The sequence below is a fragment of the Pseudarthrobacter sp. NPDC080039 genome (assembly GCF_040702335.1).
Classification (GTDB): Bacteria; Actinomycetota; Actinomycetes; order Actinomycetales; family Micrococcaceae; genus Arthrobacter; species Arthrobacter enclensis_A.
Genome location: NZ_JBFBKY010000008.1, coordinates 111398 through 167565, shown reverse-complemented (window position 1 = coordinate 167565; position 56168 = coordinate 111398). Strand labels below are relative to the sequence as shown.

General features: G+C 66.8%; 54 protein-coding genes (2 of these 54 running past the window's edge). 13 read left to right on the top strand and 41 right to left on the bottom strand.

What is annotated here, in order from left to right:
- The 7 genes in view from AB0313_RS11855 to argC are tightly spaced (at most 46 nt apart) and all read right to left on the bottom strand, a layout consistent with a single transcriptional unit that may run on beyond the window.
- Nucleotides 1–1061 carry the 5' portion of an argininosuccinate synthase gene (locus AB0313_RS11855; RefSeq protein ID WP_018763590.1) on the bottom strand. 145 nt of this gene lie to the left of the window's left edge, so only the first 1061 of its 1206 coding nucleotides appear in the window; the start codon lies at nt 1059–1061; the stop codon falls past the left edge of the window.
- Nucleotides 1062–1107: 46 nt separating this feature from the next.
- Nucleotides 1108–1638 (bottom strand): arginine repressor, encoded by a 531-nt coding sequence (locus tag AB0313_RS11850; protein ID WP_141940818.1) that lies wholly within the window; start codon nt 1636–1638, stop codon nt 1108–1110.
- Nucleotides 1638–2639 carry an ornithine carbamoyltransferase gene (gene argF, locus AB0313_RS11845; protein ID WP_307303678.1) on the bottom strand — a complete coding sequence of 334 codons (1002 nt, stop codon included), beginning with the start codon at nt 2637–2639 and terminating at the stop codon, nt 1638–1640. The genes AB0313_RS11850 and argF overlap by 1 nt, the downstream gene beginning before the upstream one ends.
- Entirely contained in the window at nt 2636–3907 is a 1272-nt protein-coding gene (locus AB0313_RS11840) for an acetylornithine transaminase (protein WP_366305670.1), read from the bottom strand. Before AB0313_RS11840 ends, argF begins: the two co-directional genes overlap by 4 nt.
- A complete protein-coding gene (gene argB, locus AB0313_RS11835) occupies nt 3904–4863 on the bottom strand; it encodes an acetylglutamate kinase (protein WP_366305668.1) in 960 nt (319 codons plus the stop codon). Before argB ends, AB0313_RS11840 begins: the two co-directional genes overlap by 4 nt.
- Before the next feature lie 43 nt (nt 4864–4906).
- Nucleotides 4907–6073: a bifunctional glutamate N-acetyltransferase/amino-acid acetyltransferase ArgJ gene (argJ, locus tag AB0313_RS11830; protein ID WP_141940814.1), complete on the bottom strand. Its 1167-nt coding sequence runs from the start codon at nt 6071–6073 to the stop codon at nt 4907–4909.
- Nucleotides 6070–7101: an N-acetyl-gamma-glutamyl-phosphate reductase gene (argC, locus tag AB0313_RS11825; protein ID WP_307303674.1), complete on the bottom strand. Its 1032-nt coding sequence runs from the start codon at nt 7099–7101 to the stop codon at nt 6070–6072. Before argC ends, argJ begins: the two co-directional genes overlap by 4 nt.
- 160 nt (nt 7102–7261) lie before the next feature.
- Here argC and AB0313_RS11820 point away from each other — a divergent pair, with 160 nt between their 5' ends.
- The 3 genes from AB0313_RS11820 to AB0313_RS11810 all read left to right on the top strand — a co-directional run bounded on the left by AB0313_RS11820 (nt 7262) and on the right by AB0313_RS11810 (nt 13718).
- Nucleotides 7262–8227, top strand: coding sequence for a quinone oxidoreductase (locus AB0313_RS11820; protein WP_141940812.1), 966 nt, complete (start codon nt 7262–7264; stop codon nt 8225–8227).
- 206 nt (nt 8228–8433) lie between these two features.
- The gene (locus tag AB0313_RS11815) at nt 8434–12345 is read left to right on the top strand and encodes a Pls/PosA family non-ribosomal peptide synthetase (RefSeq protein WP_366305697.1); all 3912 of its coding nucleotides are present in this window, start codon (nt 8434–8436) and stop codon (nt 12343–12345) included.
- An 11-nt stretch (nt 12346–12356) separates the two neighbouring features.
- Nucleotides 12357–13718: a M1 family metallopeptidase gene (locus tag AB0313_RS11810; protein WP_366305665.1), complete on the top strand. Its 1362-nt coding sequence runs from the start codon at nt 12357–12359 to the stop codon at nt 13716–13718.
- On the opposite strand, the gene AB0313_RS11805 is transcribed toward AB0313_RS11810, so the two are convergent.
- The 3 genes from AB0313_RS11805 to pheS are packed head-to-tail and all read right to left on the bottom strand — an operon-like array spanning nt 13682 to nt 18026.
- Nucleotides 13682–14386 carry a 4'-phosphopantetheinyl transferase superfamily protein gene (locus AB0313_RS11805; protein WP_174237485.1) on the bottom strand — a complete coding sequence of 235 codons (705 nt, stop codon included), beginning with the start codon at nt 14384–14386 and terminating at the stop codon, nt 13682–13684. The genes AB0313_RS11810 and AB0313_RS11805 overlap by 37 nt on opposite strands.
- 32 nt (nt 14387–14418) lie before the next feature.
- Nucleotides 14419–16962: a phenylalanine--tRNA ligase subunit beta gene (gene pheT, locus AB0313_RS11800; RefSeq protein WP_307303669.1), complete on the bottom strand. Its 2544-nt coding sequence runs from the start codon at nt 16960–16962 to the stop codon at nt 14419–14421.
- A gap of 2 nt (nt 16963–16964) precedes the next feature.
- Complete coding sequence (pheS, locus tag AB0313_RS11795; protein ID WP_141940809.1) at nt 16965–18026, bottom strand: phenylalanine--tRNA ligase subunit alpha; 1062 nt, start codon at nt 18024–18026, stop codon at nt 16965–16967.
- Nucleotides 18027–18226: 200 nt separating this feature from the next.
- On the opposite strand from pheS, the gene AB0313_RS11790 reads away from it, so the two are divergent.
- From AB0313_RS11790 to AB0313_RS11780, 3 genes are read left to right on the top strand one after another with little or no spacing between them, the layout of a single operon-like run.
- Nucleotides 18227–18682, top strand: a complete 456-nt coding sequence (locus AB0313_RS11790) for a hypothetical protein (protein WP_366305663.1) — start codon at nt 18227–18229, stop codon at nt 18680–18682.
- Nucleotides 18679–19335, top strand: a complete 657-nt coding sequence (locus AB0313_RS11785) for an SIMPL domain-containing protein (protein WP_366305661.1) — start codon at nt 18679–18681, stop codon at nt 19333–19335. The genes AB0313_RS11790 and AB0313_RS11785 overlap by 4 nt, the downstream gene beginning before the upstream one ends.
- A 56-nt stretch (nt 19336–19391) precedes the next feature.
- Nucleotides 19392–20510 (top strand): Rv2578c family radical SAM protein, encoded by a 1119-nt coding sequence (locus AB0313_RS11780; protein ID WP_366305659.1) that lies wholly within the window; start codon nt 19392–19394, stop codon nt 20508–20510.
- An 18-nt stretch (nt 20511–20528) separates the two neighbouring features.
- On the opposite strand, the gene AB0313_RS11775 is transcribed toward AB0313_RS11780, so the two are convergent.
- The gene (locus AB0313_RS11775; protein ID WP_141940806.1) at nt 20529–20984 is read right to left on the bottom strand and encodes a (deoxy)nucleoside triphosphate pyrophosphohydrolase; all 456 of its coding nucleotides are present in this window, start codon (nt 20982–20984) and stop codon (nt 20529–20531) included.
- Nucleotides 20985–21162: 178 nt separating this feature from the next.
- On the opposite strand from AB0313_RS11775, the gene AB0313_RS11770 reads away from it, so the two are divergent.
- Together AB0313_RS11770 and AB0313_RS11765 are read left to right on the top strand one after the other, a co-directional pair.
- On the top strand, nt 21163–22371 hold the full coding sequence (locus AB0313_RS11770) for an MFS transporter (protein ID WP_141940805.1): 1209 nt from the start codon (nt 21163–21165) through the stop codon (nt 22369–22371).
- A 167-nt stretch (nt 22372–22538) separates the two neighbouring features.
- Nucleotides 22539–22814 (top strand): GlsB/YeaQ/YmgE family stress response membrane protein, encoded by a 276-nt coding sequence (locus AB0313_RS11765; protein WP_141940804.1) that lies wholly within the window; start codon nt 22539–22541, stop codon nt 22812–22814.
- A 127-nt stretch (nt 22815–22941) separates the two neighbouring features.
- Here AB0313_RS11765 and AB0313_RS11760 read toward each other — a convergent pair whose 3' ends face one another.
- From AB0313_RS11760 to infC, 4 genes are all read right to left on the bottom strand, one after another.
- A complete protein-coding gene (locus AB0313_RS11760; RefSeq protein WP_307303659.1) occupies nt 22942–23868 on the bottom strand; it encodes an RNA methyltransferase in 927 nt (308 codons plus the stop codon).
- Nucleotides 23869–23937: 69 nt separating this feature from the next.
- A complete protein-coding gene (gene rplT, locus AB0313_RS11755; protein WP_018763610.1) occupies nt 23938–24327 on the bottom strand; it encodes a 50S ribosomal protein L20 in 390 nt (129 codons plus the stop codon).
- Nucleotides 24328–24447: 120 nt separating this feature from the next.
- Nucleotides 24448–24642, bottom strand: coding sequence for a 50S ribosomal protein L35 (rpmI, locus tag AB0313_RS11750; protein WP_009358635.1), 195 nt, complete (start codon nt 24640–24642; stop codon nt 24448–24450).
- Between the two features lie 120 nt (nt 24643–24762).
- Nucleotides 24763–25842: a translation initiation factor IF-3 gene (gene infC / locus AB0313_RS11745; RefSeq protein ID WP_366305655.1), complete on the bottom strand. Its 1080-nt coding sequence runs from the start codon at nt 25840–25842 to the stop codon at nt 24763–24765.
- Between the two features lie 321 nt (nt 25843–26163).
- Between infC and AB0313_RS11740 the strand changes: the two genes are divergently transcribed.
- Nucleotides 26164–26550, top strand: a complete 387-nt coding sequence (locus tag AB0313_RS11740; RefSeq protein WP_141940802.1) for a DUF1844 domain-containing protein — start codon at nt 26164–26166, stop codon at nt 26548–26550.
- Between the two features lie 119 nt (nt 26551–26669).
- Here the strand turns inward: AB0313_RS11740 and AB0313_RS11735 are convergent, their stop codons facing one another.
- The 8 genes from AB0313_RS11735 to AB0313_RS11700 all read right to left on the bottom strand — a co-directional run bounded on the left by AB0313_RS11735 (nt 26670) and on the right by AB0313_RS11700 (nt 32920).
- Nucleotides 26670–27968 carry an MFS transporter gene (locus AB0313_RS11735; RefSeq protein WP_366305653.1) on the bottom strand — a complete coding sequence of 433 codons (1299 nt, stop codon included), beginning with the start codon at nt 27966–27968 and terminating at the stop codon, nt 26670–26672.
- A gap of 58 nt (nt 27969–28026) precedes the next feature.
- The gene (locus AB0313_RS11730) at nt 28027–28911 is read right to left on the bottom strand and encodes an SseB family protein (protein WP_366305651.1); all 885 of its coding nucleotides are present in this window, start codon (nt 28909–28911) and stop codon (nt 28027–28029) included.
- 16 nt (nt 28912–28927) lie between these two features.
- On the bottom strand, nt 28928–29674 hold the full coding sequence (gene priA / locus AB0313_RS11725; protein WP_366305649.1) for a bifunctional 1-(5-phosphoribosyl)-5-((5-phosphoribosylamino)methylideneamino)imidazole-4-carboxamide isomerase/phosphoribosylanthranilate isomerase PriA: 747 nt from the start codon (nt 29672–29674) through the stop codon (nt 28928–28930).
- A 58-nt stretch (nt 29675–29732) separates the two neighbouring features.
- On the bottom strand, nt 29733–29882 hold the full coding sequence (locus AB0313_RS11720; RefSeq protein WP_366305699.1) for a hypothetical protein: 150 nt from the start codon (nt 29880–29882) through the stop codon (nt 29733–29735).
- A gap of 9 nt (nt 29883–29891) precedes the next feature.
- Nucleotides 29892–30659 carry an imidazole glycerol phosphate synthase subunit HisH gene (gene hisH, locus AB0313_RS11715; RefSeq protein ID WP_366305647.1) on the bottom strand — a complete coding sequence of 256 codons (768 nt, stop codon included), beginning with the start codon at nt 30657–30659 and terminating at the stop codon, nt 29892–29894.
- Complete coding sequence (hisB, locus tag AB0313_RS11710; RefSeq protein WP_141940797.1) at nt 30656–31282, bottom strand: imidazoleglycerol-phosphate dehydratase HisB; 627 nt, start codon at nt 31280–31282, stop codon at nt 30656–30658. The genes hisH and hisB overlap by 4 nt, the downstream gene beginning before the upstream one ends.
- 61 nt (nt 31283–31343) lie before the next feature.
- Entirely contained in the window at nt 31344–32462 is a 1119-nt protein-coding gene (locus AB0313_RS11705; protein WP_307303645.1) for a histidinol-phosphate transaminase, read from the bottom strand.
- A 107-nt stretch (nt 32463–32569) separates the two neighbouring features.
- On the bottom strand, nt 32570–32920 hold the full coding sequence (locus AB0313_RS11700) for a LysM peptidoglycan-binding domain-containing protein (protein ID WP_141940795.1): 351 nt from the start codon (nt 32918–32920) through the stop codon (nt 32570–32572).
- 351 nt (nt 32921–33271) lie between these two features.
- Between AB0313_RS11700 and lexA the strand changes: the two genes are divergently transcribed.
- Nucleotides 33272–34006 (top strand): transcriptional repressor LexA, encoded by a 735-nt coding sequence (gene lexA / locus AB0313_RS11695; protein WP_141940794.1) that lies wholly within the window; start codon nt 33272–33274, stop codon nt 34004–34006.
- Between the two features lie 71 nt (nt 34007–34077).
- Here lexA and AB0313_RS11690 read toward each other — a convergent pair whose 3' ends face one another.
- Together AB0313_RS11690 and hflX are read right to left on the bottom strand one after the other, a co-directional pair.
- A complete protein-coding gene (locus AB0313_RS11690) occupies nt 34078–36138 on the bottom strand; it encodes an ATP-dependent DNA helicase (RefSeq protein WP_366305644.1) in 2061 nt (686 codons plus the stop codon).
- A complete protein-coding gene (gene hflX / locus AB0313_RS11685) occupies nt 36131–37711 on the bottom strand; it encodes a GTPase HflX (RefSeq protein WP_141940792.1) in 1581 nt (526 codons plus the stop codon). Before hflX ends, AB0313_RS11690 begins: the two co-directional genes overlap by 8 nt.
- Before the next feature lie 434 nt (nt 37712–38145).
- Here hflX and AB0313_RS11680 point away from each other — a divergent pair, with 434 nt between their 5' ends.
- On the top strand, nt 38146–38769 hold the full coding sequence (locus tag AB0313_RS11680) for a methyltransferase (protein WP_307303639.1): 624 nt from the start codon (nt 38146–38148) through the stop codon (nt 38767–38769).
- On the opposite strand, the gene dapF is transcribed toward AB0313_RS11680, so the two are convergent.
- From dapF to AB0313_RS11650, 6 genes are all read right to left on the bottom strand, one after another.
- Nucleotides 38741–39685 (bottom strand): diaminopimelate epimerase, encoded by a 945-nt coding sequence (dapF, locus tag AB0313_RS11675; protein ID WP_307303638.1) that lies wholly within the window; start codon nt 39683–39685, stop codon nt 38741–38743. The two genes, AB0313_RS11680 and dapF, sit on opposite strands and share 29 nt — an antisense overlap.
- Before the next feature lie 50 nt (nt 39686–39735).
- Nucleotides 39736–40632, bottom strand: coding sequence for a tRNA (adenosine(37)-N6)-dimethylallyltransferase MiaA (gene miaA, locus AB0313_RS11670; RefSeq protein WP_366305642.1), 897 nt, complete (start codon nt 40630–40632; stop codon nt 39736–39738).
- 3 nt (nt 40633–40635) lie between these two features.
- Nucleotides 40636–42195 (bottom strand): tRNA (N6-isopentenyl adenosine(37)-C2)-methylthiotransferase MiaB, encoded by a 1560-nt coding sequence (miaB, locus tag AB0313_RS11665; RefSeq protein ID WP_366305640.1) that lies wholly within the window; start codon nt 42193–42195, stop codon nt 40636–40638.
- A 3-nt stretch (nt 42196–42198) separates the two neighbouring features.
- Nucleotides 42199–42699, bottom strand: coding sequence for a regulatory protein RecX (locus tag AB0313_RS11660; protein ID WP_366305695.1), 501 nt, complete (start codon nt 42697–42699; stop codon nt 42199–42201).
- Between the two features lie 120 nt (nt 42700–42819).
- Nucleotides 42820–43875 carry a recombinase RecA gene (recA, locus tag AB0313_RS11655; RefSeq protein ID WP_141946226.1) on the bottom strand — a complete coding sequence of 352 codons (1056 nt, stop codon included), beginning with the start codon at nt 43873–43875 and terminating at the stop codon, nt 42820–42822.
- A gap of 197 nt (nt 43876–44072) precedes the next feature.
- Entirely contained in the window at nt 44073–44297 is a 225-nt protein-coding gene (locus tag AB0313_RS11650; RefSeq protein WP_141940786.1) for a DUF3046 domain-containing protein, read from the bottom strand.
- Nucleotides 44298–44338: 41 nt separating this feature from the next.
- Here AB0313_RS11650 and AB0313_RS11645 point away from each other — a divergent pair, with 41 nt between their 5' ends.
- Entirely contained in the window at nt 44339–44869 is a 531-nt protein-coding gene (locus AB0313_RS11645) for a MarR family transcriptional regulator (RefSeq protein ID WP_366305637.1), read from the top strand.
- A gap of 108 nt (nt 44870–44977) precedes the next feature.
- Here AB0313_RS11645 and AB0313_RS11640 read toward each other — a convergent pair whose 3' ends face one another.
- From AB0313_RS11640 to AB0313_RS11610, 7 genes are all read right to left on the bottom strand, one after another.
- Nucleotides 44978–45430 (bottom strand): helix-turn-helix transcriptional regulator, encoded by a 453-nt coding sequence (locus tag AB0313_RS11640; protein ID WP_018771597.1) that lies wholly within the window; start codon nt 45428–45430, stop codon nt 44978–44980.
- Nucleotides 45431–45596: 166 nt separating this feature from the next.
- On the bottom strand, nt 45597–46076 hold the full coding sequence (locus AB0313_RS11635; RefSeq protein ID WP_366305635.1) for a CinA family protein: 480 nt from the start codon (nt 46074–46076) through the stop codon (nt 45597–45599).
- Nucleotides 46073–46714, bottom strand: a complete 642-nt coding sequence (pgsA, locus tag AB0313_RS11630; protein WP_141940783.1) for a CDP-diacylglycerol--glycerol-3-phosphate 3-phosphatidyltransferase — start codon at nt 46712–46714, stop codon at nt 46073–46075. Before pgsA ends, AB0313_RS11635 begins: the two co-directional genes overlap by 4 nt.
- A 17-nt stretch (nt 46715–46731) precedes the next feature.
- A complete protein-coding gene (locus AB0313_RS11625; RefSeq protein WP_366305633.1) occupies nt 46732–49623 on the bottom strand; it encodes a DNA translocase FtsK 4TM domain-containing protein in 2892 nt (963 codons plus the stop codon).
- Between the two features lie 144 nt (nt 49624–49767).
- Complete coding sequence (locus AB0313_RS11620) at nt 49768–51459, bottom strand: ribonuclease J (protein WP_141940781.1); 1692 nt, start codon at nt 51457–51459, stop codon at nt 49768–49770.
- 40 nt (nt 51460–51499) lie between these two features.
- Nucleotides 51500–52408: a 4-hydroxy-tetrahydrodipicolinate synthase gene (gene dapA, locus AB0313_RS11615; protein ID WP_141940780.1), complete on the bottom strand. Its 909-nt coding sequence runs from the start codon at nt 52406–52408 to the stop codon at nt 51500–51502.
- A 58-nt stretch (nt 52409–52466) separates the two neighbouring features.
- Entirely contained in the window at nt 52467–52898 is a 432-nt protein-coding gene (locus tag AB0313_RS11610; protein WP_366305631.1) for a hypothetical protein, read from the bottom strand.
- A gap of 122 nt (nt 52899–53020) precedes the next feature.
- Between AB0313_RS11610 and AB0313_RS11605 the strand changes: the two genes are divergently transcribed.
- On the top strand, nt 53021–54256 hold the full coding sequence (locus AB0313_RS11605) for a heparan-alpha-glucosaminide N-acetyltransferase domain-containing protein (RefSeq protein ID WP_366305629.1): 1236 nt from the start codon (nt 53021–53023) through the stop codon (nt 54254–54256).
- Between the two features lie 82 nt (nt 54257–54338).
- Here AB0313_RS11605 and AB0313_RS11600 read toward each other — a convergent pair whose 3' ends face one another.
- The 3 genes from AB0313_RS11600 to dapB form a co-directional block, all read right to left on the bottom strand.
- Complete coding sequence (locus AB0313_RS11600; RefSeq protein ID WP_366305627.1) at nt 54339–55292, bottom strand: NINE protein; 954 nt, start codon at nt 55290–55292, stop codon at nt 54339–54341.
- Nucleotides 55293–55488: 196 nt separating this feature from the next.
- A complete protein-coding gene (locus AB0313_RS11595) occupies nt 55489–55962 on the bottom strand; it encodes a hypothetical protein (protein WP_141940777.1) in 474 nt (157 codons plus the stop codon).
- Nucleotides 55963–55965: 3 nt separating this feature from the next.
- Nucleotides 55966–56168, bottom strand: partial view of a 4-hydroxy-tetrahydrodipicolinate reductase gene (gene dapB / locus AB0313_RS11590; RefSeq protein WP_366305625.1) — the 3' portion only. The gene runs 568 nt beyond the window's last position; 203 of the gene's 771 nt are visible here — the last part of the coding sequence; its start codon lies off the right edge, out of view; it ends in the stop codon at nt 55966–55968.

Below are 56168 nucleotides of genomic sequence, written 5' to 3'. Positions count from 1 at the left end.
GAGCGGCGGCCGTTGACGATGGCCTGGCCACCGTGCAGGGTCATGCGGATGTCGCCGGAGACGTACTTCTGGGTGTCCTCGATGAAGGCGTCCAGGGAGCGCTTAAGCGGGGAGAACCACTGGCCGTCATACACCAGCTCGGCCCAGCGCTGGCCCACGGTGGCCTTGAAGCGGGCCTGCTCGCGCTCGATGGTGATGTCCTCAAGGTGCTTGTGCGCGGTGATCAGCGCCATGGCGCCGGGGGCCTCGTAGATTTCGCGGGACTTGATGCCCACCAGGCGGTCCTCGACGACGTCGATGCGGCCTACGCCCTGGGCGCCGGCGCGGCGGTTCAGTTCCTTGATGGCCTGCAGCGGGGTGACCTTGACGCCGTCAATCGCGACGGGCACGCCGGCTTCGAAGGAGATGGTGACCTCATCCGGTGCCGGCGGGAACTCCGGGGTGGCGGTGTAGTCGTAGATGTCCTTGGTGGGAGCGTTCCAGATGTCCTCGAGGTAGCCGGTTTCCACCGCGCGGCCCCAGACGTTCTGGTCGATGGAGTACGGGTTCTTCTTGGTGGTCTCGATGGGCAGTCCCTTTTCCTCGGCGAAGGCGATGGCCTTGTCGCGGGTGAGGGCGAGGTCGCGGACCGGTGCGATGCACTTCAGGTCCGGGCCGAGGGTCTGGATGCCGACTTCGAAGCGTACCTGGTCGTTGCCCTTGCCGGTGCAGCCGTGGGCCACGGTGGTGGCGCCGAATTCGCGGGCTGCCTTCACCAGGTGCTTGACGATGACCGGGCGGGAGATGGCGGACACCAGCGGGTAGTGGCCCTGGTAGAGGGCGTTGGCCTTCAGCGTGGGCACGCAGTATTCGTTGGCGAACTCATCCGATGCGTCGGCGACGTAGGCTTCGACGGCGCCGCAGCCCAGGGCGCGCTGGCGGATGGTTTCCAGCGATTCGCCGCCCTGTCCGACGTCGACCGCCACGGCGATGACCTCGGCGCCGGTGGCTTCACCGATCCAGCCGATGGCGACGGACGTGTCCAGGCCGCCGGAGTAGGCCAGCACAATGCGTTCAGTCACTTTAAATGCTCCTTGTTGGGGGTTGGTTGATTCTTTGTCTTCAAGCTTATTGCCCGGCTTCCTCAGCCAGTTGCAGGAAGCGGGCGGCGAGGTCCGGGCCACCCAGGGGGTCGCGGGAGACCAGCAGGACGGTGTCGTCACCGGCGATGGTGCCCAGGATGGACGGCATCACCGAGTGGTCGATGGCCAGGGCCAGGAAGTTCGCGGCCCCGGGCGGCGTCCGGAGAACAGCGATGTTGGCGGAGGCTTCGGCAGTGACCAGCAGTTCGCTGCACAGCCGGGCGAGCCGGGCATCCAGGATCTCCTGCGTGACGCCGCTCTTGGCGGCCCTTTCGCCGCCCTCGCCGGGGACGGCGTACACCAGGACGCCCTCCTTCCCGCGGACGCGGACGGCACCCAGCTCGACGAGGTCCCGGGACAGCGTGGCCTGGGTGACCTGCACGCCGTCGTCCGCCAGCAACGCCGCAAGCTCCGCCTGGGAACGCACGGACTGCCCGGTGAGGATGGCGGTGATGCGCGCCTGCCGGGCGGTCTTGGTGGCCGGGCTGCTGCCCGGGGAGGACGGCTGGGCGGACACTAGAACGTGCTCTCCCCAGTGCCCTCGACGGGGGAAAGGCCGTCAACGAAGGCCAGGCCGGACCGGTGCATCAGCCAGGCCATCAGCGCCTTCTGGGCGTGAAGCCGGTTTTCGGCTTCGTCCCAGACGATGGACTGCGGGCCGTCGATAACGTCGGCGGAGATTTCGTAGCCGCGGTAGGCAGGCAGGCAGTGAAGCACGACGGCGTCATCCGCAGCCAGTGCCATGGCGCCGGAGTCCACGGAGTAGTCCCGGAACAGCTGCATCCGGGCTTCCTTTTCGGCCTCCTGGCCCATGGACACCCAGGTGTCGGTGGCCACGACGTCCGCCCCCTGGAGGGCCGCATTGGCGTCACTGGTGATCAGCACCGAGCCGCCGGTTTCAGCCGCGCGTTCCTCGGCAGCAGCCACAATTTCAGCGGCGGGCAGGTAGCCCTCCGGGCCGGCGATGCGGACGTGCATGCCGGCGGTGACCCCGGCCAGGAGGTAGGAGTTGGCCATGTTGTTGGCGGCATCGCCCAGGTAGCTCATGGTGAGGCCCTTGAGCTGGCCCTTGTGTTCTTTGACGGTGAGCAGGTCCGCGAGGAGCTGGCAGGGGTGGTAGTCGTCGCACAGCGCGTTGATGACCGGCACCTTGGAGTTCTCCGCCATGGCCACCAGGCCGGCATGCGCTCCGGTGCGCCACACGATGGTGGAGACCATGCGCTCCAGGACCTTGGCGGTGTCCTCCACGGATTCCTTGTGCCCGATCTGCGCCTCGCCCGGATTGATGACCAGCGCGTTTCCGCCCATGTCCGCGACACCGGTGGCGAAGGAGACCCGGGTCCGGGTGGAGGTCTTGTCGAAGATCACGGCCACGGTCTTGCGGCCGCTGCCTTCCGCGGCGTAGGGCTGCACGCTGTAGGGGGCCGCCTTCATGCGGGCGGCGAGCTCCAGCACCTCTGCCTGCTCGGCGGGGCTGAGGTCGGTGTCCTTGAGGAAGTGCCGGGTTGCGGTGGTCACTGGGCGTCCTTAGCTGCTTGGAGGATTGCCGGGAAGGCGGCGAGGAAGGTGTCGGCCTGGCCCGCGGTGAGGATCAGCGGCGGGGCCAGGCGGATCGTGTGGGGGCCGGGGCTGTTGATGATGAAGCCCGCGTCGAGGGCTGCCTGCACAGCGGCGGGGGCAACGTCGGCGTCGAGGTCGAAGCCGATCAAGAGGCCTTCGCCGCGGACCTCGGTCACCCCCGGGATGGCAGCCAGCCCGGAGCGCAGGTGCTCCCCCACCGCGGTGGCGTTCGCCAGGACGTTCTGGCTTTCCAGTGCGTGGAGGGTGGCGAGGGCGGCCGCGGTCGCCACCGGGTTGCCGCCGAACGTGGTGCCGTGCTGGCCGGCGGACAGCAACGACGACGCCTGCTCACCGAAGGTGATGAGGGCACCGATGGGGAATCCGCCCCCCAGGCCCTTGGCCAGGGTGACGGCGTCGGGGACGATCCCGGCGTCCTCGCTGGCCAGCCATTTGCCGGTGCGGCCGATGCCGGTCTGGACTTCATCAAGGATCAGCAGGGCGCCAACTTTGCTGGTGGCTTCGCGGGCAGCTTTAAGGTAGCCCGGCGGCAGCGGGCGGACGCCTGCTTCACCCTGGATGGGCTCCAGGAAGACGGCAGCGACGGTTTCGTCCACCGCGGCCTCCAGGGCGGCGATGTCGCCGAACGGGATGTGCACCACACCGCCTGGCAGCGGCTCGAAGGGAGCCCGGTAGGCTTCCTTGGCCGTGAGCGCCAGTGCTCCCATGGTCCGGCCGTGGAAGGCGCCTTCAAGGGCAATGATCCTGGTCCGTTTGGTATCGCCGGTGCCGGTATTGCGGCGCGCCAGCTTGAACGCTGCCTCGTTCGCTTCCGTGCCGGAGTTGCTGAAGAACACCTTGGACCCGGCAGGCGCGTGGGCCAGTTCCAGGAGCTTTTCAGCCAGAGCCACCTGTGTGGGGCTGGTGAAGAAGTTGGAGACATGGCCCAGGGTGGCCAACTGGCTGGCGATGACCGACGTCACGAACGGATGGGCGTGGCCCAGGGCGTTGACGGCGATGCCACCCAGCAGGTCCAGGTATTCCTTGCCGTCGGCGTCCCACACCAGGCAGCCGGCGCCGCGGACCAGGACGCGCTGCGGCGTGCCGAACACGTTCATGAGCGAGCTGGAGTACCGGGAGAGCCACTCGGAGCCGGCGTGGCCCGTGGTTTCGACGAGCTCCGTGACCGGGGTTTCCACATTCTCGACCACTTCGGTGTGCTTGTTCATGCGTTGATCTCCTCGTCCGGGACTACCTGGGTGCCGATGCCCGCCGTCGTAAATGTTTCAAGAAGCATGGAGTGGGGCAGGCGCCCGTCCACGATGTGTGCGCGTTCCACGCCTTCGTCGATGGCCTTCAGGCAGGCGGCCATCTTGGGGATCATGCCCGACTCCAGCCGGGGCAGCATCTCCCGCAGCTCTGAGGCCGTGAGCGAGGAGATCAGCGACGACTTGTCCGGCCAGTTGGCGTACAGGCCTTCGACGTCGGTCAGGATGACCAGCTTGGAAGCGCCCAGCGCCGAGGCGACGGCGGCCGCTGCGGTGTCGGCGTTGACGTTCAGGACCTGGCCTGTGGGCTGGAACCGCGCGGCGCCGGCCACGCCGTCACCGCCGTCGACGATCTCCGGCGCCACCGTGGAAATCACGGGGATGCGCCCGGCAGCCAGGATGTCCACAATGCCTGCGGGGTCGACGCCGACTACCTCGCCCACGAGTCCCAGGTCCACGTCTTCGCCGTCCACCACGGTCCCGGTGCGGACCGCGCGGAGGAGGCCGCCGTCTTCGCCGGACATGCCGACGGCGTAGGGTCCGTGGGAGTTGATCAGGCCCACCAGTTCGCGGCCCACCTGGCCGGTGAGAACCATGCGGACCACGTCCATGGCTTCGGGGGTGGTGACGCGCAGGCCGCCCTTGAACTCGGATTCGATGCCCAGCCGGCCCAGCATGGAGTTGATCTGGGGGCCGCCGCCGTGCACCACCACGGGGTGGATGCCCACGTGGTGGAGGAAGACGATGTCCTCGGCGAAGGCACGCCGGAGTTCGTCGTTGACCATGGCGTTGCCGCCGTACTTGATCACCATGGTGGTGCCGGCGAACCGCTGGATCCAGGGCAGCGCCTCGATCAGGGTTGCTGCCTTGTCCTGGGCAGCGGACATGCTGGTGGTTTCACGCGTCTGGGTGTTCATGGTGTCACTTTCCACAGCGGTCTGGACCTGGAGGGCAGCGCCCTTAGCTGGAGTAGGCGCTGTTTTCGTGGACGTAGTCGTGGGTGAGGTCGTTCGTCCAGATGGTGGCCTCGGCATCGCCTGCCTGCAGGTCGATCTCCACCAGGACCTCGCGCGGTTCCAGGTCCACCAGGCTGCGGTCATCGCCAATGCTGCCGTCGCGGCAGATCTGGACGCCGTTCATGGCGACGTTGAGCTTGTCGGGTTCAAAGGCGGCGTCGGTGGTGCCCACCGCTGAGAGCACGCGGCCCCAGTTGGGGTCCTTGCCGAAGATGGCGGCCTTGAACAGGTTGGAGCGGGCCACTGACCGGCTGACGGTTTCGGCGTCAGCTTCGCTGGCCGCGTTGAACGTGCGGATTGCGATGTCGTGGCTGGCTCCCTCGGCGTCGGCGATCAGCTTCCGGGCCAGTTCGGCGCAGACCTGCGTGAGTGCGGCGCCGAAGGCCTCTGCTGACGGCACGGCTCCCGAGGCACCGGATGCCATCAAAACCACGGTGTCGTTGGTGGACATGCAGCCGTCAGAGTCGGCGCGGTCAAAGGTGACGCGGGTGGCATCGCGGAGGACGACGTCGAGCATTTCCGGCTGGACGTCGGCATCGGTGGTCAGCACCACCAGCATGGTGGCCAGCCCGGGAGCCAGCATGCCGGCGCCCTTGGCGATGCCGCCGATGCTGAATTCCTGGCCGTCGGCGTCGGTGCCGATGAAGAGCGCTGACTTGGGCACGCTGTCGGTGGTCATGATGGCGGTGCCCGCAGCGGCTCCCCCATCAGTGCTGAGCGCGGCGGCGGCGGCTTCTACGCCCGGAAGGATCTTGTCCATGGGCAGCTGCTCGCCGATCAGGCCGGTGGAGCAGACGAACACGTCGGTCGCAGAGATGCCCAGGACCTCGGCAACTTTTTCCGCCGTGCTGTGGGTATTCTGGAAGCCGGTGGGCCCCGTGCAGGCGTTGGCGCCGCCCGAGTTGAGGATGACGGCGTCCACACGGCCGTCGGAGACTACCTGGCGCGACCAGTGTACGGGGGCTGCTGCCACCCGGTTGCTCGTGAAGACGGCGGCGGCGGCCTTGGACGGGCCGTCATTGACGACCAGGGCGAGGTCCGGGTTGCCGGAGGCCTTGAGTCCGGCGGTGACGCCGGCGGCCCGGAATCCCTGCGGTGCGGTGATGGTCACGGGGCTACTCCCTGCAGGTTGAGGCCAGCGGTTTCCGGCAGGCCGAGTGCGATGTTCATGGACTGCACGGCGCCGCCGGCAGTGCCCTTGGTCAGGTTGTCGATCACGCACGTGACGACGACCCGACCCGCGTGGGGATCGAATGCCACCTGCATGGCCGCATGGTTGGAACCCAGGACAGACTTGGTCGTCGGCCACTGGCCTTCCGGCAGCACGTGCACGAACGGCTCGTCCTCGTACGCTTCGATCCACGCCAGGCGCAGCTGCGCGGCGGTGGTGCCGGGCTTGACCTTCGCGGTGGCGGTGCTCAGGATGCCCCGGCTCATCGGGGCCAGCGTGGGCGTGAAGGAAACAGTGACTTTCTCCCCCGCCGCCTTCGACAGGCCCTGCTCGATTTCCGGTGTGTGCCGGTGCCCGCCACCCACGCCGTAGGGGCTCATGGAGCCCATCACTTCGGAGCCAATCAGGTTGACCTTGGCGGCTTTGCCCGCGCCCGATGTGCCGGAGGCGGAAACGATCACGACGTCGTCGGGTTCCAGAAGGTGGTCAGCGAACCCGGGAGTCAGCGCCAGGAGGGCCGACGTCGGGTAGCAGCCGGGAACGGCAATGCGCTTGGCACCCTTCAAGGCTTCGCGCTGGCCGGGCAGTTCCGGCAGACCATAGGGCCAGGTGCCGGCGTGCGGGGAACCGTAGAACTTTTCCCAGGCGGCGGGGTCTTCGAGGCGGTGGTCTGCGCCGGCGTCGATCACCACTGTCCCTTCGGGCAGCTGGGCGGCGATTTCAGCGGAGGCACCATGCGGCAGCGCGAGGAAGACCACGTCATGGCCGGCGAGGTTGGCCACCGTGGTGTCTTCGAGGATCCGATCGGCCAGCCCGTGCAGGTGCGGCTGCAGTTCGCCAAGCCGGGACCCTGCATTGCTGTGAGCCGTGATGGCGCCGATGGTCACGCCAGGGTGCCCGGCAAGGAGGCGCAGGACCTCTCCCCCGGCGTAGCCGCTGGCTCCCGAAACCGCAACAGAAATAGTCATGCTCCGACTATACAGCAATAGTTATGCATTACTACCGATATTTATGCATCATGAACGTCCTGGCTTCGGAACGCTCCCTCTTGTCGCGCTGCCCGCGGGTGTCCCTAGGATGGTCTCGGCAGCCGGGGCCGGAAACGCCGGGACCCGCGAAAGGAGAGCCATGACGCACGCAATCGTCGCACGGCAGGCAGGCGGACCGGAAGTCCTTGACTATGTGGAGGTTGAACCCCCCGCGCCGGGCCGCGGACAATTGCTGATCAAAGTCGGGGCGGCCGGCGTCAACTTCATCGACACCTACAAGCGCAGCGGCACCTACAAAGTTTCCTACCCCTTTACTCCCGGATCGGAAGCTGCAGGCACGGTGGAGGCGGTGGGCGACGGCGTGACGGGCTTCGCCGTGGGTGACCGGGTTGCCACCGCCGAAGGCATCGCCTGCTACGCGGATTACGCGCTGGTGGATGAGGACGCCGCACTGCCGGTCCCGAAGGGCCTGGACGTCTTCACCGCGGCAGCCCTTCCGCTGCAGGGGGTTACGGCACACTACCTGATGAATTCCACGTTCAAGGTGGAGCCAGGCCACAAGGTCCTGCTGCATGCCGGGGCCGGCGGTGTGGGGCTGCTGCTGATCCAGCTGCTCAAGGCACGCGGCGCTGAAGTCCTCACCACGGTTTCGACGGACGAAAAGGAGCAGCTGGCGCGCGGCGCCGGCGCGGACCACGTGCTGCGCTATGACGGCTTTGCGGAGCGGGTCAGGGATATCACCAGCGGAACCGGGGTGGACGTGGTGTACGACGGCGTGGGCAAGGACACCTTCGACGGTTCGCTTTCCGCACTGCGGGTCCGCGGCATGCTGGTGCTGTTCGGCGCCGCGTCCGGCCCTGTGCCGCCCTTCGATCCCCAGCGGCTCAACTCCGGGGGCTCCCTGTTCCTGACACGTCCCACCATGGGCCATTATTTGCGGGATGCCGCCGAGCGGCGCTGGCGCTCGGACGAAGTGTTTGCCGCCGCTGCCGACGGCAGCCTGAAGGTCCGGATCGGAGCGCGCTACCCGCTAAGCCGGGCCGGTCAGGCGCACCGCGACCTGGAGGGCCGCAAGACCACCGGCAAGGTCCTCCTGGTGCCCTGACGGTCGGCGTCTTAACGATGGAGGAACATGAAGCGTACGGACAGGAGTCATAAGCGGGCCCATGACACCTCCCGTTCACCTGCGGCAGGCAAAATGGGCCGGTGACTCAGCAGCAGGTCCCCCGCAGGGACTCATCGTCCCCCGAAGCCCCTCCCGCCGGCCACCCCACTGGCCCTCGGGTGGAGGCGGGGATCTTCGCGCCGCAGATGGCCGGCGCGGTCGCGGCTCCGCCGGCCCGGACACTGGTCGACATCATCCAGGAGACGGCCGCCAGGTACCCCGACGCCTCGGCGCTGGATGACGGGCTGCGGTCCCTCAGTTATGCGCAACTGATGGAGGAAGTCCGGGCGGCTGGCCGCCGGCTGCACAAGGCAGGGCTGGGCGCCGGCGACAGGATTGGCGTCCGGATCCCGTCCGGCACCAATGAGCTGTATGTTTCGATCCTTGCCGTCCTTCTGGTGGGGGCGGCCTACGTACCGGTGGATGCTGATGATCCGGACGAGCGGGCACAACTGGTCTTCAGGGAAGCGAAGGTGGCAGGTGTGCTGGGGGCGGGGGGCACCCTGTCTTTCCCCTCACGGGCGGCCGGGCCCAGCGGCGCTCCGCCGCGGCCTGCCCCTTTCCACGGTGCACGTCCGCCGGGCCCGGCGGACGATGCCTGGATCATTTTTACCTCGGGGTCAACTGGCACTCCCAAAGGCGTCGCCGTCAGCCACCGGTCAGCGGCGGCCTTCGTCGACGCCGAATCCCGGATCTTCCTCAAGGACGAACCCCTCGGGCCCCAGGACCGGGTCCTGGCCGGGCTGTCCGTTTCCTTCGACGCCTCCTGTGAGGAGATGTGGCTTGCCTGGCGGCATGGGGCCTGCCTGGTGCCTGCACCGCGGGCCTTGGTCCGCACAGGGATGGACCTGGGTCCCTGGCTTATCAACCACGGGATCAGTGCGGTCTCTACCGTCCCCACACTCGCTGCCCTGTGGCCTGCGGAATCGCTTGAAAATGTCCGGCTGCTTATCTTCGGTGGCGAGACCTGTCCGCCGGAGCTCGCGGAACGCCTGGCCGTGGATGGCCGCGAGGTCTGGAACACTTACGGCCCCACCGAGGCAACCGTCGTGGCCTGCGCCGCGCCACTTGGCGGACCGGGCCCCGTCCGGATCGGACTGCCGCTCGACGGGTGGGACCTCGCTGTCGTTGACCCCAACTCAGTGCCCGTAGCCGAAGGCGAAGTGGGCGAACTGATCATTGGCGGCGTGGGCCTGGCACGATACCTTGACCAGGCGAAGGACGCTGAGAAGTACGCCGCAATGCCAAGCCTTGGCTGGGAGCGGGCCTACCGGTCCGGGGATCTGGTCAGGTTTGAGGCCACGGGACTGATCTTCCAGGGCCGCGCGGACGAGCAGGTGAAGCTGGGTGGCCGCAGGATCGAACTTGGCGAGATCGATGCCGCCCTCCAGTCCCTTCCCGGCGTCGGCGGAGCGGCGGCCGCCGTCCAGACAACGGCCGCCGGCAACCAGATCCTGGTGGGGTACCTGGCACCGGCTGCGGGGACGGAACTGGATCTCTCCGTCGTCCGCGGGAAACTGGCTGAAAGCCTGCCTGCCGCCCTTGTTCCCATGCTCACCGTGGTGGACTCGTTGCCCACCAAGACCAGCGGCAAGGTCAACCGCCATGCGCTCCCCTGGCCCCTGGCCGGGGCGGCTGCCGCCGAGGCCGACGCTGCACCGCTTAGTCTGCCCGCTGACGCCGCGTGGATCGTCGAACAGTGGAGCGCCGTCCTGGGCAGCCCCGTTACCTCGCTGGACGCGGACTTCTTTGCCTACGGCGGCGGTTCCCTCACGGCAGCCCAGCTCGTGTCGGCCCTGCGGGTGCACTATCCCACCATCACCGTGGCAGACATTTATGCGACACCACGGGTGGGCGCCCTCGTGGAAGTGGCACGACAGTCCAGTCCCCACGGGACAGGCGGTCCTGCGCCCCAACGCACGGTGCGGCCCACCGCCCCCAAGTCGCAGATCTTCCAAACCTTGATGGGCGTCCCACTGCACGTCCTGGTGGGAATGCGCTGGCTGACCTACCTCATGGTGGGAAACAATCTCCTGTCCGGGCTTGCGGGCTTCACTGCCGCGCCCACCGTTCCGTGGTGGTGGGTGGCAGCATCGTGGCTCGTCTTCGTCAGCCCCGCCGGACGCATGCTGATCTCAGTCGCAGCGGCCAGGATGCTTCTCCGCAAGGTCACGCCCGGGACCTATCCCCGGTCCGGACGGGTACACCTCCGGCTCTGGCTTGCCGAACAGATCCAGGATCTGTCCGGCGCCATCAGCCTCGCCAGCGCACCATGGGTCCCCTACTACGCCCGTGCTCTGGGCGCCAAGATCGGCAGGGACGTCCAGCTCCACTCCCTGCCGCCGGTCACGGGCCTGCTGTCCCTGGGGTCCGGGGCCAATGTCGAGCCGGAAGTGGACCTCTCCGGCTGGTGGATTGATGGCGACCACGTCCATATAGGCGCAGTCCGGATCGGGTCCGGGGCCACAATCGGGGCCCGGAGCACCCTGATGCCCGGCGCTGTTATCGGGGCGGACGCCCATGTAGAAGCCGGCTCCGCAGTGTCAGGCAAGGTAAAAGCAGGACATTGGGTGGCAGGATCTCCGGCGCAGCGGCGGGGCAGGGCAAAGCACAGCGTGCCGGAGGCTGCCGCGCACACCACCCTCCAGGCCAGGTTTTGGTTCCTCGGATTTTCCGCAGCCTCGGCAGTCCTGGCCATTTTCCCCTACCTGTCCGCTGTTGCCGCCGGAGCCGTGGTCTTCGCTTTCATTCAAGGGAGCGCTTCCCTGTCCGCTGCAGCCCCCAGGCTCGTCCCGGCCCTGCCGCTGGCGGCCTTGGCCTGGTTCCTCTCCAACGCCCTGCTGGTCCTGGTCACCACCAGGCTGCTGAGCATCGGCCTCACCGAGGGCTACCATCGTGTCCGGAGCAGGGTGGGGTGGCAGGTGTGGGCCACAGAACGCGTCCTCGACCTGGCGCGCGACCTGCTCTTCCCCATCTACGCCAGCCTTTTCACCCCTGTGTGGCTGCGCCTGCTGGGCGCCAAGGTCGGCCGGAACGTCGAAGCGTCCACCGTCTTGCTTATCCCCAGCATGACCACTGTGGGCGAAGGCGCATTCCTGGCGGACGACACCATGGTGGCATCATACGAACTGGACGCCGGATGGTTGCGCATAGCACCCGCCAAGATCGGAAAGCGGTCGTTTCTGGGCAACTCCGGAATGACTGCCGCCGGACGCAGCGTCCCCAAGAATTCACTCGTGGCCGTGCTGTCGGCAACACCGGCAAAGGCCAAATCCGGCACTTCATGGCTGGGCAGTCCCCCCGTCCGGCTGCGGCGGACAGCCATCGCTTCGGACGATTCACGCACCTTCCGGCCACCGCTCAAACTAAAGGTGGCACGGTCCCTGTGGGAACTTTGCAGATTCGTTCCCGTCATGTTGACCGTCTCCATCGCGGCCGCAGTCCTGCTCACTTTCGACTGGCTCGCAGCCACTTTCAATTACGGCATGGCAGCCGTGATGAGCGGCATCGTTGTCCTTGCGGCCGGGGCAACAGCGGCCGCGGCTGCGGTGCTCGCCAAGTGGGCACTCGTGGGGCGGATCAAGGCCGGTGAACACCCCCTGTGGAGTTCCTTCATCTGGCGCAACGAGGTGGTGGATGCCTTTATCGAAATGGTCAGCGCGCCGTGGTTCGCCCGCGCAGCATCGGGCACCCCGGCGCTGGTCTGGTGGCTGCGGGCGCTCGGAGCCAAGATCGGGTCCGGCACCTGGTGCGAGAGCTATTGGCTTCCGGAGGCAGATCTGGTGACGCTGGGCCGGAATTCCACGGTTAACCGGGGCTGCGTGGTGCAAACGCACCTGTTCCACGACCGGGTGATGAGCATTGACGCTGTTACGCTCGAGGACGGGGCCACCATGGGCCCGCACGGGGTCATCCTTCCCCAGGCCAGCATCGGCGCCGGCGGAACGGTGGGGCCGGCATCATTGGTGATGCGCGGCGAAGCAGTGCCCGCCGCAACGTACTGGATGGGCAACCCGGTCAGCCCATGGACCGGGCCCGGATCGCCGTCTGCCACCTAACCGAAGGTCCCATGAGTTCTTCAGCATCTGCCGCCCCGGGCAGCATCTCCGCCGCCACCGGAACCTCCCCGGACCCGTACCTGCCCGGTGCCGGAACAAACGCCTTCCGGGTCGAGCGGTACGAACTGGACCTGGACTACCGGGTGGCCAGCAACCGGCTCAGCGGCAAAGCGGTGCTGCACGGCGTGACCCGCGCTCCGACGTCGGCCATTGTCCTGGACCTTGTTGGGCTGCGCGCCACGAAGGTCCTGCTGGACGGCCGCAAGCCGCTCCGGTTCAGCCAGCGCGCCGGGCAGCTGGTCGTCACCTCCCACGGGCCCTTCCGCCCGGAGCAATCCTTCATCCTGGAAGTGCGTTATGAGGGCAACCCGCGGCCGCGGCGCGGCGCCTGGGGAGACGTGGGTTGGGAGGAACTGACGGACGGTGTCCTTGTGGCAGGGCAACCCAACGGGGCACCCTCCTGGTTCCCATGCAACGACCACCCCCGCGACAAGGCCAGCTACTGTTTCACAGTCACCACCGAGGCGAACTACCGGGTGGTCTGCAACGGCGTTTTGCAGTCGCATGCCGCCCGTGCCAGCCGGGAAACCTGGGTCTACGAGCAAACGGAGCCGATGGCCGCCTACCTGGCCACCGTACAGATTGGCAGGTACACGCCGTTGGAGCTGGACGCCGGACGGGAGGGGACGCCCGTTCCTCAGTCCGTGGCAGTCTCCCCTGTCTTGGCGGACCGTGCCAGGACGGGACTCGCCCAGCAACCGGCAATGATGCGAACGTTCAACAACTGCTTTGGCCCTTATCCGTTCCCCGCGTACACAGTGGTGGTGACCGAAGACGAACTGGAAATCCCACTCGAGGCGCAGTCGATGGCAATCCTGGGTCCCAACCACCTGGGCCTGGACTGGGAGTCCCAGCGCCTGATCGCCCATGAGCTGTCGCATCAGTGGTTTGGCAATTCCCTGACGGCCAGCGGTTGGCAGGACATCTGGCTGCACGAGGGCTTCGCCTGCTATGCCGAGTGGATCTGGTCCGAGGAAGCCGGCGTCATGAGTGTGGCGGAGCGGGCCGCGGCGGCCTGGCACCGGTTGGCGGAGGAAGACCAGGACATCCTGGTGGGCGATCCCGGTCCCGGTCGGATGTTCGACGACCGCGTGTACAAGCGGGGCGCTCTGGCCCTGCACGCCGTCCGGATGGCCCTGGGCGACCTCGCCTTTTTCGCCGTCCTCCAGGACTGGACGGCCGGCCATAGGCACGGCTCCGTCACTACGCAGGACTTCATCGTGGCGGTCAGCAGCGCCACAGCTGTCGATGCGGAGCCGCTGCTGCACCCCTGGCTTTACGAGGAGCCGCTGCCGCCGCTTCCGCTGGCATGAACGGGTCCGGAGAGCGCGACGGCGGCGGCCAAGTGTGCGGGCAGCCCGGTTTCAGCAGGGCCCAGGTCCCGCAGGCCCGGACGCGCGCTGACGTCCACGGTGGACGGCGCAATCCGGAGCCCGTCACCGGTCATTTTCAGCCAGGCTTCCTTGCGTGCCCAGAGCCTGGCCCTCGCCGCCGGGAGCAGCTCCACCGTGACGTTCCGGAGGTTCCGGCGCTCCGCAGGCGTCAGGGCAAGCCCGTCAAACCCGTCAAAGCCGGTACGGGACGGATCCTCGATGTCGGCGCCCAGCCGCGTTCCCGGGGAGGCACCCACCACCGCCGCCAACAACGTCCAGCCACCGGCCCGGGACAAGCTAAGCGCCAGCGGCACGGGGGCACCCCGATAGCTGTATCCCGGCCGGCCGTGGCCGGTCCCCGGCCCGGTTCCGCACTGCAGGCAACTGTAAGCTACGGTGAGGTCCGCGGCGGGAAGTGACAGCAATTCGCCTGCAAAGACCCTCTGGGCAACGCGGCCGGCAAGGAACATACGGCCGGAAGCCGGAGACATGGCCTTGCCCCGTGCCAGTTCGACGCCGTCCAGCAGGCGTTCGGCATCCCGCCACACCCCACCGTCTTTCCCGGACAGCAGGAAGGGCGGGATGGCGCGCACCTCGCATTGCGCCATGACCCGCCCTTCCCGAAAAGCCTGCAGGGAACCTACCGCTGGACAGCTCCGAAGCGTTCGGCGGCCAGGGCAACTGCGCTCTCACGCGCCGCCGAGGCCTCGTCAGCGGTCAGGGTGCGGTCAGCGGCCCGGAACCGGAGGCCGAAGGCCAGCGACTTCTTGCCGTCTTCGATGCCCTTGCCTGCGTAGACGTCGAACAGAGCCACATCTTCCAGGAGCTGGCCGGCACCTTCGCGCAGCGCGGCAAGGACCTCGTCCGCCGGAACGTCGGCCGGAACCACCAGGGCCACGTCCTGGGTGGCCACCGGGAACGTGGAAATGTGGCGCGCCACGATCACGTCGGGTGCGGCCTCGAACAGGGCATCGGCGTCAAGTTCCAGCGCCACCGAGCGGGCCGGCATGTCCGAGGCGGCCAGCAGCTTGGGGTGCAGTTCGCCGGCGTAGCCAACGGTCTCCCCCGTGCGCAGCGCCAGCCGGGCGGTGCGGCCGGGGTGGAACGCCTGGTGGCTGCCCTGGCTGACAACCAGGTCCACGCCCAGCACGTCGCCGGCAAGCCGGGCTACGTCCAGTGCGTCTGCCCAGTCCCACACGCGGGGCGTGTGGGACGCGGCGGCCGGGGAATCGTGGCCGGTAAGGACTGCCGCGATGTGGAACGGCTGGTTCGGGACGCCGTCGTACAGTGCGTCAAGAACCTCATCGGCAGGCTTGGCGCCCAGCGGCGGGATGGCCGCAGTTCCCACCGTCCCCTCCGGCAGGAACACCAGGCCGGATTCAAACAGGGCCAGGTCCCGGAAGCCACGGGAGTGGTTGCGCTTGGCCACCTCGATCAAGCCGGGCAGGATGGACGTGCGCAGGTAGCCGTGCTCCTCGCTGATCGGGTTGGCCAGCTTGAGGGCGGTCCGCGCCCCTCCTTCGTCAGCCACGCCGAAGGTGTCGTTGGCCGCCTTGGACACGAAGGGATAGGACAGGACCTCGGTGAGTCCGGCGTCGGCCAGGGCCTGGATCAGGCGACGGCGCTGCTGCTGGACGCGCGTCAGTCCGCGGCCCGGCGGGGCGACCGGCAGGGTGGCGGGGATCTTGTCGTAGCCCACCAGCCGGGCGATTTCCTCGGTCAGGTCTTCCTTGGTCTCCAGGTCGCTCCGCCAGCTCGGCGGCGTAACTGTCCACCCGGCGTCGTGCTTTACTACCACGGCGCCCAGGTCCTCAAGGGACGTGACAATCTGCTGCTCAGTGAAGTCGATGCCGATCCGTGCGGCAGCAAAACCGGCGGGCAGCTCGATGGTGACGGTGTCCGGGGCGGTCCCGACGTCGGTTCCCGCTTCGTCAGCGGTGCCGCCGGCCAGTTCCACCAGGAGGTCCACCACGCGCTGGGCGGCGATGCCCGCCACCTGCCAGTCCACGCCTCGCTCGAATCGCTTGGACGCCTCGGACGGCAGCTTGTGCCGGCGCCGTGACCGCCCGATGGACACGTCGTCAAAGTGCGCGGACTCCACGAGGATGTTCGACGTCGAATCGCCCACCTCGGTGGCAGCCCCGCCCATGACTCCTGCGATGCCGATGGCGCCGGAGTTGTCGGTGATGAGCAGGTCCTCGGCGTCAAGGGTGCGCTCCTTGCCGTCCAGGGTGGTGATCTTCTCCCCTGCGGCGGCGCGGCGCACCACGATGTCGCCGGAGAGCTTGTCCAGGTCATAGCAGTGCGTGGGCTGGCCCAGCTCGAGCATGACGTAGTTGGAGATGTCCACGGGCAGCGAGATGGAGCGGATGCCCGCGAGCCGGAGCCGGGACACCATCCACGGCGGGGTGGGCTTGGTGGCGTCCACCCCCCGGACGGTGCGCGCCACGAAGCGGTCGCAGCCCGGCTTGCCGTAAATGGGGGCGTCGTCGTTGAGCTTGACGCCGTACCCGCCGGAAAGTTCGGCCGGTGCCTGAACCCTGGATGCGGGATCCGTGAAGGCGGCGCCGGTGGCGTGCGCGTATTCACGGGCCACGCCGCGGATGGAGAAGGCGTAGCCGCGGTCCGGGGTGACGTTGATTTCGGCCGCCTGGTCGTAGAGGCCAAGGAGCTCCATGGCATCAGTGCCCACCTCGGGGTCCAGCCCGATGCGGGACAGCACCAGGATGCCGTCGTGGTCCTCGCCGATGCCCAGTTCGCGGACCGAGGCGATCATGCCGGCGGACAGGTGTCCGTACGTCTTGCGGGCTGAGATGCGGAAGTCGCCGGGCAGCACGGCGCCGGGAAGCGTGACCACCACTTTGTCGCCCTCAACGAAGTTGTGCGCGCCGCAGATGATGCCCTGGACGCCGGACGGGTCGATTCCGTCCCCGGTGAGGGTCTGTTCCTTGCCTTCGGGGACAACGCGGACCTGGCACCAGTTGATGGTCTTGCCGTTGGTCTGCGGTTCCTTGACGAGGCTCAGGACCTGGCCCACCACCACGGGGCCCTGGAGGGTGTCCGTGGGACGGTGGACGGCTTCTTCTTCAAAGCCGACCTTGACCAGGTCTTCCATGACGTCTTCGGCCGTTGCTCCGGCCGGCACTGCTGCGAATTCCCGCAGCCAGGAAAGTGGGATACGCACTGTTAGATCTCCATCCCGAAGTGCTCGCTGAACCGTACATCGCCTTCGATCATGTCGCGCATGTCCCCCACCTCGTTGCGGAACATGAGGGTGCGCTCGATGCCCATGCCGAAGGCAAAGCCTGAATACTCGTCCGGGTCGATGCCGGCGGCGCGCAGGACGTTCGGGTTGACCATGCCGCAACCGCCCCACTCGATCCAGGCCGGCCCGCCCTTGGCGCCGGGGTGGAAGATGTCCAGCTCGGCGGACGGCTCGGTGAACGGGAAGTAGTTGGGGCGCAGCCGGATCTGGGCTTCCTCGCCGAACATTTGCCGGGCAAAGTGCTCAAGGGTTCCGCGCAGGTCGGCCATGCTGAGGTTCTTATCGATGGCCAGGCCTTCGAACTGGTGGAACACCGGGGTGTGGGTGGCGTCCAGTTCGTCGGTGCGGAATACCTTCCCCGGGCACAGGACATAGATGGGCACCTCGCGCTCCAGCATGGAACGGACCTGTACCGGGGAGGTGTGGGTGCGCATCAGCAGGTGGGCTTCCGGAGGTTCCACGAAGAAGGTGTCCTGCATTTCGCGGGCCGGGTGGTCCGGCTTGAAGTTCAGGGCATCGAAGTTGAACCACTCCGACTCCACCTCCGGGCCTTCGGCAATTTCCCAGCCCATGCCGACGAAGATGTCCGCAACCCGGTCCTGCAGGGTGGAGAGCGGGTGACGGGCACCGGCGCGGCGGCGGCGCGGGGCGGCCGTCACGTCAACGGTTTCCTCCACCAGGATCCGGGCGTCGTTCTCTGCTTCCAGGACGGCGGTCCGGTCGGCGAGCGCCTTGTTGACCTTGCCGCGGGATGCACCCATCAGCTTTCCGGCGAGCGCCTTCTGGTCCTTGGGCAACCGGCCGATCTCACGGTTGGCAAGGCTGAGCGGGGACTTCTCGCCGCTGTGGGCAAGGCGCACCGCCTTCAGCTCGTCAAGGGTGGCCGCACCGGCGATGGCGGTGATGGCCTGGTCTACAGCGGCGTTGATGGCGGCCTCATCCGTGGGGTTCGGGATGGCGGCGCCCGGCAAAGTTTCAGTCATCTACTGTTCTTAGCTACGAGTCGTGGCTGCCGGCGGGCGGGGCAGCCGTACGCGGTTTCCCGCTCGGCGCGTCCGTCGCTGGCAGGTCATGGATGAATGCGCTGAACGTCAGTTCATTCAATGACCAGGTCAGGGCTCGCCGGCAGGACCGGCGGCCACTGCCCTCCAGTCTAGTTGAACCCTCCGGCTACCATGGCCTCATGACTTTGCGGCAGCGCGCGGGTTTTCTTTCCGGCCCGACGACGGCCCAGCAGCTCAGGCGGGCAGCGAACTTCCTGAATGGAAGCACCCTGGCCGGGCTCGCCGTCGCCCTTGCCGCACGGACCCCGATCAGCCGCGGTCCGCGGGGGATGATCATTGCCGCGGGCTACCGCTGGCGGTTGCCCTTTGCGCAGGCCTACACGCTGGGCAATGTGGTGCTGTGCCGCAGCACGGCCGGGGACCTGCTGTCCCGGCCGGAACTGCTGGGGCACGAAGAGCGGCACTGCAGCCAATACGCCTGGTGCCTCGGCTTGCCCTTTATTCCGCTGTATCTGGCGGCTGCCGGCTGGTCAGTGATCCGGACCGGCAATGCCGGAACCGGGAACGTCTTTGAACGCCGGGCAGGGCTGGCTGCGGGCGGCTATCCTCTCACGGCAGGGAGGCGGGCGCAGTGACCCGGGATTCGCAGGTGCAGGTTGGCACGGGAACGGTCACTGTTGCGGGAACCGGATGGGCCGAAGCAGCTCCCGACCTGGTGCTGGTTTCCGTGGAAGCGGAGTGCAGGGCCCAGTCGGTGGCGGAAGCGTATGCGGCGGCAGGTGAGGGTCTTGCCGCAGTGGCGTCCGCACTTCGCGGCCGCGGCGTCGCGCCCAGCGACATCCGTTCAACCGGTCTTTCGGTGCGGGCAGACCTCGCATGGCGTGACGGGGAGGGACAGAAACTCGTCGGTTACGTGGCGGCGGCCAGCCTCGCAGTCAGGCTGCGGGACCTCGGGAACGCCTCTGCCGTGATCTCCGACGCCGTCCTGGCAGGCGGCGACGCCGTCCGGCTGAACAGCCTGCAGCTTGTCCTGTCCGATGAAGCCGGCGTGCGGGCGCAGGCGCGCGACGCCGCGTGGCAGGACGCGGTGCGTGCTGCCGGACAGTATGCCTCCCTGGCCTCGGCCACCCTGGGGAGGGTAGTGTCCGTGACCGACCAGCGCCCCTCACCGGGACCGGTGCCGCTGGCCGGCCTGCAACGGGCAGCAGCCACCGAACCCATGGCGATCGAACCGGGCCTGAACCGGGTTGAGGCAACCGTGACAGCCACCTGGGAGCTGCGTTATTAGCCTGCTAAGGGCGTGCCCGGCTTGACTTACATTCGAACATGTTTTCGAATGGAGGCATGAGATGGGAAGCGCAGGCACTGGTGCCCACTCCGGAGGCACCGGGCACAGCGGTCCCGGCGCTGCTTCCACTCGCAGGCCTGGTCCGCTCCGTCACCACCCCTGAATTCGCAGGGATCACGTTCCACGAAGTTACAGCCAAGTCTGCGCTGAACAGGGTGCCGGCGGGATCGAAGATGCCGTTCGAATGGACGGTGAACCCCTATCGCGGCTGCAGCCACGCCTGCGTCTACTGCTTTGCCCGCAAGACGCACACGTACCTGGATTTTGACGCCGGCATGGACTTTGACAGCCAGGTGGTTGTGAAGGTCAATGCCGCGGAAGTCCTCCGGAAGGAACTGGCCAAACCCTCGTGGACGCGGCAGCAGGTGGCGCTGGGTACCAATACCGATCCCTACCAGCGTGCAGAGGGCCGGTACCGGCTCATGCCGGGAATCATCAACGCACTGGCCGAGTCGGGCACTCCCTTGTCCATCCTCACCAAGGGAACGCTCCTGGCGCGTGACATCCCGCTGCTCAAGAGCGCTGCCACGCAGGTGCCCGTGGGACTGGGCATTTCCCTGGCTATGACCAACGAAGCCCTTTCGGAGGCGATCGAGCCCGGCACCCCGGGACCCAGGGCCCGGCTCAGGCTGGTGTCCAGGCTGCGTGAGGCCGGACTGCCGTGCGGCGTTATGGCCATGCCCATCCTCCCGTGGCTGTCGGACAGCGACGAAGCCCTGGATGCCCTCTTTGGGGCGCTGGCAGCGGCCGGGGCAACGGGCGTCACGGCCGGCGCCCTCTACTTAAAGCCCGGCACCAGGGAATGGTTCATGAAGTGGCTCGCCGCCCACCATCCCGAACTGGTGGGCCGCTACCGGCGGCTGTACGGAACGGGCTCCTACGCGTCCAAGGAATACCGGACATGGCTTGCGGGGAAAGTCCGCTACTTCAAGGCACGCCACGGGTTTTCGTATTCCTCCGGTTTCAGCCACCGGGACCTGGACAACCGGGACCTGGACGATCCCCGGGTTGAGGAGGCCCAGTACCCGGAAGGAGTCATTCCCGCCCAGGCGTCCGGGGGTTCCCGCCGTGCCGCTGCCGCTCCCGGGCCGCCCGGCCAGGACGCGTTGTTCTGACCAGCCACTGTTTGAAGCTCACTCGAGGCGCAGGGGCTCCCGGAGCGTCCCGGCCACCGAGTCCAGCAAGGCGCTCACGATCGGGTAATCGGCCGGGATCCAGGGGAGGCCGAGGACCGCTTCCCGGTCCCGCAGGTCAACCCAGCGCAGTTCATCATGGTCTTCAAGGGGCAGGGGTTCGCCGCGGGTGGCTTCGGCGAACCAGACCCGCATGGTGGCTCGTTCACTGAGGGGCCAGCCACCCGTCGTTTCCGCGGCCAGTTCGGACCCCAGCCGCACGTCGATTCCGAGTTCCTCAGCAAGCTCCCGCCTCAGGGCGGTTTCGGGTTCCTCCTCCGGTTCCACCTTGCCCCCCGGAAACTCCCACAGCCCTGCCAAATGCTCCGGCGCACTCCGCCGGGCCACCAGAAGTGTCTCCGGACGCTCCAGGCTGTCCACCACGGCTCCGCCCACTACCTGAATCAGTCCAGTCACCGGATCATTCTATGGGCCACAATGGGAAGGTCCAGGAACGTCAGTCCGCGCCCGTCCTGCTGAAGCGCCGGGAATAGCTCCTGCCTGCCAGGGGTTTGCCAGACTGTCCGGACCGTCCCGCCCCACTGCCGTGGCATCCGTCCCCGTTCCAGATCCACCCTTGACGAGAAGCAGGCATATGAGCAGCGTTATTTCCCCGTCCACGGCAGCCCCCGCCAAGACGACCAACCTCGGAATGGCCATCTTCGCCCTGGCCATGGGCGGTGTGGGCATCGGCGTCACCGAGTTCACCATGATGGGCCTGCTGAAGGAAGTTGAGCTGGGGCTGGGGATCAGCACACCGGAAGCCGGGCACCTGATCTCCGCCTATGCGCTGGGAGTGGTGGTCGGTGCTCCCCTGCTGGCCGCCGTCGGCGCCAGGCTCCCTCGAAAGAAACTGGCACTGGGGCTTCTGTTGTTCTTTACCGTGGCCAACCTCAGTTCCTATGTCGCCCCCGACTACGGGTGGATGCTCGTCTCGCGCTTTGCCGCGGGCCTGCCGCACGGGGCGTTCTTCGGCGTCGCCGCCGTCATCGCCGCGTCCCTGGTTCCACCCACCCGGCGGGGATGGGCCATCTCGATGGTTATGGCCGGGCTCAGCGTCTCCAACGTGGTGGGGGTGCCGTTCGCCACATGGCTGGGACAGACATTCGGGTGGCGGCTGCTGTTCGTCCTCGTGGGCGCCATTGGCCTGCTGGCGTTGGCCATGGTCTGGAAATTCGTCCCCTTCCAGCACGCGCACCCGGATGCCAGCATCCGGCGCGAACTCGGCGCCCTCAAGCGGCTCCAGGTGTGGCTTGCACTCCTGGTCGGCATCGTCGGGTTTGGCGGTTTCTTCGCCACGTACACCTACATCGCCCACACCATGACCGCCGTGGCCGGCATCCCGTCCGCCCTGCTGCCCCTCGTGGTGGCACTGTACGGACTTGGCATGGTGGCAGGGAACATCGTGGGCGGAAGGCTGGCCGACCGGTCGGTCATGGGCACCCTCTACCGGGTCCTCCCTGCCATTGCCGTGGCCCTGGTGGTCTACGCGGTGGCCGCCCACTGGCAGTGGAGCGCCATGGTGATGGTGTTCGTGGTGGGAGCTTCCGGTTCCATGCTGATTCCCGCCCTGCAGACCAGGCTGCTTGACGCCTCACCCGACGCACCGTCACTGGCTTCCTCCCTCAACCATGCGGCGCTCAATGTGGCCAACGCCTTGGGGGCGTTCCTTGGCGGTCTTGTCATCGCACTCGGCTGGGGCTTCGTTGCCCCTGCCTTGGTGGGTGCCGTCCTTGCCGTTCTCGGTTTCGGCGTCGCCCTCCTCAGCGGCCTGCTGGAACGCAAACGGCCACTCCCGGCCTGAGCAGCCTGGCGCCGGGACCGTGCGGGCCAGCCGCAATTGATACCCCGCCCGCAGGGGCCTTCTAACGATGCGGCAACGCCGCCCTTAGGGCTACTGACTTTGCGGGGTGCTTATGTTAGCTTGAGGCTCATCGGGACTATTAATCCCGGTCATTATAAGGAGGAGACATGGGTTTTCTTGCTTGGATTATTTTGGGCCTGATTGTCGGGGCCATCGTTAAGGCCGTCATGCCCGGCCGGGTCGGCGGCGGCTGGGTGACCAGCCTCATCCTGGGTGTCGTAGGAGCCATTGTTGGCGGCTGGATTGGCAGCCTTCTGTTCAACAAGGGCGATCTTGCCTTCTTCGACCTTGGCACCTGGATTCTCGCTATCGTCGGCGGCCTCATTGTCGCCGGCATCTACGGATTCGTCACCGGACGCGGAAAAGCCACCCGCGCACCCTGACCGTCCTGTATAACAACATCACCGAGGGGCCCCGGAAAACCGGGGCCTTTTCTTTGCCCGTGATCGGTCCGGCGCGCCGACACCGGAGGTTCGGGGCCCTGGAAGCAGCTCCCGTCGTCGTACGCCCTTACTCGGTGTGTGACTGACCTGCGGCGACGCCGGCACGACGCTGCGAACGGGCGCTGGCGTACAGGCACACAGTTGCGGCCGTCCCCAGGTTGAGACTCTCCGCGGCGCCATACACCGGGACGGCCACCCGGTGGTCCGCCAGGTGCAGTTCCTCGTCGGAGAGCCCCTGCGCCTCATTCCCGAAGAACCAGGCAGTTGGTTCGGCGAGGTCGTAAGCGGATTCGAACCCGTCGCCGGTCAGCCTGCGCCTCGCGCTCTCATCCTGCAGTACGTCCAGGTCCAGCTGTCCATAGCCGTCTGCGGCGAGAATGCCGATGCCGCGGGCCTTGCAGGCGGCGGCAAGTTCTGCCGGGTCCACGCCCAGCACCACCGGAAGGTGGAACAGCGAGCCCGCGGTGGAGCGAACAGCCTTGGGGTTGTAGATGTCAACGCTGGAAGCGGTGAAAACCACGGCATCGGCGCCGGCGGAATCGGCCGCCCGAAGCACCGTGCCGGCGTTGCCCGGGTCCCTGACCTGGCAGAGAACGGCCATCAGGCGTGGGCGGGCGTCAAGCACTTCTGCCAGGGAAACGTCTACGAAACGGCAGACAGCCACGATCCCCTGTGGGTTCACGGTGTCCGCCATGGCGGCCAGGACATCGTCGGTGGCCATGCGGGCGTTGGTGCCCTGGGCGAGCTCTTCGAACTCCGGGAAGCGTTCCAGACAGCTTTCGCTGGCATACACCTCGGTGACCACACCGGGGGCGCCCGCTGACAGCCGCTCCTGGTGTAGTTTCAGCGCTTCACGGACGGCCTGCGGCCCCTCGGCCAGGAACTGGCCGCGCTTTAAACGGGCCGGGCGCCCTGCAAGCTTTGCCACGTCCCTCACCCGATCAGCTCGGGGATTGGACAGTGGAAGATCTTGCGGGCGCCCGGTTTCGTTCATACAAGAACTGTAGTAGCTGCGGCCACTCGTTCCTGAACTGGACCCCTCATGCGAGGGGCGAAGCGGCTACTAGGCTGCGGCAACCTTCTTGGCGGAGGTGTCGGCCGGCAGGGAGTCCTTGGCCACCTGGACCAGTGCGGCGAAGGCGTTGGCGTCAGAGACGGCAAGCTCGGCCAGCATGCGGCGGTCAACCTCGACCTCGGCGGCCTTCAGGCCCTGGATGAGGCGGTTGTAGGTGAGGCCGTTGGCGCGGGAAGCAGCGTTGATGCGCTGGATCCACAGGCGGCGGAAGTCACCCTTCTTCTTCTTGCGGTCACCGTAGCTGTACACAAACGAGTGCAGCAGCTGCTCTTTGGCCTTGCGGTACAGGCGCGAACGCTGTCCGCGGTAGCCCTTCGCCCGTTCAAGAACAACCCGGCGCTTCTTGTGGGCGTTGACCGCCCTCTTCACACGTGCCACGTGCGTACTCCTTCGAAAATCTGATCCCAAGCATCTGTTGCCGGTGTTCCGGCGGCCTGAGAAGGCTGTTTGGCAGGTGACGGGCCATCAGGGGAAGGTCCGTCAAAAATCACTTGGAAACTAGATGCCGAGCATCTTCCGGATGACCTTGGCGTCGCCCTTGAAGACGATCTTGTCGCCGGCAAGGCGACGGGTCAGGCGGCTGGACTTGTGCTCCAGGTAGTGGCGGCGGTTGGCCTGCTGGCGGCGCAGCTTGCCGCTGCCGGTCAGCTTGAAGCGCTTCTTGGCACCACTGTGGGTCTTCATCTTCGGCATGGGAACCGATCTCCTTACGTTTCTGCGGGCCCGGGGGCCGCAGTTCTATCGCGCAGCGGCCCCTGCGGGCAGCATGCTGGTTGCTGACTGCCGGAGGACGGAGCCTACGGCAGCTGTGAACTAGTTGGTCTTCTTGCCGGCCGGCTTCGGCGCTGCCTTGGGGGCAGGGCGGGCAGCGGGCTTGGGCGCGGCAGGCCTGGCCACCGGCTTCGGCGGCGCCGGCACAGCAGCAGGCTTCGGCGCCGACGGCGCGGCGGCCGGCGGCGTGGCGGCTACTGCAGGTTTGGCGGCCGGTGCAGCTGCCTTCGGGGCAGCAGCCTTGGGGGCTTCCTGCTTCGGAGCGGCAGCCTTGGGGGCTTCCTGCTTCGGAGCAGCAGCCTTGGGGGCTTCCTGCTTCGGAGCAGCAGCCTTCGGGGCTTCCTGCTTCGGAGCCTCCTCCTGGGGAGCAGCCGGCACCTCAGCGGGAGCCTTCTCTGCAACGGCCTCCGGCTCGGTGGACACCGTGAAGCCTTCGGGCAGGAGGTCCGCCAGCGACTGCGTCATGGGCGTCTGGTCCTTGCCTGACGTGTCAACGCGCCCGGCAGCCTTGGCTTCGTTCTGCGCCTTGGCTTCGGCACGCTGCGTAGCGCGCCGTGCTTCAGCCTTGGCCTCAGCCTTGTTCTTCAGCGGGCCAACCACCATGACCATGTTGCGGCCATCAATACGGGGGCTGGACTCCACCACGCCAACTTCGGCGACGTCGTCCGCGAAGCGCTGGAGCAGGCGGATGCCCATCTCCGGACGCTGCTGCTCACGGCCACGGAACTGGATCATGGCCTTGACCTTGTCCCCGGCGCCGAGGAAGCGCAGGGCGTGCCCACGCTTGGTCTCGTAGTCGTGGGTGTCGATCTTCAGGCGGAAGCGGATTTCCTTCAGAACAGTGTTTGTCTGGTTCTTCCGGGCTTCGCGTGCCTTGACTGCGGCCTCGTACTTGTACTTGCCGAAGTCCATCAGCTTGCACACCGGAGGCTTCGCCTGAGGTGCAACTTCAACGAGATCAAGGTCGGACTCGGCAGCCAGGCGCAGGGCATCCTCAATACGGACGATTCCTACCTGTTCACCTGCAGGTCCGACCAGCCGCACCTCGGGGACGCGGATACGCTCATTGATTCTTGGCTCGCTAATGTTAAAGCTCCTGTGTTTGTTGTTGAGTCCCGGCAAATAGAGAAGGCCCCCAATTGCCGGAGCAATCGAAGGCCTCAAACAGGTTGGCGAAGCGAACCCGCATGGGGTGCATCTGCACAAACCGGCAACTGCCGGGCTGTGCCAACCAGGTACCCGGCAACCTTACGTCCCCCTGGGTTCCAAAGGAACACCTGGGACAGCGGCTGACGCGGGTGGGAGAGAACTCCGCTTGCAAACTGGATGCTATTCTACAGAAAAAATTCCCGTCAGCGTTGTGATGCGCTGTTGGGAACCTGATCGTTTTGGGACAATCCCTGAAATAACGACATCCAGTCGGTCTGTGTCAAGCTTACCAGTATGAGCACCTCAGACAGTAATTCGTACGTTTTCGAGCCCGGCGACGCAGGCCCGGACGTTTCACAACAGATCCGGGATATCTCGGAGGTCCCTGCCATCGAGGTCATCACCACGGCCGCCGTGCACCTGATGAGTGCAGCCGCGGTGAAGCTTGGCCTCGCCGCCGAAGACAATGCAGCCGAACTGAAGGACCTGGACGAGGCCCGGAAACTGATCACCGCGCTGGCAGGCCTGGTGACGGCAGCAGCCCCCGAAATCGGCTCCCAGCACGCCGGGCCCTTGCGCGATGGCCTGCGCTCCCTCCAGCTGGCCTTCCGCGAGGAATCACTGATTCCGGACGCCCCGGGCAAGGGCCCGGGTGAAAAGTACACCGGGGCAGTGAACTAGGGACAGACTCCCCCACGCAGCGCCCGACGGCGGGACGGCCTTTTGCAGGCCGTCCCGCCGTCGTCGTTTCCCCGCGGACATTCCCGCGGCTCATCCATTGCTCCGATCGATCCGGTGGTTCAGGCGGCAGTTTTGCGGCGTCGCTGCTGGAGCGCCAGGCCCACAAGGCACAGCACTACCCCCGCGGCGCCGACGGACACGAAGCCGCCGGAAGGGCCCATGACGTCGATGAACACCCCGGCCAGCGGTGAACCAAGGGCAACACCGGCAGTCAGGGCAGAGCCGTACCACCCCATGGCTTCTCCGCGCCGCTCTTCCGACACGAGGTCGGCCACTTTCTCGGAGGCTGCGGAGAGGACGGGCGCGCACAGCAGGCCCGGCAGGACGGAGATGAAAGCCAGCGTCCAGGCGTCGTGGGCGAAGGCCATGGGCAGGGTCAGCGCTGCCATGCCAAGCAACAGGATGACAGGCGGGACGGGCCGGTGCATGGCGCCGTAAACCAGGCCGCCCACTACTGACGCCGCGCACCAGAACACGAAGACGATGCCTATTTCGCTCTGGTGGCCCCCAATTTCCAGGGCGGCGACAATGCCAACGTCCGTGCCGCTGAGGACCATTCCGGCGCCTGCGGCAACGGCAAAGAGTGCCGACACCGGTGTGGTGAACCAGGACAAACCACCCCCCGGCCGTCCGTGCAGGCCATCCTGCCCAGCGGAGGCGGCCGCCCCGGCGGGGGCGAGGACCGCGGCTGCTTCCTGCACATGGCCCGGCGCGGTGGACAATACCGCTGCTTCCGCGGCACGCTGCTCATCTTCCACGCACTCAAGGGTTTGAGCCGGGCTGCGGGTGGGCGGGTTGAACCACATGAGGAGCAGCCCTGCGAGGGACGTGGCCACTCCCACTACGGTCAGTCCCGCGGTGGTGAATCCGCTTGTGGCCACGACAGCACCGGCGGCCGGGCCGATCATGAACACCATTTCGGTGGTGATGGCATCCAGGGCGAAGGCGGTGCGGCGCTGCTCCCCTTCGGCCAGGACGCCCAAGGACTGCCGGACCACACTGAAGATAGGCAGGGTGAGGAGACCGCCGACGAAGACCAGCGGAAGGAGCCATTGGTAGGACACATGCGGCACGATGGACCAGATCACGGTTTCCGAAACCACTGACGGAATGAGCGCGGTCCGCAACCCCACGGTGTCCACGCGACGGCCCCGCCACGGCGCGCCGAGGGCAATGCCGATGGTCATCACAGCCGCAGCAGCACCGGCCGCGGCATAGCCCTGGCCCAGGGTCAGGACGATGTGCAGGGTGAGCAGCACCCCGGCAGCCGAGTGTGGAATACGGGCAATCATGCCCACCAGCAGCAGCCGGCGGATGGGCCGGACGGCGAGCAACTCCCGGTAGAGAGCGAAATTCACGAAAGGGTCCTTCAGGGCGTGCCGCAGCACTGGCGGGGATCACCCATTCGACTGCCGGCTAATCGGGCGCGCGCCTTAGTTTGATCTCCAGGGAATCGACGCGCTCCCCAAACAATACATTCCGCGACCACTCCGCCTGCAGGCCTGCCACCAGTTGCTGGACCGCGCCGGCGTCCAGTCCGTCCGCAAGGTACAGGACCACCTGGAGCTCCGGCCCGGCGCCGCCGCCCGGAATGATGGAGCCGTCCGCGGCGCTGCACGCCACTCCCCTGCCGGGCAGCAGCTCGATGCCGCGGATGGCGGTGAAACGGGAGGCGGCCCGGCCCATCTCACCCGCGAGCTCCTGGTCAGTGTAGGAGGGAACCCAGCCATGCTGCTGGGCGAGGGCCCAGACTCCGGGACGGCGGACCACGAACGTCACCTCGGCGCCCGGGTCCAGGACCAGGAGTTCGGCACCTTCCGCCACAGCCGAGAGGGCCGCCCGCGCGGCGTAGACAGCCACGGGCCGGGCTTCGGGATGCCAGGCGGCCAACGCTGCCGCAGACGTGAAGGCGGGCAGGGCGATCCTGCCGTCGGCGGCCTTCAGGGTCACCAACGCCATGTCCGCCTGTTTGTCCCCATGCAACCCGTGGTCCGTTTCCACCTCTTCAGCAAGCTGGGCCACGATGGGAATGAAGACCCGGGCGGTAGCCAGCGAGGCCACCACGCCTGCCTCATCGCCCCTTCTCTCCCTGAGCGCGGCTACCGCGGCGAGGTAGCCGGCGTCGGCCCTGCCGTCGTCGTCCTCAAAGTTGTGGATCTTCGCGTCATCCCCGGCGAGGCTGCGCCCGGACCAGGGCTGGCCCGCGGAATCCGCGGCGCCGCCGGCACCGGCCAGCGCTGCGGCGATGTGTCCCGGCAAGTGCCGGGGTGCCGGGCGTTCCGGCTCGTCGACGTCGGGCATGGTTGAGTGGGCCGGCCTAGCGGCGGCCGGCGACGTCGAGGGCTTGGGGCAGGGTGAAAGCGCCTGCGTAGAGGGCCTTCCCCACGATGGCGCCCTCCACGCCCAAGGGGACCAGCGAGCGGAGGACCTTGAGGTCGTCGAGGCTGGAGATGCCGCCGGATGCCACTACGGGTTTGCCGGTCTTTTCCACCATCTGGCGCAGGAGTTCAACGTTCGGCCCCTGGAGGGTGCCGTCCTTGGTCACGTCGGTGACCACGTACCGGGCGCAGCCTGCCTCCTCAAGACGGCCCAGGACGTCCCACAGGTCGCCGCCTTCCTTGGTCCAGCCGCGCCCGGCGAGGGCGGTCCCGCGGACGTCGAGGCCGACGGCGATCTTGTCACCGAAGCGGTCGATGGCCCTCGCCGTCCACTCCGGGTTCTCCAGTGCGGCGGTTCCCAGGTTCACCCTGGCCACGCCCAGGTCGAGGGCTGCTTCCAGGGTGTCGTCATCGCGGAGGCCTCCGGAGAGCTCCACCTTGATGTCCAGCCGGCCCACCACCTCGCGGAGCAGGTCGGCGTTGGATCCGCGCCCAAAAGCGGCGTCCAGGTCCACGAGATGGACCCACTCGGCGCCCTGCTGCTGCCAGTTGAGGGCAGCTTCAAGGGGCGTGCCATAGCTGGTCTCGCTGCCCGCCTCACCCTGGACCAGCCGGACGGCCTGCCCGTTGACGACGTCGACAGCTGGCAGAAGTTCAAGGACCGGCAGGTCGTGTGCGGTGGTCATACTCATCCTCGGTGTAGGTTCTTCAGTTGGGGCAAGGGCCGGTGTACCGCCGGAGCGGTCAGCCGGCCGGCAGCGTCAGCAGGTAGGCGGCGACCAACGACATGGCCGCCAGGACGTAAAAGACAACCTGCGTCCACAGGGGCTTCCGTTGCTGCCGGAACGAGATCCCGCCGCCGATCAGGATACCCGCGAGGCCCGTCAGGAGCACGGACCACATCTAGGCGCCGCTGCCGGCGTCGGTTGACGCTGCGCCGGAACCCGGCGCCGTGCCGGCCGGCCTGCGCAGCCCCTCCACCCAGTTGCGGAGCAGGCGTGCGCCGGCATCGCCGGACTTTTCCGGGTGGAACTGAGTGGCGCAAAGCGGGCCGTTCTCGACTGCGGCGATGAAAGGGGCGCCATGCTCGGACCAGGTGACCAGGGGCGGTGCCATCCGCGGCTGGATGACGTCGAAGTTCCATTCCTGCACGCCATACGAGTGCACAAAATAGAACCGCTCGTTTTCGACGCCGGCAAAGAGCTTGGAGCCCTCGGGAACCTTCACTGTGTTCCAGCCCATGTGCGGAACGACTTCCGCGGGGAGGGCCTCCACTTTGCCGGGCCACTCGCCGATGCCCTCGGCTTCGGTCCCGTGTTCCACTCCGGCTTCGAAAAGGACCTGCAGGCCAACGCAGATGCCCAGGACGGGACGTCCCCCTGCAATACGCCTGCCAATGAGCCGGATGCCATCCACGGCCTTGAGTTCGCGCATCACCGTCTCGAAGGCGCCAACGCCGGGAACAACCAGGCCGTCCGCGTTCAGCACGTCCTCCGGCTTGGCGCTCAGGATTACTTCAGCGCCTGCCCTTTCCAGCGCGCGCACTGCTGACCTGACGTTCCCCGAACCGTAATCCAGCACAGTGACGGTGGGCTTGCCCTCGGGGGAGGGCAGCTTTTGCGACGCCGTGGGGTCAATGATGGCCCCGTCCTTGAGGACCTGCCCGCTCACAGCGCGCCCTTGGTGGAAGGGATGCCCTCAACGCGCGGATCGGGCTCGACGGCGGCACGGAGAGCCCGGGCGAAGGCTTTGAACTGTGCCTCGACGATGTGGTGCGGGTCCCGGCCGGCCAGCACGTTCATGTGCAGGCAAATGCCGGCGTGCAGCGTGATGGCTTCGAAGACGTGGCGGGTCAGTGACCCCGTGAAGTGGCCGCCGATCAGGTGGTACTCCTGCCCGGCGGGTTCGCCGCCATGAACAAGGTAGGGCCGGCCGGATACGTCCACGACCGCGTTCGCGAGGGCCTCATCCAGGGGCACGGTGGCCTCGCCGAACCGGCGGATTCCGGCCTTGTTGCCCAGGGCAGTCCGCAGGACTTCGCCGAAGGTGATGGCCACATCCTCCACCGTGTGGTGGACATCGATGTGGATGTCGCCGGTGGCCTTGACCGTCATGTCGATCAGGGAGTGCTTGCAGAGGGCTGTGAGCATGTGATCGTAAAACGGCACCGAGGTGTCGATGTCCGATACACCGGTTCCATCGAGGTTGATCTCCACGAGTACGGAGGACTCACTGGTGGCTCGCTCCATGCGGGCGGTCCGGGCCGCGGCCGTATTCGATCCGGTTGGACTCATGGTGAAGGATCCTTAGTGGGAGAAGAAGTGGTTCAGGGCGCCCAGCGCCGCAATATCAAGTCTAGGCGGGAAGCGCGGCCCGGCCCGCAAGGATGCGTTCCAGGGAGGTAAGGAAGGCTGTGGTTTCCGCCTCAGTACCTGCAGTGACCCTCAGGTGCCCGGGGATGCCGACATCCCGGATCAGCACCCCGGCATCCAGCAGTTCCTGCCACACCTGGTGGGGATTCTCCAGTCCGCCGAAGAACACGTAGTTCGAGTCGGACGCAGCCGGCGTGAGCCCCATCCTGGTCAGTTCGGCCACGATCCGGTCCCGCTGGGCCTTGATGTCCTGCACGTCGGCCATCAGGGCTTCGCGGTGTTCCAGGGCGGCAAGCGCGGTGGCCTGGGTGATGGCGGACAGGTGGTACGGGAGGCGTACCAGCCGCAGGGCATCGGTGACTTCGGGCGCAGCGGCCATGTAGCCAAGCCTGGCTCCCGCCAGGGCGAAGGCCTTGCTCATGGTGCGGGACACGATCAACCGCTCCCTGCCCGGCAGCAGGGTCAGGGCGCTTGGCGTTCCGTCATGGGCAAACTCGTGGTAGGCCTCATCCACGATCACGATGGCCTGGCTGTCCGTGCCGGCCTCGTAGACGGCTTCCACAACGTCCAGCCCCAGTCCGGTGCCGGTGGGGTTGTTGGGCGAGCAAAGGAAGACGATGTTCGGCTGCAGTTCCCTGACCTGGCGGGCAGCTGACTCTGCGCTGAGGTCGTACCCCTCGCCGCGCTCGCCGGTGATGTACTGGGTGTCGGTTCCGCTCGCGAGCAGGGGGTACATGGAGTACGTGGGCGGGAAGCCCAGCGCGGTCCGGCCGGGACCGCCAAAAGCCTGGAGAATTTGCTGAAGCACTTCGTTGGAGCCGTTGGCTGCCCACACGTTGGATTCATCCAGGCCGTGTCCAAGGTATTCCGCCAGAGCCTTCCGAAGCTTGGTGAACTCGCGGTCCGGGTAGCGGTTGAGCCCTGCAGCGGCCTCCGTAACGGCGGCGCTGATGGCGGCGCGGACGTCAGCCGGAACACCATGGGTGTTCTCATTGACGTTCAGGAGGATGGGGACGTCCAGTTGGGGCGCCCCGTAGGGGGTGAGGCCGCGAAGGTTGCTGCGGAGGGGAAGCCGGTTCAGACGTTCTAGCTGGTCGTTCACCTGAACAGTTTAGTTGCCTCGGCAACGACCGGAAAATGTGACGGTTCTCCGCCCTCCCCGGCGCCCCACCGCGGCCCAGGCAGGCCTCGCCCGAAAAAGGCGCATACTCAACGGGTGGGGACGAACAACTGCTGGCCAGGCAGCACGGACCCGGCCCTGAGGTTGTTGAGCTGGACGATGTCCGCCACGACGTCCCTGGCGTCCCGGTCCGGTGCCACCGCACTGGCAATAGCCCACAGGGACTGTCCCGGCTGCACGGTCACGGTGAGCGTGGGCGTGACCGCCAGGTCTGAGGCCGAATCAGAGGCCTTGGCCGGCGAATGGAAGATGCCGGCCAGGGACAGCAATAGCACGGCAATGACAACAAGCGGGACCCCAATCAGGACGATCCTGCCCCGTCGCGTTAGCCGCAGGGGTGCTGACGGGAGTGAAACCTGGTGAAGAGATATAGCTGACATGAACTGAGCCCTCCTGGACCTGCCGTGCTGCCCGGGTGTTCTTCCGGCGCCTGGGGATCCGGGGTACGGGCGGAAACTTTTCCGGCCACATCTTCGAATAACTGGCGCATCGGTTAGAACACATGTTCGAACTTGCTTGATTCAGTTTTAGCACTTATCAACGAACATTGTCGAGACTCGCTAGAACAAATGTTTGAAAAAGCAGTGTGGCTGGCCTAGCTTTGAACCAGAGAACAACCACCCCTGAAGTTGAACAGCAGGGTCTGACAATGACAGTGGGAGTCCTTCCGGGCGGCGCTGCAGCACAGCAAAAGCGGAAGAACCGGCGGCAAGCGAAAGGCATCGGCGAATATGGCAGCAGCAGCCGCCGGGGGCAGGACCGCCCCGCAATCCAAGAGGACCGCCAAGGGGCTGACACCCCGGCAGAAAAAGATCCTCGAAACCATCCAGCGCTCAGTGAATGAGAATGGGTATCCGCCCTCCATGCGGGAAATCGGCGATACCGTGGGATTGGCAAGCCTGTCGAGCGTCACCCACCAGCTCTCGCAATTGGAGAAGCTGGGTTACCTCCGGCGCGACCCCAAACGGCCGCGTGCCATGGAAGTACTGATGCCCCTCACCCTGGACGGCGGCGGCAAAGCGGCCGGCACGTCCCCCGCACCCCAGGCTGCATCGGGCGGCGCCACCGTGGCTGAACTACCCACCGCACTCGATACGGCGATGGTCCCGCTGGTGGGCCGGATTGCTGCCGGCGGACCGATCCTGGCTGAACAACTCGTTGAAGACGTCATGCCCCTTCCCCGCCAACTGGTTGGTCAAGGTGAACTCTTCATGCTGAGGGTGGCCGGTGACTCCATGGTGGACGCGGCCATTTGCGACGGCGACTGGGTGGTGGTCCGGCGGCAGGCTGACGCTGCCAACGGCGACATCGTTGCTGCACTGCTCGACGACGAAGCAACCGTCAAGACGTTCCGGCAGCGCGACGGCCACACGTGGCTGCTCCCCCAGAACACCCAGTACGAACCCATCCTGGGCGACCACGCCACCATCATGGGCAAGGTCGTCTCGGTCCTGCGCTCCCTCTGACTCCTCGGGGAGCCGGCTGTTCCTGCGACGCTCCACCGGGCACTGCAGGAACCGTCTCCGGGCTCCCGCAGCTACCTCGACGCGTCGGCGCCCAGCCGGCTGAGCGCCGCCAGCGCCTTGCTGCGGTCGGTAGTTGCCCAGAACGGCGGCAGGGCGCCCCGGAGAAAACCGGCATAGCGCTCGGTGGCCAGCCGCGAGTCCAGCACGGCCACCACACCTTTGTCCCCCGGTGACCGGATCAGCCGGCCGGCCCCCTGCGCCAGCCGGATCGCGGCGTGCGTGGCCGAAACAGACATGAACCCGTTCCCGCCCGCCTGCGCCACTGCCCGCGACCGTGCCGTCATCAGCGGATCATCCGGCCGCGGAAACGGAATTCGGTCGATTACCACAAGGCGGCAGGAGCCTCCGGGCACGTCGACTCCCTGCCACAGGGACATGGTCCCGAAAAGGCAGGTATCGGGCTCATCGGCGAACTGCTTGACCAGGGCGGTCATGGTCGACTCGCCTTGGCACAGGACCGTCACGTCCAGCCTCGGCCGCAGGGCGTCCGCTGCTTCTTCAGCCGCCCGGCGGGAGGAGAAGAGGCACAATGCGCCGCCGCCCGATGCCTTGATGAGCGCTTCCAGTTCCTCCAGCGCCTCCGGAGACACGCCGCGCCCGGGTTTGGGCAGGTGGCCGGCCACGTAGAGGATGCCCTGTTTGGGATAGTCGAAGGGCGACCCGACGTCCACGCCCTTCCAGCTTGGCGCCCCCTCACCCAGGAGGCCCAGTCCACCCGCCGCAGGTTCGAAGGCCGAGCCGATCGCGAGGGTAGCGGACGTCAACACCACGGTGTGCCCCGCAAAGAGCCCTTCCCGCAACCTTCCGGCCACGGACAACGGCGCGATGTTGACCAGCACCGGCGCGTTCTCGTCCGGCGGCGAGTATCCCTGTCCGGGATCGAAGGTGCTGGCGCGGGAAAACCAGACCACTTCCCGGTTTTCCCTGGCGGCGATAAGCCGCTCGCACAGTTCCAAAATAAGCATGAGGCGGGACCGCGCGAGCTGCCGCCCGCCGTCGGCTGTAGTGTTGCTGTCCCCCTTGGAATCGGACAGTGCGGCCCGGCACGCCTCGCGCAACTGGTCCACGCAGTCAAGCTGCTCATCGTTCAGGCCATTGGGAAGCAAGCCGCTTGGCGCCCCGGCGAGTGCCAGCTCAAGATTGGCGGCGGCCGCGTTCAAGGCGTCAACGGTGATGGCAGTGTGCTTCCGGGCGCCGGCAGCGGCAGCGTGGACCATGGCGACCGAAAGTTGCCCCGAGACTGCGCCGGTCACCCGGTCCTGCAGTTCGTGCGCTTCGTCAACCACCACGACGTCGTATTCAGGCAGTACTGCGAGTCCCTCGAAAGCGCTGACGGCAAGCATGGCATGGTTGGTCACCACCACGTCCGCCTCGGCCGCGTCCTGCCGCGCCAGTTCACTGAAACACTCTGCGGCCAAGGGGCATTTCTGGGCGCCCAGGCATTCCATGGACGTCACGGAGACCTGGCGCCAGGCCCGGTCGGTCACACCAGGCAGGAGCTCGTCCCGGTCGCCGGTGGTTGTCTTCTCTGCCCACTCGCGGAGCCGCACCACTTCCCTGCCAAGCTGCGACGACGGGCCCCCAACGGCAGCGGCGAAGTGCGGAACGCTGGTGTCCTCACCCAGTGAGAAGAGCTGCCCTTCCGACGGCTCCTCGGAGGGGAAACCGCCTTCGAGCTTGTGGCGGCAAACGTAATTGGACCGCCCTTTGACCAAGGCAACCTTCACGGGCCGCTCCAGCGCCGGCGTGATGTTCTTCAACAGCCGCGGCAGGTCCCTGCCGACAATCTGCGTCTGCAGTGCCAGCGTGGCCGTGGACACCAGCGCCGGTTTGTTGCTTTCCAGGGCGTGGGCAATGAGCGGCACCAGGTAAGCCAGCGACTTGCCGGTGCCGGTGCCGGCCTGGACCAGCAGATGGTCTCCTGTTTCGATGGCCCGGGCCACCTGCCGCGCCATCTCATGTTGTCCGGCGCGGCTCTGTCCGCCCATTCCGGCAACAGCCCGGTCGAGCAGTTCGATGACGAACTGCTCGCCGGGCGTCCCTGCCGCGTCGCCCGCCGCGGCCTCAGTCATTGACGGCGAATGGTTCCAGTTCGGACGCCAGGCCCTCCCGGACCTTCACCGCAGTCCTGGTACCTGCCTCGATATGGTCCACGCTCAGAATCTCGGCATCGGACTGGTGGAGCTTGCTGATCAGGTCTCCGCGGTCGTACGGGATGAGCAGGTCCATCTGGACGGACGGCCGGGGAATCGATTCGCTGATGAGCTTCAGCAGTTCGGGGATCCCCTCACCCGTACGGGCTGAGACCACCACGTGCCGCTGTTCGCGCTGCTTCAGCCGCTCAACGACAAAGGGATCAGCTGCGTCGGCCTTGTTCAGGACGATGATCTCCGGCACCTTGCGGGCGTCAACTTCGCTGAAGACCTTACGGACCGCTGCGATCTGCCCCTCCGGATCAGGGTGCGAAACGTCCACCACGTGCAGGATCAGGTCCGCGTCCGCCACCTCCTCGAGGGTGGAGCGGAAGGCCTCCACCAGCTGGGTAGGCAGGGAACGGACGAATCCAACGGTGTCCGCCAGGGTGTAGCCCAGGCCGTCGGGAGTCTCCGCCTTTCGGACGGTGGGATCCAGCGTTGCGAACAGGGCGTTCTCCACAAGGACGCCGGCGTCCGTAAGCCGGTTGAGCAGGGAAGACTTGCCGGCGTTGGTGTATCCGGCGATGGCCACGGAAGGCACTTCATTACGACGGCGGTTGGCCCGCTTGGTCTCCCGTGCCGGCTTCATCGCGGCGATCTCGCGCCGCAGTTTGGCCATGCGGGTACGGATTCGTCGCCGGTCCAGTTCGATCTTGGTTTCACCGGGGCCGCGGGAACCCATGCCGGCAGCTGCGCTGCCCACCTGGCCACCAGCCTGGCGGGACATCGATTCGCCCCAGCCGCGGAGTCGGGGAAGCAGGTATTCCAGCTGCGCCAGCTCCACCTGGGCCTTGCCTTCGCGGCTCTTTGCGTGCTGCGCGAAGATATCCAGGATCAGGGCCGTCCGGTCGATGACCTTGACCTTGACGATGTCTTCAAGGGCACGCCGCTGGGAGGGGGCCAGTTCGGCATCCACGATGACGGTATCGGCGCCGGTGGACATGACAATGTCCTTGAGCTCCTGAGCCTTGCCCGAGCCCAGGAAGGTTCCGGGGTCCGGCTTGTCGCGGCGCTGCACCAGCCCGTCGAGGACTTCCGAGCCCGCGGTTTCGGCGAGGGCGGCCAGCTCACGCAGCGAGTTTTCGGCGTCGGCAAGGGTTCCCTCGGACCAGAGCCCGGCTAGCACCACCCGCTCAAGGCGCAGCTGGCGGTATTCGACCTCGGTGACGTCCTCCAGTTCTGTGGACAGCCCGGCCCGGCGGCGCAGGGCGCGCCGTTCCTCAAGGTCCTGCTGGTCGCCGTCGTACGTTGAATGTTCTTCGTCGAGGCGGGAAATGGCCTGGGCCCTGCCGAGCACCGCTTTTCCATCACCGCTGCCCTCACCCCGGGGCGTGCTGACATTCTTGGCCGGTACGTCCTTGGCGAGGATCCGGTCGATAACAGCCTGGATTTCCTGCGGACTCATGTCCTGGGCGGCTGGATCGGAACCGGTATTGGGCTGGCTGGTCATGGTCTCCTTTGAAGATTCGGCACTTCCAGAATAATGCCGATTGGTTGGAAGTTGGAATGAATTCGCGCTGGGCTGACGGCCTGCGGTCATGCAGTTCTCCTGTTTGATCTGCTGCCGGCTGCGATGCCGGGGCGGGGATGCCGCCGGACGACGGCGGCAGGGCTGGAAAAGGCCGGAGAATGGCGGAAATGCAGCGGGAAGCTGGCTTTCGAGTATTGTCCGGCGGCCGGGCAGACGGAGTGGTCTGGCCGGTGCGCAAGCGGAAGGCGTGGAAACCTGCGTCGCTGCGGGACGGGCTGTCGCTGGAGGACAGGCTGCGGGACGGGCGTGGCCCGTGCCGGCTACTCGAAGATCAGGAACATGCCTTTCAGCGTAGCAGAGGGCCTCCTGCGCGGTTTCCCTTTACGCTGCAAGGGGAACTACTCTGGCCAGTTATGGAGTCCGCACACTATTTCAGCACGTCCCCCGCCGGCCCCTTCACCCGAAAGCCGCTAACCGTCGACCTGGCCGGTGAGACGCGCAGGCTCCAGACCTCCACGGGCATCTTCAGCCCGGACGGAATCGACAAGGGAACCGCCGTCCTCCTGGCCGAGGTCCCGGACCCGGCTCCCCAGGGCAACCTGCTGGATATCGGGTGCGGCTGGGGTCCTATCGCCCTCACGATGGCACTGCGTGCACCGGGGTCGAAAGTCTATGCCGTGGACGTCAACGAGCGCTGCATCGCATTGACGAATGACAATGCGGCTGCGCTGGGATTGTCCAACGTGGTCGCCAGCACTCCCCAGGCCGTGGATCCCGGCCTCCGCTTCGATACCATCTGGTCCAATCCGCCCATCAGGATCGGCAAGGATGAGCTGCACGCCCTGCTGAAGCTGTGGCTTCCGAGGCTGGCTGACGGCGGCACGGCATGGCTGGTGGTGCAGAAGAACCTTGGCTCGGATTCCCTTCAGCGCTGGCTCGCCGCCGAGCTTGACGACTCCTACTCCGTAACCCGGGAGTCGACGTCCAAGTCCTTCCGGATCCTGAAGGTTATGAAAGCGTCCCGCTTGCCACAATGACAGCGGGACCGCTGAGTTCCACGTGCTCGTGACCGCCGGGGCCGGCAAAGAACTTCACGCCCACCACCCCGCCCGGAACATGGACGCGCCAAGCGTCGGGGGCTTCCGCGCCGGCCCAATGGCGGATGGCGACGGCGGCAGCGCAGGCACCTGTTCCACAGGACTGGGTCTCCCCCACCCCGCGCTCGTGCACCCGCATGGTCACCGATCCCACGCCGTCATGGACCAGCGGCTCGGCGGGAACCACGAACTCAACGTTGGTTCCGTTTGCGGGTACCGGATCGACTTTTGGCGCGGTGAAAAGCCGGGTGCCTGCGAGCTCGGACAGTTCGGCAAGAGCCACCACGGTGTGTGGATTGCCCATGCTGACGGACAGCGCGGGCCGGGCAACCTCCAGCCCTTCGGCCGTGACCAGCGAGTCCATGGCCTTGGCGCTGGCTTCGCCGGGGAAGATGAACTCCCAGGGGCCCATGTCCACCGCGTAACCGTCCCCGGTACGGACCACGGTCTTGACCCCGCCGCGGGTGCCGATGGTGAGCGATCCGCCGTCGGGCAGGTCGATCAGGCCCTCCGTGCGGAGGAAGTGAACGAAGACCCTCACACCATTGCCGCACATTTCGGACAGCGATCCGTCAGCGTTGCGGTAGTCCATGAACCATTCGGCGTCGGGAACGCCGGCGAGCAGTTCGCGGCCCTCCGGCAGGAAGCGGGACGGCACGGCCCGGATCAGGCCATCCGCGCCGATGCCACGGTGCCGGTCGCAGAGCGCGGCGGCCTGCTCTGCGCCGATAACGTGCGTCCCTTCCGGATCGGCTACCAGGACAAAGTCGTTGCCGGTGCCGTGCCCCTTGGAAAAGCGGAGCCCGCTCAACGTGTGCAGGGCGGATCCGGGAGTTTCTGCGGGGGTAGCATTCATGGTCCCAAGCGTAGCGGCGGATGCTCCGGGGGCCGAAACCGGCGTACGCCCTAGGCGCACAGCCGTGCCGCCTTTCCGGGCAGGTCCGGGTCCTGCCAGTCCAGCCAGGTGATGCGGGGGTCGGCGCGGAACCATGTCAGTTGGCGTCTGGCGAATTGTCGGGTGGCGACGATGGTTTCCTCCGCGGCGTCAGCAACCGTTGACAGGCCGTCCGCGACCCGCAGGAACTGTGAGTAGCCAAGTGCGCGGGAAGCTGTCTTGCCTTGGCGCAGGCCCCGGGCGTCGAGCCGCCGGACCTCGTCCAGCAGGCCGGCGTCAACCATCCGGTGCACGCGCGCTGCCAGCCGTTCCCGGAGTACCTCCCGGTCCACGGCAAGGCCCACCTGGGTGGCCGGCTGATAGTACTCCCGCCGCGGCATGAACGAGCTGAAAGGCCGGCCGGTGAGTTCCTGCACCTCCAAGGCCCTGATGATGCGGCGAGCGTCGGAAACCCTTTCCGCGGACACCGGGTCCACAGCCCTGAGCCTGTCCAGCAGCGCGGCGGTTCCACGTTCGGCGTGCTCCACCTCCAGCCGGGCGCGCAGCCGGGGATCCGTGCCCGGGAACTCGAGGACGTCCAGGGCGGCCCGCACGTAGAGCCCTGAACCGCCCACCAGGATGGCCCGCTTGCCGCGCGCATGGATAGCCCCGATGGCTTCGCGGGCCTGCTGCTGGAAGTCCGAGACGCTCGCCTCCTGGGTCACGTCCAGGATGTCCAGCAGGTGGTGCGGGATCCCCTTGCGTTCGGCCGGACTGATCTTGGCGGTGCCGATGTCCATTCCGCGGTAGAACTGCATGGCATCGGCATTGATGACCTCACCATCCAGTTCCAGGGCAAGATTAACGGCAAGGTCGGACTTTCCGGAGCCGGTAGGACCGACGACGGCGATGACGGGCGGGGCAGCCACCTGTCAGCGGGCGCGCAGCGGCAGTGAGGGCATGCCGAGGGACACGCCCTTGGCTCCGGCGCCCCAACCGGAAGCAGGGGCTCCGCAGGAGTCGGCCTGGGACCTGTCCCAGGCGTCTCCGGCGCGCGAACGGCGCAGGCTGTAATCCTCAAGCGTCGGGTCGGCCACCAGATGGAAGGCGGCGGCCCCCGTGACGGTCACGGTCACAAGGTCCCCGGGCCGGGGTGCGGGTGCTCCGTCAGGAACCGAGAAGTGCACCAGCCGCTGGTCCTGGGAGCGGCCGGACAACCGGTGGGTCTCCTCCGACTTCCGGCCGGACTGCGCCGTGACCATGACCTCGAGCCGGCGGCCGAGCTGCTTCCGGTTTTCCTCCGCCGCGATGCGGTCCTGCAGCGCAGTGAGCCGTTCGAACCGTTCCTGGACCACGGCCTTGGGCAGCTGGTCCGGCAGGTCGGCGGCGGGCGTACCGGGGCGCTTTGAATACTGGAAAGTAAAGGCGGTGGCAAAACGCGACTTTTCCACGACGTCCAGTGTTGCCTGGAAGTCCTCTTCGGTTTCGCCCGGGAACCCGACGATGATGTCGGTGGAGATGGCCGCATCCGGGATCTGCTCCCGGACCTTGTCCAGGATTCCAAGGAACTTGCTGGACCGGTAGGAGCGCTTCATGGCGCGGAGGATACGGTCCGAGCCGGACTGCAGCGGCATGTGCAGCTGCGGCATCACGTTGGGCGTTTCGGCCATGGCAGCGATGACATCATCGGTAAACGCGGCGGGGTGCGGGCTGGTGAAGCGGACGCGTTCCAGCCCCTGGATGTCCCCGCAGGCACGCAGGAGCTTGGAGAAGGCCTGGCGGTCGCCGAACTCAACACCATAGGAGTTGACGTTCTGTCCGAGCAGCGTGACTTCGATGGCGCCGTCGTCAACGAGCGCCTGGATCTCCGCAAGGATCTCCCCGGGCCGGCGGTCTTTTTCCTTGCCCCGAAGTGCCGGCACGATGCAGAAGGTGCAGGTGTTGTTGCAGCCCACGGAGATGGACACCCAGCCGGAGTAGACCGAATCACGCTTGGTGGGGAGCGTGGATGGGAAGACGTCCAGCGATTCCAGGATCTCCAGCTGGGCTTCGTTGTTGTGCCGCGCCCGGTCCAAGAGCGCGGGGAGGGCCCCGACGTTGTGGGTACCGAAAACGGCGTCCACCCAGGGGGCCTTCTTCAGGATGGTCTCGCGGTCCTTCTGGGCCAGGCATCCACCCACGGCGATCTGCATGCCGGGGTTGGCGGCCTTCACAGGGGCCAGGATGCCGAGGTTTCCGTACAGCTTGTTGTCGGCGTTTTCCCGGACAGCGCAGGTGTTGAACACCACGACGTCGGCATGTTCGCCCTCCGCGGGGACGTAGCCGGCGGCCTCGAGCATGCCGGACATCCGCTCCGAGTCGTGGACATTCATCTGGCAGCCAAAGGTGCGTACTTGGTAGGTGCGCGGCTGTTCGTCTCCGGAGCGCGGAACGGCCCCGGCTTCGACGGAGGGGGTGGCGCCGGATTGGGGGGAAGGAATGGTCAAACTCACCCGTTAAGGGTACCGGCTTTGGGCGCCCTGTTGGTCGGGGTCCAGTTGGGAATCGAGGACCTCGTTCACGATCCGGAACGCCTGGGACGGCTGGTAGCCCTTTCGTGCCAGCATGGAGGCCAACCGCCGGACGGCCTTGTCCCGTTCCGTGGGATCGGACAGGTCCGTCCCGCGCCGGAGCTTGCGCTCGACGAGGCCACGCGCTGCGGATGCCTCGTCGGCGTCGGTCAGTTGTTCAAGCGCTGACGCCGCGGTTTCCTGGTCGATGCCTTTTACGGCGAGCTCGCGACGGAGGGCACCCTTGGCCAGCTTCCGCGATTGGGACCGGCTCCGGACCCACATATCAGCGAATTCGGCATCGTCGATGAGGCGTACCTCCTGGAACTTGTCCAGCACCGCCTCTGCCACGTGCTCCGGAACATTCCGTTCGGCCAGTTTCCTGGCCAGCTGCAGCCTGCTTTTGGGCGACGCTGTGAGCTGCCGGTACACGATGGCCTGGGCCACAGCGTAGGGGTCCGGCTCCGCATCGACCACCTGCGGATCCTCGGGCGCGGAAAAGCCGTCCGCCGGCCCTGTCGGGAGGCCGGCGGAGCGGGCTTGCCGGGAGCGTGATCCAGCCAAGGGCTAGAACCCGTCGACGGCTTTCAGCTTCGGCGCATCCTTGGAGTCGTCTTCGGCGGGCTTTACGCCAACCCCGAGCTTTTCCTTGATGAGGCGTTCAAGTTCCGCGGCAAGCTCCGGGTTGTCGCGAAGGAACCGGCGGGAGTTTTCCATGCCCTGGCCGAGCTGGTCCCCGTCATAGGTGAACCAGGAGCCGGACTTCTTGATGATGCCGTGCTCGACGCCCATGTCGATGATGCCGCCTTCGCGGGAGATGCCCTGGCCGTAGATGATGTCGAACTCGGCGACCTTGAAGGGCGGGGCCATCTTGTTCTTGACGATCTTGGCTTTGGTCCGGTTGCCGACGGAATCGGCGCCCTCTTTGAGGGTCTGGATCCGGCGGACGTCGATGCGGACCGAAGCGTAGAACTTCAGCGCCTTACCACCGGTGGTGGTTTCGGGGGAACCGAAGAAGACGCCGATCTTTTCGCGGAGCTGGTTGATGAAGATGGCAGTGGTCTTGGTCTGGCTCAGGCGCCCCGTGATCTTACGCAGCGCCTGGCTCATGAGCCGCGCCTGGAGGCCAACGTGGCTGTCGCCCATGTCGCCTTCGATTTCAGCGCGGGGCACCAGGGCAGCAACGGAGTCGATGACGATAATGTCCAGCGAGCCCGAGCCCACCAGCATGTCCATGATTTCCAGGGCCTGTTCGCCGGTATCCGGCTGGGAGACCAGGAGGGCGTCCGTGTCCACGCCAAGCTTGGCGGCGTAATCCGGGTCAAGGGCGTGTTCGGCGTCGATGAAGGCGGCGATGCCGCCGGCGCGCTGCGCGTTTGCCACCGCGTGCAGGGCGACGGTGGTCTTACCGGAGGATTCAGGGCCGTAGATCTCGATGACGCGTCCGCGCGGGAGTCCGCCAATGCCAAGGGCGACATCCAGCGCGATGGAACCGGTGGGGATGGTTTCGATCGGGGCACGGACTTCGTCACCCAGGCGCATGACCGAGCCCTTGCCGAACTGCTTGTCAATCTGGGCCAGCGCTGCTTCCAGCGCTTTTGCACGATCCGGGGCTGCCGCCATGGTTGACACCTCTAATGCTTTCTCGATGGTGGCCTTCGCGGCCGTTGTGTTGGTCATCTCTGACGCTAAGGGGACCCACTGACATTCCGGCCGGCGCACGACGGCTATGTGGATAAACCCAATGAAAAAAGCATAGCGTTATCCGAACAGGTATTCGAAGAGTCCAGGTCCTGCGGCGTGTCCGACCGGGGGCGCCGCTAGTCCCGCCGTGGTGCGATGTCCCGCCCCAGCCGCCGCTCCGCCGGCACGTCCTGGACATCGCAGACAGCAAGCCAGACCTTGCGCGGCTCGACGCCGGCGGCCAGTGCCTGGTCCGCGGTCCGCCCACCTACGCCGGCAAGGACCAGGGTGCTGCTCAGCACGCGGGAGTACCCCGCGCCGAACTCGTCATCCATCAGACGCCAGTACTCGCTGATTCGCATCGGTAAATCCTCTCATGATTGGGAACCATAGAATTGTCGCCATGAGTACTCCCCCGGATGTCCCGCCGCGGCAGGATGCGGACGGCGATGCCGCCGATACAGCACTGCAGAACGTCGAACACCAGATCAGCCTCTTCTGGCGGCGGGCTCGGGCCATTTCCAACCAGCTGTCACGCGAGGTCCACCCTGACATGGAGCCGGCAGCCTACGGCCTCCTGACGGTTATCCGCAGGGAGGGACCCATCCGCCTTACCGAGCTCGCCATGAACATCGGTGTGGGCAAGCCCTCAGTGAGCCGCCAGATCGCCTTCCTGGAGGGGCTGGGGCTGGTGTCCAAGGAAGCGGATCCGCTGGACCGCCGGGCCCAGTCCATCCGGCTGACGCCCAAAGGCGAGGAGAAGATGCACCAGGTCCAGGACGCCCGGCGCCAAGTGTTCCAGGAGCGCCTGCGCGAGTGGCCGGTGGAGGACCTGCAGGAGCTGGCCCGCTACATGGCAAAGCTGAACTCCACCTATGAACGTGACGGCTTCCTGCGGGAAGCCGCGCCCGCATCGCCGCCCCAGGAGGCATAGAAGAACAGCAGGAAAGCGTACAGCAGGAAGCCCCCGGGCTGGTGAGTTGCTCACCAGCCCGGGGGCTTCCTGCAATACAGGGACCGCCTGTGCGGCGGCTGCCTGCCTTTAGCGGGCTCCGGAGAGGAGGCCCGTGGAAAGTTCGTCGTTCAGTTCAGTGTTGAGGTCGCGTTCCAGGTCGCGGCCGTAACGCTGGGAGAATTCCTGCGGGACGGTGTCCGGAACGGCCACGCCTTCGGCTACTGCCACGCGGTCGCTGACCTCGCGGAGCATGCTGGACAGTGGAACATCCAGTGCCGAGCAGATCGAGGACAGGAGCTCCGACGATGCTTCCTTCTGGCCGCGCTCCACCTCGCTGAGGTATCCCAGGGAGACGCGGGCGCTGTGCGAAACTTCACGGAGCGTACGCCCCTGACGCTGGCGGACATCGCGCAGGACATCACCGATTTCGTGACGAAGTACTACCATCTTGCGCTCCTTCTGTTCGCTCTTAGCCTGTTCGGCGAGGCCCACATCCTTCCAGCGGACAACGCCGTTTACGGATACGGGCTGCTTTACCATCTGTATCGCCTTGCTCCCTCATTGGTCAGGTCCGCCGCGGGGCGGACCGTCGTGGTCATTTCATCCTAGGCGCCCCCGCTCTCCGGAAGCGACACAATGTAATAACTAATCGGTACCGGCTTTTGTTCCCGCCAACTTTACGCGCGGTAACTTCGGCGCCGGAACGTCAGGAGGACAGGGCTTCGAGAAGCCGCTCCAGGGCTGCCGCGCAGGCACTGGCGCGGATGTCGGGCCTGGTGCCAGTGAAGGTATATTCAAACCCTGCCGCTCCTGCGGCTGTGGCGACTCCGATGTAGACGCGTCCCACGGGCTTGCCGTCGTGGGCGTCAGGGCCGGCCACGCCGGTGGTGGAAATCCCGACGTCGGCGCCCAGGGCTGTGCGCGCACCCGCCGCCATGGCCCGGGCGACGTCGGGGTCGACTGAGCCCACGCGGGCCAGCAGTTCGGCGGGCACGTGGAGCACGGAATCCTTAACCGAGTTCTGGTAGGCCACCACTCCGCCCTGCAGCATGCCGGAGGCGCCGGGTGTGTCCGCAAGGACCGCGGAGACCATTCCCGCCGTGAGCGACTCAGCAGTGGCAACAGTCTGCCCGGACTCCAGCGCCTTCCGGACAGCATCCCGGGCCAACTGGTGGAGGTTGCTCATGCCTGTTCCTGCCCTTCCGCGGTCCGGGCCTGCCTGCCCTTCGCGCGGAGGCGCAGGGCTTCAATAACGTATTCCACGCCCGTCCACAGCGTGATGGCCACGGCAGCCATCATGACTGCGAATGCCACCCAGGACATCCACGGGGCGAATGATCCAAACGGCAGAAGGTAGAGGAAGATTGCCGCGGTCTGCACCACGGTCTTAAGCTTGCCGCCGCGCGAGGCAGGAATGACCCCGTACCGGATTACGAAGAAGCGCAGGGCCGTGATGCCCCATTCCCGGACCAGGATCACCAGGGTGGCCCACCAGGGCAGCTCCCCCAGCAGGGACAGCATCACCAGCGCCGAGCCGGTGAGGAGCTTGTCCGCGATGGGGTCGGCAATCTTGCCGAAGTCGGTGACGAGGTTGCGGCTCCTGGCGATGTCGCCGTCGAGCTTGTCCGTATAAATGGCGACGGCGAAAGCCGCCACCGCGGCCCAGCGCCAGGGCCCGGAGGTGCTGTGCAGCCCCGGCGCGTCGGCCACGAGGAACCACACGAAGAACGGGACCAGCGCGATGCGGATCATGGTCAGGACATTGGGAAGGTTCCAGACCCCGGCACGGCCCTGGCCGGCGGCGGTTGCATCGGTGCTAGTCACGTTTCTAGGCTACCGGCCTAGCGCCCGGTGAGGGACCATGCGTCTTCGGAGCCGTCGCCGTCGTCGCCGTAGCCGCCGGGCGCTGAGTCGGAGCCGTCGTAATATTCGACGTTCTGCTTCCGCTGGTTCAGGTCGGCGGCCACCAGGTCTTCGGCGTAGCCGCCCTGGGCGATGTTGGCGTTGGCGTTGTCGCTGAGCGCGGCGGTCTGCGAGTCAGGCGCTGCCGGGGCCTCCTGGCCCTTCATGGCGGCGAGGACGGCGGCGAGGTCATCCGGTTTGACCAGCACGTCGCGGGCCTTTGAGCCTTCGGACGGACCCACCACGCCGCGGGATTCGAGCAGGTCCATGAGCCGGCCGGCCTTGGCGAACCCGACGCGGAGCTTGCGCTGGAGCATCGACGTGGAGCCAAACTGCGTGGTGACCACGAGTTCCGTGGCCTGCAGCAGCACGTCGAGGTCGTCCCCGATGTCGTCGTCGATCTGCTTCTTCTCAGCTTCGGGCGCCACGTCGTCGCGGTAGACGGCCTGGAGCTGTCCCTTGACGTGCTCCACCACCTTGTGGATCTCCGATTCCGAGACCCAGGCGCCCTGGACGCGCATGGCTTTGGAGGCGCCCATCGGCAGGAACAGGGCGTCACCCTGGCCGATGAGCTTCTCAGCACCGGGCTGGTCGAGCACCACGCGGGAGTCGGTCACGGAGGACGTGGCGAACGCCATGCGGGAGGGTACGTTGGCCTTGATCAGGCCGGTGACGACGTCCACGGACGGGCGCTGGGTGGCCAGCACCAGGTGGATGCCGGCGGCACGCGCGAGCTGGGTGATGCGGACGATCGAGTCTTCAACGTCGCGCGGTGCCACCATCATGAGGTCAGCGAGTTCGTCCACGATCACCAGCAGGTAGGGGTAGGGCCGGATGACGCGCTTGGAGTCCACGGGTGGGTGGACCTTGCCGGCACGGACCGCCTTGTTGAAGTCGTCGATGTGCTTGAAGCCGTAGTTGGCGAGGTCGTCGTACCTGGCGTCCATTTCCCGCACCACCCACTGCAGCGCCTCGGCGGCCTTCTTGGGATTGGTAATGATGGGTGTGATCAGGTGCGGGACGCCTTCATAGGCGGTCAGTTCCACGCGCTTGGGGTCCACCATGACCATTCGGACCTCGTCCGGGGTGGCGCGCATCAGGATGGAGGTGATCATCGAGTTTACGAAGGACGACTTACCGGCGCCGGTGGCACCGGCCACCAGCAGGTGGGGCATCTTGGCCAGGTTGGCCACCACGTAGCCGCCCTCCACGTCCTTGCCCACGCCCATCACCATGGGGTGGTCCGTGCGCCGGGCGTTCTGGCTGCGGAGGACGTCGCCCAGCGAGACGGTTTCGCGGTCCGTGTTGGGAATCTCGATGCCGATGGCGGACTTGCCCGGGATGGGGCTGAGGATACGCACGTCGCTGGAGGCCACGGCGTAGGAGATGTTCTTGGACAGGGCCGTGACCCGCTCCACCTTGGTGCCCGGTGAGAGTTCGATCTCGTAGCGGGTGACGGTGGGACCGCGGCTGAAGCCGGTCACGGTGGCGTCGACGTTGAATTGCTGCAGTGTATCGGTCAGGGCAGCGACGACGGCGTCATTGGCCTCCGTGCGCTCCTTCGGGATCGAGCCGGGAGTGAGATAGTCCGAGGCAGGGAGGGTGTACGTGACGTCGCCGGCGAGCGAGAGCTGCTCGGTGCGCTGCGGGATGGGGACGGGCGGTGGGGCGGGTGCCACGGGGTTGGAAGGAACAGTGGGCGCGGCCGCGGGCTTGCCGGGAGCAGCGGCACCGGGGATGACCAAGGGGATGGCCTCCGTGGCGTTCTCCGCGGGCGCGGGCGCGCCGGCGCCCAGGCCTTGGGCGGCCTTGATCTTTTCGACGGCGATCTCCGCCTGGGTGGGCCGCCGCACGCCGGGAGCCGGCCGGGCAGGTTCCTGCTCGTCGTCGTCAATGACGGCGTGCTCGAAGGCCTCGTCCCCCACGTACCCGTCCAGGCCGGCGCCGGGCTCCTCATCCTTGCCGAAGAGCCTGCGCTTCTTTTTCTTCGGTGCAGCAGGCGGCGTCCGCTCCAGGTAGCTCCGGTCATGGGTTTCCCCGCGCCGTTCATCGTCATCCATCAGGTCGATGCCCATGAGGTGCTCGTAGGCCCCGCGGAGCCGCCGCGGGATGGCCGTGAACGGGGTGGCCGTGATGATCAGCAGCGAAACGAAAGCCAGCAGGGAATAGAGGGCCACGGGCACGGCGGGATGGATGGCGGCCAGCGGCGTGGCCGCCAGGAAGCCGAGCATGCCGCCTGCTTTGCGGAGTCCATCGAATCCGTCGGCCACGGTGGGCTGGCCGCCGAGGATGTGTGCCAGCCCGCAGCCGGCGAACGTCATGATCAGGAAGCCGATCCCTACCCTGTTGTTGCCGCGGCCGTCGGAGGGCTGCCGGAACAGCCGGAAGGCGCAGACGAAGAGCATGAGCGGCAGCAGCAGGGAGATCCAGCCGAAAGTGCCGTTCACCACGGCGTAGACGGCATCCGGGAACCAGCCTTTCAGACCCCACCAGGCAAAGGTGGCGATGAAGACACCAAGGGCCAGGTTGAACAGGGCGGCACCGTCGCGGCGTTCGTCAGAGGGGAGGTCGCTGACGTCATGGCCAATGCGGCGCACTCCCCCGCCCACCAGGTGCCCCACTCCCAGCCAGGCTCCGCCCACCACGCGCAGCAGCCAGGGCTGGTGGTGTTCGACGGCGGGAAGCTGGCGGGTGCGTGCGGTGGTTGATGACCCGCCACGACCTGCCTTGGCGGCGGTGGTCCCGGCTCCGCGGCCGGTGGAGCTCCCGGACCTGCTGCCGGAGCTGCCCCTGCCGGTACCTTTGGGCGCGGAAGTAGTACGTGTGGCCATAGTAGCCACGCTACCGGAAACACCCGGTGATTCCGGGGATATCGGGCTTCCCGGGCCAGCCCGGCGGGATGCGCGAAGGGCCCGGTTCGAGGAGAACCGGGCCCTTCGACAGAGCGCGTTCCGGGATTACCGCGGGGAGGCCTGTCAGGCTTCCAGCACCACCGGGATGATCATGGGCTTGCGGCGCAGCTTGCGGTTGACCCACGTGCCTACCACGCGGCGCACCACCTGCTGGAGCTGGTGGCTGGTGTGGTCGGCGTGGTTCTGGACCGCTTCCTCCAGGGCCGCGTTGATCTTGGGGATGATGTCGTCGAAGACCGAGTCGTCCTCGGCAACACCGCGGGCATGGATTTCAGGGCCGGAGACCACCTTTCCGGTGGCGCGGTGGATGACCGTGATAATGGAGATGAAGCCTTCGTCGCCCAGGATGCGGCGGTCTTTGAGGTCGGCGTCGGTGATTTCGCCCACGCTGGAGCCGTCCACGTAGACGAAGCCCACTTCCACCTGGCCGACGATGTCTGCCTGGTGGTCCCGGAGGTCAATGACGGTTCCGTTGTCCGCAAGGATGACGCTCGCTTCCGGGACGCCGGACTCGATGGCGATCTTGCCGTTGGCGATCAGGTGCCGGGTTTCGCCGTGCACGGGCATCGCATTCAGCGGTTCGAGGATGTTGTAGCAGTAGAGCAGTTCACCGGCTGCGGCGTGGCCGGAAACATGGACCTTGGCGTTGCCCTTGTGGATCACGTCGGCGCCGAGCTTGAGGAGTCCGTTGATGATCCGGAACACCGCGTTTTCGTTGCCGGGGATGAGGCTGGAGGCCAGGATGACGGTGTCGCCGTCTCCCACCACCACCCTGTGGTCGCCGTTCGCCATCCGGGACAGGGCAGCCATGGGCTCGCCCTGGGAACCCGTGGACATCAGCACCACGCGGTTGTCCGGCAGGTTGTCGATGTTCTTGATGTCGACGATCAGCCCGGAAGGTACGTCCAGGTAGCCCAGCTTTTCGGCTATGGCCATGTTCCGGACCATGGAGCGGCCCACGAACGCAACCTTGCGGTTGTGCTTGGCAGCGGCATCGAGGACCTGCTGCACGCGGTGGACGTGGGAGGAGAAGGACGCCACGATGATGCGCTTGGTGGCCTGGCCGAAAAGCCGCTCCAGCGTTGGGCCGATTTCCTTCTCGGCAGTGGTGAATCCCGGGACGTCGGCATTGGTGGAATCGGACATGAAGAGGTCCACGCCTTCTTCACCCAGCTTGGCGAAGTGGCGAAGGTCGGTGATGCGTCCGTCCAGCGGCAACTGGTCCATCTTGAAGTCGCCGGTGTGCAGGACCGTGCCGCCCGCAGTGCGGAGGAACACGGCCAGGGCGTCCGGGATGGAGTGGTTGACGGCCACGAACTCGCATTCGAAGGGCCCGAACTTCTCCACCTGGCCTTCCTCGACGGTCAGGGTGTAGGGGCGGATGCGGTGTTCCTGCAGTTTTGCCTCGATCAGGGCAAGGGTCAGCTGCGATCCCACCAGGGGGATGTCGTTGCGCAGCTTCAACAGGTATGGCACAGCGCCGATGTGGTCCTCATGCCCGTGGGTGAGGATTACGGCCACGACATCGTCCAGTCGGTCCTCGATGTAGGAGAAGTCGGGCAGGATCAGGTCAACGCCGGGCTGGGTTTCCTCGGGAAAGAGGACGCCGCAGTCCACGATCAGCAGTTTGCCGTCGATTTCGAACACGGACATGTTCCGGCCGATCTCCCCCAGTCCGCCAAGCGGAACGATCCGGAGCGTGCCCTGGGGCAGGCGCGGAGGGGTGACAAGGCCGGTAAGGGCAGTTTGGGTCATAGTGCACTACTTTCCAGGCGGAAGGGTGCCGGTCTTAGCCTCAGGAGAAGACCAGCCCCGCCTCCGCCAAATCCCCGCGGATGGTTTCGATCTCGGTTTCGTCCGGCTCCACGAGGGGCAAACGGACAATCGAGTTGGGCAGGACTCCCTGCCATTTAAGAATCTGTTTGGCCGCCACGGCCCCCTGGACACGGGTCATCGTTGCGCGGACCACGGGCTGCAGCTCGAAGTTGATCTTGCGGGCAGTCCCAAGGTCGTTGGCGTTGACGGCGTCGATAAGCTCGCGGAAGCGTCGGGTGGCCACATGCGTAGTGACACCCACCAGGCCGACAGCGCCCAGCGCCATCCAGGGAAGGGTCAGTCCGTCGTCGCCCGAGTAGAACAGGAGGTCGGTTTCGGCCATGACGCGCGTGGCGGCGGTGAGGTCGGCCTTGGCGTCCTTGACGGCGACGATGTTGGGGTGCTGCGCCAGGCGGATCATGGTGTCCGGTTCGATGGGAATGGAGGACCGGCCCGGGATGTCGTACAGCATGACGGGCACGTCCACGGCCGAGGCGATGGTCTCGAAGTGGGCGCGGACCCCGGCCTGGCTGGGCTTGTTGTAGTAGGGGGTCACCAGGAGGAGGCCGTCGACGCCGAGGGCAGCAGCCTGCTGGGAGAGGTGCACCGAGTGCGCGGTGTCGTTGGTGCCGGTGCCGGCAATGATGGCCGCCCGGCCGCCCACCGCATCCTTGACGGCGCGGAACATGCCCAGGTTTTCCTCGTCCGTCAGCGTGGAGGTTTCACCGGTGGTGCCGGTGACCACCAGGCCGTCACAGCCGTCGTCGACCAGCTTGCTGGCGAGCGCCGCCGCCTGGTCATAATCCACAGCGCCGTCCTTGGTGAACGGCGTGACCATGGCGGTCAGGAGGGTACCGAGGGCAGGGATGTGCGCGGAAGAGTCAGCCATGGAAAAAACGTTACCCTGTTCCCAGCTGGTTAGGACAATGCCACGGGCGTGACGAGCGTCAAATACGATGCTGCCGCGAGCCCGGCGGGTTGGTCCCGGCGTGGCAGTAGCGGCCGACGGCGGCCTGCCGGAGGTCCTCGGCCCAGGCCGCCAGGCGCTGGGCTGCCCGCACATAGTGGAACAGCTCCGTGGGAGTCAGAGCATCGATGTCCGTTTCCGACAGCCGGCGGGCGAGTTCCGCCCCCTCCGGCTGGGCGGCCAGGCTGATGCCCTCCCGTTCCCATTGGACGTCCTCGGCCGGACGGCCGGAGACGAGCTGGCGGAACAGATAGTCCACGACTCCAGGACTCATCGCCTTCAGCAGGCCGTCCCCGGTGCCGGATTGCTCCAGCGGCACGTGAACGGGACCGGGCAGCAGGTTCCCGGGCAGCGGACGACCCTGCGCGTGGGCTCCCTCGGATCCGGGGACTGCGGATGATGGCGTCTTCATGCCAGCAATGCTATTCGAACATATATTCGAATACAAGGCTCCTGTGCCCGGTCCCGGCCTTCGTGGCCGGCGGGGGACCTGGTTGACAACGGCGGCGCCGGCGCATGTGAGACGATCTGGTCATGACGTCCCGATCCCCGGCCACCCGGTCCCGGAAACTCCCGAGCCGGCAACAGCCGGGGCGCCTGCGGGGCATCGACGCCGCCCGGGGCCTGGCGCTCCTGGGCATGATGGCCACCCATCTGCTGCCGACCTTCGAATCAAACGCCACCCTCACCCCCACCTGGGTTGGCCTGACATTCTCAGGACGCGCCGCGGCGCTCTTCGCAGTTCTCGCCGGGGTGGGACTGGCGCTGTCGACCGGAAAGAACAAGCCCGTGGAGGGCCCTGAACTTTCCGCCGCCCGCCGCGGGGTGGCCCTGCGCGCCCTGGTACTTGCCGTCGTCGGACTTACCCTGGGCGGCCTGGAAGTGAACGTGGCCATCATCCTGGTCCACTACGCCGTGCTGTTCCTCTGCGTCCTGCCATTCCTGGGACTGGGGGCGAAGCGCCTGTTCGCCTGGGCCGCAGGCTGGCTCCTGGCGTCGCCGGTGCTCGCTTACCTGCTGCGGCCCTGGCTCCTTGCGGCCGAGCCGCCCCTGAAGCTGGGCCACAATCCGAACTGGGAAGACCTGGGGACGCCATTCCGGCTGCTCGCGGACGTATTCCTGACCGGGTATTACCCGGTGCTGCAATGGCTGTCCTATCTCCTGGTGGGGCTGGCCATCGGACGCCTGGTCCTCACCAGGGCACTGGTTCCCACACTGCTGCTGGTGGGCGGGACGGTGGTGGCCGTGGCCGCCAGGACGCTCGGTGTGGCGGCCATGGAGGATTGGGGTGGCCGGGCAGCGCTCGAGAAGGTCCTCAACTCGCCGGGGTATCCGCTGGCCAGCGTGCTGCAGGTCAACCTGGCCGGATTCCCCCAGGACGGCTCGTGGTGGTGGCTGGCGTCGGCCGCACCCCACTCAGGCACCACGCTTGACCTCCTGCACACGTCCGCGGTTGCGGCTGCTGTCATTGGGGCATGCCTGCTCCTGGGACGGCTCGCCGAGTGGGTGGACCTGGACCTTCTGCTGCCGTTGCGGGGTCCGGGTGCCATGACGCTCACGCTGTATGCCGTTCACGTCTGGGTGGTCTCCGGCTTCTACCTCAAGCCCCTGCCTGCAGGCTGGACCGAGGACGGCATGTACTTTGCCCACGCCGCAGCTGCCATCATGATTGGCATGCTGTTCGTGGTGCTGAAACGGCGGGGGCCCCTTGAATGGCTGGGCCACTCGGCGAGCCTGGTGGGACGGGGCGGGTTCAAAGCATTGCAGTGATTCATGGACCAGCACGGGGAAGAGGGCCAACCTCCGGCCCTGGCAGACTGGCAGTAGTGACCGGTTGCCAGCGTGGGTCCGGCTACTTCGCAGTCAGGGTGAAAGCGGACGCCTGATCGCCATAGTCGTCGTTGATAACCACCTTGACCGGACCCTTCTTTACGTCGAACGCAATGACGCCCTGGCGGGCATCGCCGGCGCCGACTTCATCCGTGGGCAGGGCTCCCAGCCCGTTATCGAGGTAAACCAGTTCGCCTTCCTTGCCGTCGGCGTCGTAGACCATAAAATTGGAGGGGCTGGAAAAACTGGTGCCGGTCAGCGTCTCCCAGGAGACCTGGATGGCGAGGAAGCCGCCGTTCTTCGGCTGCAGGTAGTCCATGCCCGGAATCTGCGCCGTGTAGATCGAGTCGAGGACGCCGATCTTCACCGTGTTGCCCTCCGAGACGGTAGCCACCACGGAGTTGGCACCGGCGGCGGATCCACCGGACGGAGCAGGTGCGGCCTGCGAGGCCGAAGGAGGCTCCGGCGCAACAGGGGTCTTGCGGGCATCGATGGCCGCGCCAACCATGGCGAGGGATGCCATGGCCAGCAGGATTCCGATGATGATGCTCACCAGCCACAGGACGGCGGTGATGATCCAGGCTTTCTTTTTGTTTTCCTGGTAGCCCTCCAGCGGACGGCCGTCTTTGTCCCGGGTGTTTCCGGTCAGGGTCATGATCAGGTCCACAATGGCCCAGATGCCGGCGCCTCCGCCGGTCAGCAGCTTGGCAACGGCCGTACCGGTCTTGCCCAGGTAGAAGCGGTCTGCACCAAAAGAGCCGAGGAGGAGGGACAGGAGCCAGGTGGTCATGAAGGACTTGCCCGGTTCCCCTGGGTAGGGGCCCTGGTTGTACGGGCCGGGCTGGTACTCCCCCTGCGGGCCTGCCTGGTACTGCCCTTCATAGGGTGCCTGCCCCTGGAAGGTTGACGGCGCCGGCGGAATCGGCGGTGCCGACGGTCCGCTGTGTGGCGCGTTGGGATAGTTCGGGTGGCTCATTGATCGTCCTTCACGGAGGTGCGGGTGCGGGTGCGCAAGCGAGGTTCGGGGGACGATCGTGGCGGCATGGCCGCCAACCCCATTTCCGCCCCCAAACCGGAAAGTATTGCCTACCGAACATACCGTGGACGGCAAAGAACCGCGATGGGCAGAAATGCCCATCGCGGTTCCCAAGCTGCACCTCCTGCAGCGGCGGCTAGGACGCGGCGGTGAAAAGCCTCACGGCGTCGCGCATGGACGCCCGGGCACGCTTGCGGTCCCCTGCGGCGTCATAGGCGCAGCTCAGCCGGAACCAGGAACGCCAGTCGTCGGGTGCGGCCTCGGCTTCGGCGCGGTATTTCTCAAACTCGGCGTCTGCCGCCGCCCGGACGATCCGGCCGCCGGGGGTGCGAGGGAGTTCGTCCACGGGCAGGCCGCCTTCGGCCTCCAGGACCTTGGCCATCTGCTCCGTGCGGGCGCCGAACATCAGCTCCCGGATCAACGCCCACGCCCCGATGATGGGCAGCACCAGGTAGGCAGCGCCAATGGCCTTGGCTGTCAGGTTGCTGTCCGACAGCAGCAGGAGGGACCGCTGGAAAGAGACCACCAGGTAGAAGACCAGCAGCAGCGTCACCGCTCCCACCCAGATTTTGGTGCGGTTCTTCCGGAAGCCGGCGGCGAGCCCGTTCACGGCCTAAAGCCCCAGGTCCAGGTAGCCGTCCAAACCAACGGTGAGGCCGGGGTGCGCGGCGACGTTGCGGATGCCCAGGAGCACGCCCGGCATGAAGGAGGCGCGGTCAAAGGAATCGTGCCGCAAGGTCAGCTGCTCGCCCGGACCGCCCAGGAGCACCTCCTGGTGGGCCACCAGGCCGCGGAGCCGGACGCTGTGCACCCGGA

Excerpts from the sequence above, each read along its gene's own strand:
- AB0313_RS11840 (WP_366305670.1), bottom strand. The coding sequence starts at position 3,907 with ATGAACAAGCACACCGAAGTGGTCGAGAATGTGGAAACCCCGGTCACG.
- argB (WP_366305668.1), bottom strand. The coding sequence starts at position 4,863 with ATGAACACCCAGACGCGTGAAACCACCAGCATGTCCGCTGCCCAGGAC.
- argC (WP_307303674.1), bottom strand. The coding sequence starts at position 7,101 with ATGACTATTTCTGTTGCGGTTTCGGGAGCCAGCGGCTACGCCGGGGGA.
- AB0313_RS11820 (WP_141940812.1), top strand. The coding sequence starts at position 7,262 with ATGACGCACGCAATCGTCGCACGGCAGGCAGGCGGACCGGAAGTCCTT.
- AB0313_RS11815 (WP_366305697.1), top strand. The coding sequence starts at position 8,434 with ATGGCCGGCGCGGTCGCGGCTCCGCCGGCCCGGACACTGGTCGACATC.
- AB0313_RS11810 (WP_366305665.1), top strand. The coding sequence starts at position 12,357 with ATGAGTTCTTCAGCATCTGCCGCCCCGGGCAGCATCTCCGCCGCCACC.
- AB0313_RS11805 (WP_174237485.1), bottom strand. The coding sequence starts at position 14,386 with ATGGCGCAATGCGAGGTGCGCGCCATCCCGCCCTTCCTGCTGTCCGGG.
- pheS (WP_141940809.1), bottom strand. The coding sequence starts at position 18,026 with ATGACTGAAACTTTGCCGGGCGCCGCCATCCCGAACCCCACGGATGAG.
- AB0313_RS11790 (WP_366305663.1), top strand. The coding sequence starts at position 18,227 with ATGACTTTGCGGCAGCGCGCGGGTTTTCTTTCCGGCCCGACGACGGCC.
- AB0313_RS11780 (WP_366305659.1), top strand. The coding sequence starts at position 19,392 with ATGAGATGGGAAGCGCAGGCACTGGTGCCCACTCCGGAGGCACCGGGC.
- AB0313_RS11770 (WP_141940805.1), top strand. The coding sequence starts at position 21,163 with ATGAGCAGCGTTATTTCCCCGTCCACGGCAGCCCCCGCCAAGACGACC.
- AB0313_RS11765 (WP_141940804.1), top strand. The coding sequence starts at position 22,539 with ATGGGTTTTCTTGCTTGGATTATTTTGGGCCTGATTGTCGGGGCCATC.
- AB0313_RS11760 (WP_307303659.1), bottom strand. The coding sequence starts at position 23,868 with ATGAACGAAACCGGGCGCCCGCAAGATCTTCCACTGTCCAATCCCCGA.
- rpmI (WP_009358635.1), bottom strand. The coding sequence starts at position 24,642 with ATGCCGAAGATGAAGACCCACAGTGGTGCCAAGAAGCGCTTCAAGCTG.
- AB0313_RS11740 (WP_141940802.1), top strand. The coding sequence starts at position 26,164 with ATGAGCACCTCAGACAGTAATTCGTACGTTTTCGAGCCCGGCGACGCA.
- AB0313_RS11730 (WP_366305651.1), bottom strand. The coding sequence starts at position 28,911 with ATGCCCGACGTCGACGAGCCGGAACGCCCGGCACCCCGGCACTTGCCG.
- priA (WP_366305649.1), bottom strand. The coding sequence starts at position 29,674 with ATGACCACCGCACACGACCTGCCGGTCCTTGAACTTCTGCCAGCTGTC.
- hisB (WP_141940797.1), bottom strand. The coding sequence starts at position 31,282 with ATGAGTCCAACCGGATCGAATACGGCCGCGGCCCGGACCGCCCGCATG.
- AB0313_RS11700 (WP_141940795.1), bottom strand. The coding sequence starts at position 32,920 with ATGTCAGCTATATCTCTTCACCAGGTTTCACTCCCGTCAGCACCCCTG.
- lexA (WP_141940794.1), top strand. The coding sequence starts at position 33,272 with ATGGCAGCAGCAGCCGCCGGGGGCAGGACCGCCCCGCAATCCAAGAGG.
- AB0313_RS11690 (WP_366305644.1), bottom strand. The coding sequence starts at position 36,138 with ATGACTGAGGCCGCGGCGGGCGACGCGGCAGGGACGCCCGGCGAGCAG.
- hflX (WP_141940792.1), bottom strand. The coding sequence starts at position 37,711 with ATGACCAGCCAGCCCAATACCGGTTCCGATCCAGCCGCCCAGGACATG.
- AB0313_RS11680 (WP_307303639.1), top strand. The coding sequence starts at position 38,146 with ATGGAGTCCGCACACTATTTCAGCACGTCCCCCGCCGGCCCCTTCACC.
- dapF (WP_307303638.1), bottom strand. The coding sequence starts at position 39,685 with ATGAATGCTACCCCCGCAGAAACTCCCGGATCCGCCCTGCACACGTTG.
- recA (WP_141946226.1), bottom strand. The coding sequence starts at position 43,875 with ATGGCGGCAGCCCCGGATCGTGCAAAAGCGCTGGAAGCAGCGCTGGCC.
- AB0313_RS11650 (WP_141940786.1), bottom strand. The coding sequence starts at position 44,297 with ATGCGAATCAGCGAGTACTGGCGTCTGATGGATGACGAGTTCGGCGCG.
- AB0313_RS11645 (WP_366305637.1), top strand. The coding sequence starts at position 44,339 with ATGAGTACTCCCCCGGATGTCCCGCCGCGGCAGGATGCGGACGGCGAT.
- AB0313_RS11640 (WP_018771597.1), bottom strand. The coding sequence starts at position 45,430 with ATGGTAAAGCAGCCCGTATCCGTAAACGGCGTTGTCCGCTGGAAGGAT.
- AB0313_RS11635 (WP_366305635.1), bottom strand. The coding sequence starts at position 46,076 with ATGAGCAACCTCCACCAGTTGGCCCGGGATGCTGTCCGGAAGGCGCTG.
- AB0313_RS11625 (WP_366305633.1), bottom strand. The coding sequence starts at position 49,623 with ATGGCCACACGTACTACTTCCGCGCCCAAAGGTACCGGCAGGGGCAGC.
- AB0313_RS11620 (WP_141940781.1), bottom strand. The coding sequence starts at position 51,459 with ATGACCCAAACTGCCCTTACCGGCCTTGTCACCCCTCCGCGCCTGCCC.
- dapA (WP_141940780.1), bottom strand. The coding sequence starts at position 52,408 with ATGGCTGACTCTTCCGCGCACATCCCTGCCCTCGGTACCCTCCTGACC.
- AB0313_RS11610 (WP_366305631.1), bottom strand. The coding sequence starts at position 52,898 with ATGAAGACGCCATCATCCGCAGTCCCCGGATCCGAGGGAGCCCACGCG.
- AB0313_RS11605 (WP_366305629.1), top strand. The coding sequence starts at position 53,021 with ATGACGTCCCGATCCCCGGCCACCCGGTCCCGGAAACTCCCGAGCCGG.
- AB0313_RS11600 (WP_366305627.1), bottom strand. The coding sequence starts at position 55,292 with ATGAGCCACCCGAACTATCCCAACGCGCCACACAGCGGACCGTCGGCA.